This window comes from Nocardia jinanensis (genome assembly GCF_014645735.1).
Classification (GTDB): Bacteria; Actinomycetota; Actinomycetes; order Mycobacteriales; family Mycobacteriaceae; genus Nocardia; species Nocardia jinanensis.
Map to the genome: position 1 here is coordinate 115,343 of NZ_BMMH01000008.1, position 57,671 is coordinate 173,013.

The 57,671-nt window shown below is 67.4% G+C and carries 52 protein-coding genes (2 of these 52 running past the window's edge); 20 read left to right on the forward strand and 32 right to left on the reverse strand.

Annotated elements, in window-relative coordinates; translation table 11 throughout:
- Positions 1–134, reverse strand: partial view of a hypothetical protein gene (locus IEY68_RS19895; protein WP_058853806.1) — the start only. 496 nt of this gene lie to the left of the window's left edge; the window shows 134 of its 630 coding nt (coding positions 1–134); its start codon is at positions 132–134; the stop codon falls past the left edge of the window.
- A 259-nt stretch (positions 135–393) separates the two neighbouring features.
- Between IEY68_RS19895 and dusB the strand changes: the two genes are divergently transcribed.
- From dusB to IEY68_RS19915, 4 genes are all read left to right on the forward strand, one after another.
- Positions 394–1,542 carry a tRNA dihydrouridine synthase DusB gene (gene dusB / locus IEY68_RS19900; protein ID WP_082681182.1) on the forward strand — a complete coding sequence of 383 codons (1,149 nt, stop codon included), beginning with the start codon at positions 394–396 and terminating at the stop codon, positions 1,540–1,542.
- A 1,093-nt stretch (positions 1,543–2,635) separates the two neighbouring features.
- Positions 2,636–4,285, forward strand: a complete 1,650-nt coding sequence (locus IEY68_RS19905) for an LCP family protein (RefSeq protein WP_229718878.1) — start codon at positions 2,636–2,638, stop codon at positions 4,283–4,285.
- A 692-nt stretch (positions 4,286–4,977) separates the two neighbouring features.
- Positions 4,978–5,640 (forward strand): phosphate signaling complex protein PhoU, encoded by a 663-nt coding sequence (phoU, locus tag IEY68_RS19910; protein WP_058852953.1) that lies wholly within the window; start codon positions 4,978–4,980, stop codon positions 5,638–5,640.
- Positions 5,641–6,078: 438 nt separating this feature from the next.
- Positions 6,079–6,504 (forward strand): hypothetical protein, encoded by a 426-nt coding sequence (locus IEY68_RS19915; RefSeq protein WP_058852954.1) that lies wholly within the window; start codon positions 6,079–6,081, stop codon positions 6,502–6,504.
- A 64-nt stretch (positions 6,505–6,568) separates the two neighbouring features.
- Here IEY68_RS19915 and pstB read toward each other — a convergent pair whose 3' ends face one another.
- From pstB to IEY68_RS19945, 6 genes are all read right to left on the reverse strand, one after another.
- Positions 6,569–7,345: a phosphate ABC transporter ATP-binding protein PstB gene (gene pstB / locus IEY68_RS19920; RefSeq protein ID WP_058852955.1), complete on the reverse strand. Its 777-nt coding sequence runs from the start codon at positions 7,343–7,345 to the stop codon at positions 6,569–6,571.
- A gap of 20 nt (positions 7,346–7,365) precedes the next feature.
- Complete coding sequence (pstA, locus tag IEY68_RS19925) at positions 7,366–8,271, reverse strand: phosphate ABC transporter permease PstA (RefSeq protein ID WP_058852956.1); 906 nt, start codon at positions 8,269–8,271, stop codon at positions 7,366–7,368.
- A complete protein-coding gene (gene pstC / locus IEY68_RS19930) occupies positions 8,271–9,239 on the reverse strand; it encodes a phosphate ABC transporter permease subunit PstC (protein WP_058852957.1) in 969 nt (322 codons plus the stop codon). The genes pstA and pstC overlap by 1 nt, the downstream gene beginning before the upstream one ends.
- A gap of 88 nt (positions 9,240–9,327) precedes the next feature.
- Positions 9,328–10,437: a phosphate ABC transporter substrate-binding protein PstS gene (gene pstS / locus IEY68_RS19935; RefSeq protein ID WP_058852958.1), complete on the reverse strand. Its 1,110-nt coding sequence runs from the start codon at positions 10,435–10,437 to the stop codon at positions 9,328–9,330.
- A 301-nt stretch (positions 10,438–10,738) separates the two neighbouring features.
- Positions 10,739–11,647 carry a mycothiol synthase gene (gene mshD, locus IEY68_RS19940; protein WP_058852960.1) on the reverse strand — a complete coding sequence of 303 codons (909 nt, stop codon included), beginning with the start codon at positions 11,645–11,647 and terminating at the stop codon, positions 10,739–10,741.
- Between the two features lie 11 nt (positions 11,648–11,658).
- Positions 11,659–12,426 carry a winged helix-turn-helix transcriptional regulator gene (locus tag IEY68_RS19945; RefSeq protein WP_058852959.1) on the reverse strand — a complete coding sequence of 256 codons (768 nt, stop codon included), beginning with the start codon at positions 12,424–12,426 and terminating at the stop codon, positions 11,659–11,661.
- Between the two features lie 621 nt (positions 12,427–13,047).
- On the opposite strand from IEY68_RS19945, the gene IEY68_RS19950 reads away from it, so the two are divergent.
- The 6 genes from IEY68_RS19950 (at position 13,048) to IEY68_RS19975 (ending at position 17,842) form a co-directional block, all read left to right on the forward strand.
- A complete protein-coding gene (locus IEY68_RS19950; protein WP_058853216.1) occupies positions 13,048–13,857 on the forward strand; it encodes an LmeA family phospholipid-binding protein in 810 nt (269 codons plus the stop codon).
- Positions 13,854–14,309: a thioredoxin family protein gene (locus IEY68_RS19955; protein WP_058853217.1), complete on the forward strand. Its 456-nt coding sequence runs from the start codon at positions 13,854–13,856 to the stop codon at positions 14,307–14,309. Before IEY68_RS19950 ends, IEY68_RS19955 begins: the two co-directional genes overlap by 4 nt.
- A 588-nt stretch (positions 14,310–14,897) precedes the next feature.
- Positions 14,898–15,377, forward strand: a complete 480-nt coding sequence (locus tag IEY68_RS19960; protein ID WP_058853218.1) for a DUF4395 domain-containing protein — start codon at positions 14,898–14,900, stop codon at positions 15,375–15,377.
- A 33-nt stretch (positions 15,378–15,410) separates the two neighbouring features.
- Positions 15,411–16,244 (forward strand): sulfurtransferase, encoded by an 834-nt coding sequence (locus IEY68_RS19965; RefSeq protein ID WP_058853219.1) that lies wholly within the window; start codon positions 15,411–15,413, stop codon positions 16,242–16,244.
- A 5-nt stretch (positions 16,245–16,249) separates the two neighbouring features.
- On the forward strand, positions 16,250–16,555 hold the full coding sequence (locus tag IEY68_RS19970) for a DUF1416 domain-containing protein (RefSeq protein WP_058853220.1): 306 nt from the start codon (positions 16,250–16,252) through the stop codon (positions 16,553–16,555).
- A gap of 543 nt (positions 16,556–17,098) precedes the next feature.
- Positions 17,099–17,842 (forward strand): heme-binding beta-barrel domain-containing protein, encoded by a 744-nt coding sequence (locus IEY68_RS19975; RefSeq protein ID WP_058853221.1) that lies wholly within the window; start codon positions 17,099–17,101, stop codon positions 17,840–17,842.
- A 314-nt stretch (positions 17,843–18,156) separates the two neighbouring features.
- Here the strand turns inward: IEY68_RS19975 and cydC are convergent, their stop codons facing one another.
- The 5 genes from cydC to IEY68_RS20000 all read right to left on the reverse strand — a co-directional run bounded on the left by cydC (position 18,157) and on the right by IEY68_RS20000 (position 25,601).
- Positions 18,157–19,986, reverse strand: coding sequence for a thiol reductant ABC exporter subunit CydC (gene cydC, locus IEY68_RS19980; RefSeq protein ID WP_058853424.1), 1,830 nt, complete (start codon positions 19,984–19,986; stop codon positions 18,157–18,159).
- 95 nt (positions 19,987–20,081) lie between these two features.
- Positions 20,082–22,007 (reverse strand): thiol reductant ABC exporter subunit CydD, encoded by a 1,926-nt coding sequence (gene cydD / locus IEY68_RS19985; RefSeq protein WP_058853222.1) that lies wholly within the window; start codon positions 22,005–22,007, stop codon positions 20,082–20,084.
- A 4-nt stretch (positions 22,008–22,011) separates the two neighbouring features.
- Positions 22,012–23,046 (reverse strand): cytochrome d ubiquinol oxidase subunit II, encoded by a 1,035-nt coding sequence (gene cydB, locus IEY68_RS19990; RefSeq protein ID WP_058853223.1) that lies wholly within the window; start codon positions 23,044–23,046, stop codon positions 22,012–22,014.
- 9 nt (positions 23,047–23,055) lie between these two features.
- Positions 23,056–24,519, reverse strand: a complete 1,464-nt coding sequence (locus tag IEY68_RS19995; protein WP_058853224.1) for a cytochrome ubiquinol oxidase subunit I — start codon at positions 24,517–24,519, stop codon at positions 23,056–23,058.
- 161 nt (positions 24,520–24,680) lie between these two features.
- Positions 24,681–25,601: an aminodeoxychorismate lyase gene (locus IEY68_RS20000; RefSeq protein WP_058853225.1), complete on the reverse strand. Its 921-nt coding sequence runs from the start codon at positions 25,599–25,601 to the stop codon at positions 24,681–24,683.
- Between the two features lie 294 nt (positions 25,602–25,895).
- On the opposite strand from IEY68_RS20000, the gene IEY68_RS20005 reads away from it, so the two are divergent.
- From IEY68_RS20005 to IEY68_RS20025, 5 genes are all read left to right on the forward strand, one after another.
- Positions 25,896–26,303, forward strand: coding sequence for a sterol carrier family protein (locus IEY68_RS20005; RefSeq protein ID WP_058853226.1), 408 nt, complete (start codon positions 25,896–25,898; stop codon positions 26,301–26,303).
- A 65-nt stretch (positions 26,304–26,368) separates the two neighbouring features.
- Complete coding sequence (gene ygfZ, locus IEY68_RS20010) at positions 26,369–27,484, forward strand: CAF17-like 4Fe-4S cluster assembly/insertion protein YgfZ (RefSeq protein ID WP_058853425.1); 1,116 nt, start codon at positions 26,369–26,371, stop codon at positions 27,482–27,484.
- 34 nt (positions 27,485–27,518) lie between these two features.
- Positions 27,519–28,208, forward strand: coding sequence for an MOSC domain-containing protein (locus IEY68_RS20015; protein WP_058853426.1), 690 nt, complete (start codon positions 27,519–27,521; stop codon positions 28,206–28,208).
- Positions 28,205–29,170, forward strand: a complete 966-nt coding sequence (locus tag IEY68_RS20020) for an asparaginase (protein WP_058853227.1) — start codon at positions 28,205–28,207, stop codon at positions 29,168–29,170. Before IEY68_RS20015 ends, IEY68_RS20020 begins: the two co-directional genes overlap by 4 nt.
- A 162-nt stretch (positions 29,171–29,332) precedes the next feature.
- Positions 29,333–29,542, forward strand: a complete 210-nt coding sequence (locus IEY68_RS20025) for a DUF3073 domain-containing protein (RefSeq protein ID WP_058853228.1) — start codon at positions 29,333–29,335, stop codon at positions 29,540–29,542.
- Between the two features lie 353 nt (positions 29,543–29,895).
- Here the strand turns inward: IEY68_RS20025 and purM are convergent, their stop codons facing one another.
- From purM to purS, 10 genes are all read right to left on the reverse strand, one after another.
- Positions 29,896–30,975 carry a phosphoribosylformylglycinamidine cyclo-ligase gene (gene purM / locus IEY68_RS20030; protein WP_058853229.1) on the reverse strand — a complete coding sequence of 360 codons (1,080 nt, stop codon included), beginning with the start codon at positions 30,973–30,975 and terminating at the stop codon, positions 29,896–29,898.
- 340 nt (positions 30,976–31,315) lie between these two features.
- Positions 31,316–32,914: an amidophosphoribosyltransferase gene (gene purF / locus IEY68_RS20035; protein ID WP_058853230.1), complete on the reverse strand. Its 1,599-nt coding sequence runs from the start codon at positions 32,912–32,914 to the stop codon at positions 31,316–31,318.
- Between the two features lie 335 nt (positions 32,915–33,249).
- Entirely contained in the window at positions 33,250–33,744 is a 495-nt protein-coding gene (locus IEY68_RS20040) for a WapI family immunity protein (RefSeq protein ID WP_189094396.1), read from the reverse strand.
- A gap of 179 nt (positions 33,745–33,923) precedes the next feature.
- The gene (locus IEY68_RS20045) at positions 33,924–34,568 is read right to left on the reverse strand and encodes a CPBP family intramembrane glutamic endopeptidase (protein WP_229718880.1); all 645 of its coding nucleotides are present in this window, start codon (positions 34,566–34,568) and stop codon (positions 33,924–33,926) included.
- A gap of 20 nt (positions 34,569–34,588) precedes the next feature.
- Positions 34,589–36,328 (reverse strand): alpha/beta hydrolase, encoded by a 1,740-nt coding sequence (locus IEY68_RS20050; protein WP_058853233.1) that lies wholly within the window; start codon positions 36,326–36,328, stop codon positions 34,589–34,591.
- A 76-nt stretch (positions 36,329–36,404) separates the two neighbouring features.
- On the reverse strand, positions 36,405–38,735 hold the full coding sequence (gene purL, locus IEY68_RS20055) for a phosphoribosylformylglycinamidine synthase subunit PurL (RefSeq protein WP_189094397.1): 2,331 nt from the start codon (positions 38,733–38,735) through the stop codon (positions 36,405–36,407).
- A gap of 40 nt (positions 38,736–38,775) precedes the next feature.
- Positions 38,776–39,903, reverse strand: a complete 1,128-nt coding sequence (locus IEY68_RS20060; protein ID WP_189094408.1) for an RNA-guided endonuclease TnpB family protein — start codon at positions 39,901–39,903, stop codon at positions 38,776–38,778.
- 342 nt (positions 39,904–40,245) lie between these two features.
- Positions 40,246–41,526: a M18 family aminopeptidase gene (locus IEY68_RS20065; RefSeq protein ID WP_082681115.1), complete on the reverse strand. Its 1,281-nt coding sequence runs from the start codon at positions 41,524–41,526 to the stop codon at positions 40,246–40,248.
- Positions 41,527–41,823: 297 nt separating this feature from the next.
- A complete protein-coding gene (purQ, locus tag IEY68_RS20070; protein ID WP_058853236.1) occupies positions 41,824–42,501 on the reverse strand; it encodes a phosphoribosylformylglycinamidine synthase subunit PurQ in 678 nt (225 codons plus the stop codon).
- Entirely contained in the window at positions 42,498–42,734 is a 237-nt protein-coding gene (gene purS / locus IEY68_RS20075; protein WP_058853237.1) for a phosphoribosylformylglycinamidine synthase subunit PurS, read from the reverse strand. The genes purQ and purS overlap by 4 nt, the downstream gene beginning before the upstream one ends.
- A gap of 142 nt (positions 42,735–42,876) precedes the next feature.
- Between purS and IEY68_RS20080 the strand changes: the two genes are divergently transcribed.
- Entirely contained in the window at positions 42,877–43,521 is a 645-nt protein-coding gene (locus IEY68_RS20080) for an MBL fold metallo-hydrolase (RefSeq protein WP_058853238.1), read from the forward strand.
- 139 nt (positions 43,522–43,660) lie between these two features.
- Here the strand turns inward: IEY68_RS20080 and IEY68_RS20085 are convergent, their stop codons facing one another.
- From IEY68_RS20085 to IEY68_RS20120, 8 genes are all read right to left on the reverse strand, one after another.
- A complete protein-coding gene (locus tag IEY68_RS20085; RefSeq protein WP_058853239.1) occupies positions 43,661–44,179 on the reverse strand; it encodes a MarR family transcriptional regulator in 519 nt (172 codons plus the stop codon).
- 111 nt (positions 44,180–44,290) lie between these two features.
- Positions 44,291–44,992 (reverse strand): DUF2334 domain-containing protein, encoded by a 702-nt coding sequence (locus IEY68_RS20090; RefSeq protein WP_058853240.1) that lies wholly within the window; start codon positions 44,990–44,992, stop codon positions 44,291–44,293.
- Between the two features lie 138 nt (positions 44,993–45,130).
- Positions 45,131–47,305 (reverse strand): S9 family peptidase, encoded by a 2,175-nt coding sequence (locus IEY68_RS20095; protein ID WP_058853428.1) that lies wholly within the window; start codon positions 47,303–47,305, stop codon positions 45,131–45,133.
- A gap of 82 nt (positions 47,306–47,387) precedes the next feature.
- Positions 47,388–48,320 (reverse strand): alpha/beta hydrolase, encoded by a 933-nt coding sequence (locus IEY68_RS20100; RefSeq protein WP_058853241.1) that lies wholly within the window; start codon positions 48,318–48,320, stop codon positions 47,388–47,390.
- Positions 48,321–48,526: 206 nt separating this feature from the next.
- On the reverse strand, positions 48,527–48,955 hold the full coding sequence (locus IEY68_RS20105) for an HIT family protein (RefSeq protein ID WP_058853242.1): 429 nt from the start codon (positions 48,953–48,955) through the stop codon (positions 48,527–48,529).
- A 486-nt stretch (positions 48,956–49,441) separates the two neighbouring features.
- Positions 49,442–50,869 (reverse strand): adenylosuccinate lyase, encoded by a 1,428-nt coding sequence (gene purB / locus IEY68_RS20110; protein WP_189094398.1) that lies wholly within the window; start codon positions 50,867–50,869, stop codon positions 49,442–49,444.
- A 6-nt stretch (positions 50,870–50,875) separates the two neighbouring features.
- Complete coding sequence (locus tag IEY68_RS20115; protein ID WP_058853243.1) at positions 50,876–51,514, reverse strand: TetR/AcrR family transcriptional regulator; 639 nt, start codon at positions 51,512–51,514, stop codon at positions 50,876–50,878.
- A 136-nt stretch (positions 51,515–51,650) separates the two neighbouring features.
- Entirely contained in the window at positions 51,651–52,766 is a 1,116-nt protein-coding gene (locus tag IEY68_RS20120; protein ID WP_373292993.1) for a pyridoxal phosphate-dependent aminotransferase, read from the reverse strand.
- 99 nt (positions 52,767–52,865) lie between these two features.
- On the opposite strand from IEY68_RS20120, the gene IEY68_RS20125 reads away from it, so the two are divergent.
- Positions 52,866–54,197: a M23 family metallopeptidase gene (locus IEY68_RS20125; protein ID WP_082681116.1), complete on the forward strand. Its 1,332-nt coding sequence runs from the start codon at positions 52,866–52,868 to the stop codon at positions 54,195–54,197.
- Between the two features lie 395 nt (positions 54,198–54,592).
- The gene (locus IEY68_RS20130) at positions 54,593–55,147 is read left to right on the forward strand and encodes a transglycosylase SLT domain-containing protein (protein ID WP_082681117.1); all 555 of its coding nucleotides are present in this window, start codon (positions 54,593–54,595) and stop codon (positions 55,145–55,147) included.
- Positions 55,148–55,203: 56 nt separating this feature from the next.
- Here IEY68_RS20130 and purD read toward each other — a convergent pair whose 3' ends face one another.
- Entirely contained in the window at positions 55,204–56,475 is a 1,272-nt protein-coding gene (gene purD, locus IEY68_RS20135; protein ID WP_058853245.1) for a phosphoribosylamine--glycine ligase, read from the reverse strand.
- Between the two features lie 188 nt (positions 56,476–56,663).
- Here purD and IEY68_RS20140 point away from each other — a divergent pair, with 188 nt between their 5' ends.
- Together IEY68_RS20140 and IEY68_RS20145 are read left to right on the forward strand one after the other, a co-directional pair.
- Positions 56,664–57,041: a PH domain-containing protein gene (locus IEY68_RS20140; RefSeq protein WP_051164278.1), complete on the forward strand. Its 378-nt coding sequence runs from the start codon at positions 56,664–56,666 to the stop codon at positions 57,039–57,041.
- A 170-nt stretch (positions 57,042–57,211) separates the two neighbouring features.
- Positions 57,212–57,637 carry an HIT family protein gene (locus IEY68_RS20145; RefSeq protein WP_058853246.1) on the forward strand — a complete coding sequence of 142 codons (426 nt, stop codon included), beginning with the start codon at positions 57,212–57,214 and terminating at the stop codon, positions 57,635–57,637.
- Position 57,638: 1 nt separating this feature from the next.
- On the opposite strand, the gene IEY68_RS20150 is transcribed toward IEY68_RS20145, so the two are convergent.
- Positions 57,639–57,671 carry the 3' portion of a sensor histidine kinase gene (locus tag IEY68_RS20150; RefSeq protein WP_058853431.1) on the reverse strand. It continues 1,401 nt past the right edge of the window, so 33 of the gene's 1,434 nt are visible here — the last part of the coding sequence; its start codon lies beyond the right edge, outside the window; the stop codon is at positions 57,639–57,641.

Sequence of the window (57,671 nt, forward strand, 5' to 3'; positions counted from 1 at the left end):
CTGGACACCCGGATCGAGACGGTGCCCGGGCGGGATGGGGCCGGCGCCGTTTGCGCGGGGCCGGCGACCGGGCCGCCGGCTTCGGCAGCAGACTTCTCCGGCTCGCGGACGGCGTCGTCGGTGTTCTCGGCCATGGTGATGTCGTCCTCTTTCGATTGCTCCCGATCCGGGGCGATGCCCGGCGGTGTATCCAGCGGAAATCGGGCGTCCGGCGGTTCCGGCGTTCACGAGGCTAGCGCCCGGTCCGGACCGATCCGGCACTACCCCGTGGGCCGCGCAGCTCCGCCCCGACGACCGGTATCGCAGGCAGGAGGGTCGCGGCAGGGCGGGATCTGTGGCGGTGAGGCACCCGACAGTGACCGAGCCGGGGCGCTCGAGGGAAAATAGAACACTGTGCAAACACAGCTGGAGCAGGAGACAGGTTTACGGATCGGCCCCTACCCGGTCGATCCGCCGGTCGTCCTCGCCCCGATGGCCGGAATCACCAATCTCGCCTTCCGCAAACTCTGCCGGGAGTTCGGTAGCCCGACCGCGATCTATGTATGCGAGATGATCACTGCCCGCGCGGTGGTGGAACGCAACGAGAAAACGCTGCACATGATGTCGTTCGACGAGGGCGAATCCCCGCGGTCGATGCAGCTCTACGGTGTGGATCCGGCCACTCTGGGTGAGGCTGTGCGGATCATCGTCGGCGAAGGCTGGGCCGACCATATCGATATGAACCTCGGCTGCCCGGTGCCCAAGGTCACCCGGCTCGGCGGCGGGGCCGCACTCCCCTACAAACGGAACCTGTTCGCCCGGATCGTCCGGGAGATGGTCCGGGCTGCCGAACCCGCGGGTGTCCCGGTGACCATGAAGTTCCGTATCGGCATCGACGACGACCATCAGACCCATCTCGATACCGGCCGCATCGCCGAGAGCGAGGGCGCGGCCGCGGTCGCCCTGCACGCGCGGACCGCGGCGCAGCGCTACTCCGGAACGGCCGACTGGTCGGCCATCGCGCGCCTGAAAGAAGCGGTCACCACCATTCCGGTGCTCGGCAACGGCGATATCTTCAGTGCCGCCGACGCCGTCGCGATGATGGCGCAGACCGGATGCGACGGGGTCGTGGTAGGGCGCGGTTGCCTGGGCCGGCCCTGGCTGTTCGGCGAACTGAGCGCTGCGCTGCAGGGCGAGCCCGCGCCGGTACCGCCCACCCTCGGTGAGGTCGGCGCGATCCTGGCACGCCATGCCGGACTGCTCGCCGAACACCACGGTGAAGAGAAGGGCATGCGCGACCTGCGCAAACATATGGCCTGGTATTTCATGGGGTTCCCGCTGGGCGCGGACTTGCGGCGTAGTTTCGCGACAGTGTCCTCGCTGGTAGAACTCGGCACACTCATCGACCAGCTCGATCCCACCGTCGCGTTCCCGCAGGACGCCGAGGGTCCGCGCGGCCGGCAGGGTTCACCGGGCAAGGTCGCTCTCCCACACGGCTGGCTGGACGACCCCGAGGACGGCACCGTTCCAGCGGCGGCCGATGTGATGCACAGTGGCGGCTGACTGCACTCAGCGGCGGTCGATAAATTCGACACGCCGGGAAGCCACGCCGGTAAATCGTCGTATGCACGTGCAAACATAACTGCGGGCAACTTTCCAGCATTTACCGCTTTTGCTGCCCTCTCGTAATGTCCGAGTGGCTCTCAGTGGCGAAATCGTTATCATTGCGGAATCCCGCGCAGCCTTTCGAGCACGGCTGTGTCGGCAGTGAGTTGCGGAAAAGCGAGGTTCATTAGTGGGTGACGATCGGCACGGGCGATCACCACGGCCCGGAGGTCGCGCACCGTGGGAGCGATATCCCACGGGAGAGTCCCCCGAAATGGACGGCGCGAGAGAGTCCCGTCGGCCGCGACAGCCGGAGCCGCCCGCCAATCCCGGGCCGCTGACGGTTCAGGATCTGGTCGACCGGGTGGACAGCGAACGGACGGTCCGGCGTCGCGAGGGTGACGCGCCCCGCCACGGCGCACCGGACGGCCCGCCTCCAGAACGCGCACCGCGGCCGCCGGGTCCCGGACCGCGGCCCCGTGCCGAGCAGCGCCCCCGGCCGGAACAGCTGGGTCCCGAGGGGCCACCCGCCGCACGGCCCAACCGCCCGCCCGCCCCGCCGCAACGTCCGGTCGCACCCGCGCCGGGCCGCCCGCCCACCGGCTCGACGCCGGCAGCGCCGCCCGGGCCGGCCGGCGGCCGGCCCGTGGGGCCGGCCCCACGGCGCCCCGATCGGCCGCAGCAACCCGCTGCCCGCAATCAGCCGCCCGCTCCCCCACAGCGTCCCGGCCCGGATCAGTCAGGACCAGTTCGCCCGCCCGGGCGGCCAGGCGAGATGCCACCCGGCCCGAACACCTCCCGTCCACCGACCGGCAACCGGGCCGCGGTACCACCGCCACCGAAGTCCGCACCCGACCCGTCGAAGCGTCCGCCGACCGGGCAACGCCCCGCCGCGTCACCCGGCGAATCGGGTGACCCGACCACAGTCGTTCCACAGCAATCCGACCCGGCCCGAAACGGCCCGCGACCGGTTAGCGAAGCGGCACCCAAACGCTCCCGGCAACCACCTGGCACACTCCGGCGTGGTAAAACCGCGAAAGCGGCCGCGGCAATGGCCGCCGAGCCCCCGGAATCGGTCACCGATGTTCTCGATCCCCTCGACGAGAACGGTGCCCGGATCAGCGGCCGGACTGATACCGCCGGTTGGCCGACCTCCGGGCCGGCCGCCCCGGAAACCGTCGGCAAGCCGAAACGGCGGCAGACCCCCGAAAGCCGGCGCAACAGGCGTCTGCGCATCGCGGGCCGCACCGCCGTGGCCTTCTTCTCCGTGATGGCGCTACTGATCACCGGTGGTGGCTGGAGCTACTTACGCGCGACGAGCAATGGGTTCACCCAGGTCTCGGCGCTCGCCGAGAACGACGACAATGTGATCGATGCCGACGCCCAGCTCGGCGACGAGAACTATCTGATCGTCGGCACCGACACTCGAGCCGGAGCCAACGGCGATGTGGGCGCGGGCACCGTGGAAGACGCCGAAGGTGCTCGCGCCGACACCACGATGCTGGTGCACATCCCGAAGGACCGGTCGCGGGTGGTCGTGATGTCCTTCCCACGGGACCTGGATGTGACCCGGCCCGAATGCAACGGCTGGGACAACGAGAAGCCGGGCTACACAGACGAGGTCTACGACTCGGCGATGGGCGACAAACTCAACGCCGTATACAACCTGGGTGGCCCCCGCTGCCTGGTGTCCACTATCCAGCGGCTGACCGGTAGTACGATCAACCATTTCATCGGAATCGATTTCGCCGGTTTCGAGCAGATGGTGGACAAGCTCGACGGCGTCGAGGTGTGTGTCTCCCAACCGCTCGAGGACAGCGTGCTCGGCACGATCATCCCGGAGGCCGGCCGCCATCGCATCGACGGCAAGACCGCACTGAACTATGTGCGCGCACGCCATGTCTACGGCGAAGAGCGCAGCGACTACGACCGGATCAACCGGCAGCAGAAGTTCCTCGCGTCGCTGCTGCGCGGAGCCCTTGCGGGCAGGATGCTGCTGGATCCGGGCAGGTTGAACGGATTCATCGACGCGTTCAGGAAGGCGACGTTCGTCCACAAGGTAGAAGCCAACGATCTGCTCATGCTGGGCCGTTCGCTGCAGGATCTGGAATCCGGAGCGGTCACCTTCCTGACCGTCCCCACTGCGGGTACCAACTCCTATGGCAACGAGATCCCCCGCACCGCCGACATCCAGGCGATCTTCCGGGCCATTCGCGACGATCAGCCGCTGCCCGGGGAGAAGACCGCGCCCGCACCGCCGCCGACTTTGGAGGCGCCGATCCCGCCCACGCTGACAGCGGTCGATCCCAGCACACTGTCGCTGTTGGTCTACAACGGTTCCGGTATCACCGGTCTGGCCAATCAGACCGCCAGTCAACTGGCCAATGTCGGCTTCGGTATCTACAACACCGACAACTACACCGAGGGCAACTCCGCCGAGACCAAGGTCCGATACTCGCCCGGCCACGAGGCCGAAGCGGCCACGGTGGCCAGTGCCGTTCCGGGGGCAACCATGGAGCTCGACGAGTCACTGGACAGCATCGTCGAGCTGGTCCTGGGTGAGAACTTCCAGCAGACGGTGAACGAGCCCACCCCGGTCGGCAGCCCCATCACGGACGTACCGGCCGCGAGCACCGCCCCGGTCGAATTGCCCAGCGACCTCGAACACGTCAACGCCGCAGACGACCCCTGTGCATCCTGACCCAGCAGCTACCGGGTGTTCGTGAGTCGGTACCCGGTCGCCGACCTGTCGGGTTCGCTGCGGCACGCAGGTCGCAGGGTGGCTCCGGTACGCAACTGCACCGCCCGGTCCCATGAGCCCGACGCCGAGTCGTACTCCGGCACAATAATTTCCGTTGAACCACTCCCCTCGGAGTGTTAGCGTCGATTCAGTCGGTCGATATCGGTCGATCGACATCATGGGAGGGGATTTCAGTGGTGCGCAAATTTGTCTTCGGAGCTTCTGCTGTGGTGGCCGCCTTGGCTCTGTTCGCGGGACCGGCCCATGCAGCACCGAGGTGGCACATGCACCGTTCGCCTGCAGACTGCGAGCAAGAACGATCGGAGATGCAGGCGAACGGTTCCAATGTGAGCCCCGCGTGCGAGTTCCGCCCCAAGGGCGATATGCACGGCAACGACACCTGGCTCTTCTGGATCTACTGATCGGAGTCGGCTGACCGGCCCGATTCGTTGATCGACTCCCGTGTGCCCCTGCCTGCAGGCCACACGGGAGTTTTCGTCGTGGCCTGAGCTCGTAGACTCGAGCACCGCGCTTCCCCGTGACCTGCAAGTACTCGGCACATCAAGCGTGAGGACAGTGACTCGAGCGTTCGGCACCACCCATTCACCGCTTGTTTGGTGACTTGGTCAGCGCTGCCAACTACTGTCTGTTTCATGCGTGTCATCTACAACGAGCAAATGGCCGATCTCGCCCACCTGTTGGGCGAGATGGCCGGTATCGCCGGTTCGGCCATGGATCGTGCCACGCAAGCTCTGCTCCAGGCCGACCTTCCCCTCGCCGAGCAGGTGATCGGTGAGGGCGATCGCATCGCCGAGATGATCGCCGATGCCGAGGAGAAGTCGTTCGCGCTGCTGGCCCTGCAGGCCCCCGTCGCGGGTGACCTGCGGCAGGTGGTCAGCGCGATCCAGATCGTCAACGATGTGAACCGGATGGGCACCCTGGCGCTGCACGTGGCCAAGGTGGCGCGGCGCCGGCATCCCAACCACGCCCTGCCCGAGGCGGTGAACGGCTATTTCGCCGAGATGGGCCGGATCGCGGTCAGCATGGGCAACGGTGCGCAGGAGGTGCTCGACACCCGTGATCCCGAGCGGGCGGCCCAGCTGAACCAGGACGACGAGGCGATGGACGATCTGCATCGCCATCTGTTCACACTGCTGATGGACCGGGAGTGGAAGTACGGCGTGGCCGCGGCCGTCGATGTGACGCTGCTGGGCCGCTACTACGAGCGTTTCGCCGATCACGCGGTCGAGATCGGCCGCCGGGTGATCTTCCTGGTGACCGGCGTACTGCCCGCCGACGAGGACACCGAGTCCTGATCGGATAATTCGGAATACGACGAACAGCGGGACCGGTCCGACCGGTCCCGCATTTTTGTGTCCGGTGAGCGGGATCGGCGAAATTCACAGAAATTCGTGGAACCGGAGTACCTGACGGACCGTCGAATACTATGTCAGCGAAAATTTCGACAAGGACGGCTTCGTATGGCCTGCGGGGGCGGTCCGAGAAATCGGAGTGCAGCCGTTCGAGGAAGGAAAACTGTCGACCGTAGCTTTCCGGAAACGGGAATCGCACCGATGAGCACGCCGTCTGTGGCGGGAATGCCGTAGTCGTTCAAATACCGGAAACCACAACCACGAGGAATCGAGCCTCGGTGGCTCGATCAGCTCTGCCTGTTCGCAGGCAGAGCTCGACTGCCGGACTCCGCGGCAACGGAGTCTGCACATTCGAACAGACGAACCCCAGAAGGAAAAGCAATGCGCAAATCACGTAAATCAGTGCTGTCCGGCCTCGCCGTCGCCGCCTCCGCTACCGCGCTGGTCATGGGAACCGCCGGCACCGCGGCGGCCACCCCGGTCGTCACCCAGCAGCTCGGCAGCTGTGTCTGGTCAGCGGATGTGGTGCACTTGGGCGGTGTGCCCATGGACGGGTACGGCATCCAGTGGTACGTGAAGACGGGCCGGAACGACAATACCGATGCCCACTGCAGTTTCGAAGCCCAGGCGACATTCGGCATGAAGGATGGCGGGAACCGGACGATCAATTTCGGTAGCGACAAGCCCGCGCACGACCAGATCTTCGCCGCGGGACCGGCGCGTATCTTGCAGGTCGGCCTGAAACTGTGCGTGGACGGTCAAGGCTGCTCGGACTGGAAATTCGAGAACAGCGTCTGGAACCAGTAGAGCATTCCGGATCCGATGAAAAAGGCCCGCACCGACAGGGGCGGGCCTTTTGTTTACCGTACTGTCAGCCGAAACGGCCGGAGATGTAATCCTCGGTGGCCTTTTCTCCCGGGTTGGAGAAGATCTTCTCGGTATCGTCGATTTCGACGAGCCGGCCCGGTTTGCCCTGGGCCTCGAGGTTGAAGAAACCGGTCTTATCGCTCACCCGCGCCGCCTGCTGCATATTGTGGGTGACGATGACGATGGTGTATTCCTTCTTCAATTCGGTGATCAGATCCTCGATCGCCAGGGTGGAGATCGGGTCGAGCGCCGAACAGGGCTCGTCCATCAGCAGCACATCCGGGGAGACCGCGATGGCGCGCGCGATGCACAGACGCTGCTGCTGACCGCCGGAAAGGCCGCCACCGGGCTTGTCCAGGCGATCCTTCACCTCGTTCCACAGGTTCGCGCCGCGCAGCGAGCGTTCGGCGACCTCGTCGAGTTCGCCCTTGTTGCGCACACCCTGCAGTTTGAGACCGGCCACCACATTGTCGCGAATGGACATGGTGGGGAACGGGTTCGGCCGCTGGAACACCATGCCGATGGTGCGGCGTACGCCGACCGGATCCACCTGCGAGGCGTAGATGTCCTCGCCGTCGAGCATGACGGCGCCGGAGACGCTGGCGCTCGGGGTCACCTCGTGCATCCGGTTCAGCGACCGCAGCACAGTGGATTTACCGCAACCGGACGGGCCGATGAAGGCGGTCACACTGCGCGGCAAGACGTTGAGCGAGACATCGGCCACGGCGTGGAACTTGCCGTAGAAGATGTTCAGGTCTTTGATGTCGATCCGCTTGGCCATCAGTTATTCCGTTTCCGCCCTTATCGGTTCCGCGTGAGGAGCTTGTTGACAGCCGCGGCCGCCAGGTAGAGCACCGCGATCATGAGGATCAAGGTCAGCGCGGCACCCCACACCCGCTGCCGGCCCGCGTCCTCGGCGCTCTTGAGTTCCTGGAAGATCAGCAGCGGCAACGAGGCCATATTGCCGTCGAAGATGTTCATGTTGATCGCCTTGCTGTAGCCGACCAGCACCAGCACCGGGGCCGTCTCGCCCATCACGCGCGCCAGCGCGAGCAGGATCCCGGAGATCATGCCGGGCAGGGCAGTCGGGATGACGATCTTCACGATCGTCTTCCACTTCGGGATGCCGAGCGCGTAGGAGGCCTCACGCAATTCGTCCGGGACGAGCTTGAGCATCTCCTCGGTATTGCGCACGACCACCGGAAGCATCAGCAGCACCAGGGCCAGCGCCACGGCGAACGAACTCTGCGGGAATCCCAGGGTCGCGATCCACAGCGCGAAGATGAACAGGGCCGCGACGATCGAGGGAACGCCGGCCAGGATATCGACCATGAAGGTGGTCACCTTGGCGAACCGGCCGGTGCCGTACTCGATCAGGTACACCGCGGCCATGATGCCGAGCGGTACGGCGATGACCGCGGCCACCGCCGACTGCACGATGGTGCCGTAGATCGCGTGGTACACACCGCCGCCGGACTGGTCGGGCAGCACGCCCTTCTGCGAGTTCTGCCACCAGTCGAGCGACAGGACGACACCGATACCGTTGCTGACGACCATCCACAGCACCCAGCCCAGTGGGATGAGCGCAATGAGGAAGCACAGTGCGAACACCACGGTGGCGAGGTTGTTCTTGATCTTGCGAGCCGTGCTCACGTCCCGGAAGGTGGGCGCCTTGATCGGCTTGTCGAGGCTGGTCGTGGTGGTCATCAGCCGTTCACCTTTCCGCCTGCCGCGAGCCGGGCCAGCGCGTTGACGACGAAGGTCAGCGCGAAGAGCACGAAGCCCGCCGCGATATATGCGCCGGTCGGCAGCGGTGCGCTGAATTCGGCGGCGGCCGAGGCGATCTTGGACGCGAAGGTGAACCCGCCGTCGAACAGCGACCAGGTTCCGGGGGTCGACGAGATCTTCAGGATGAGCAGGACCGCGATTGTCTCACCGAGTGCGCGGCCGAGACCCAGCATCGAACCGGCGATCACACCGCTGCGGCCGTAGGGCAGGACGGTCATCCGCACGACTTCCCATTTGGTCGCGCCGAGCGCCTGGGCGGCTTCGATATGCGCCAGCGGGGTCAGTGCGAAAACCTCACGCGATACCGAGGTGATGATCGGCAGGATCATCACCGCCAGCACCACACCGGCGGTGAAGATCGTGCCACCGCCGCCGATCGAGACATTGCCGTCGGAGAACAGGAAGAACCAGCCGAGATTCCCGTTGAGGAACTCCTGCAGCGGTTTCAGATACTCCGCCAGCACCAGCAGACCCCACAGGCCGTACACGATCGAGGGCACCGCGGCCAGCAGATCGGTCAGCATGGAGAACGGGCGGGCCAGCCGCTTCGGTGCGTAGCGGGTGAGGAACAACGCGATGCCGACACCGATCGGCACCGCGATGACCAGCGCGAAAGCGGAGCTCAACACCGTCACCATGAACAGGTCACGAATACCGAAGCGGAGATTGTCCGCATCGCCGGTGTTGAACTCCGCACTGGTGAAGAAGTTCACCTCGTCAGCCCGGAGCGAAGGCATCGCACGGATCAGCAGGAACAGCGCGATCAGCGCGATCGATGCCACGATGATCGCGGCCGCGGCGGTCGCCAGCGATTTGAAGATCAGTTCGGCTCGCGGGCTGTTGCCGCCACTGTTGCGCGACGGCGTTCTCTTGGGGTCGCTCGACATGGATGCAGTGTCTCCGGCCTTCCGCGGACCCGTCACTGCTGACGAGTCCGCGGCCGCTACCTCTGGGTTGACTGTCATATTCGCGCTATCAGGAGATGGCGTTGATCGCCGTGGTCAGCTTGGTCTTGAACTCCTCCGGGATCGGCACGTAACCGTTGTCCGCCAAACCGTCCTGGCCGTTGGTGACGGCGGAGGTCAGGAATGCCTTGACAGCGGTCGCGGTCGCCCCGTCGGCGTACTTCGAGCACACGATCTCATAGGTCGGCAGGATGATCGGGTAGGCGCCGCTCTCGGTCGGCTTGTAGAACGACGAGGTGTCGAGCACCAGGTCGTTGCCCTCGCCCTTGATCTTCACACCGTTGATCGCCTTGGCGGCGGTCTCGGAGTTCAACTCGACCGGTTCGGGTCCGGCGGAGGTGACGACCCGGGTCACCGACAGGTTCTGCGATTTGGCGAACGACCACTCGTTGTAGGAGATGGAGTTCTTCGTGTTCTTCACCGCGGCCGAGGTGCCCTCGTTGCCCTGGGTGCCCTCACCGACGCCACCGTTGAAGACCTTGCCCGCACCCTTGCCCCACGCGCCTTCGGAAGCGGCGTCCAGGTACAGCTGGAAGTTGTCGGTGGTGCCGGACTCGTCGGACCGGTAGACGACCTTGATCGGCTCGGCGGGCAGCTGCTTGCCCTCGTTGAGCGCCTTGATCTCGGGAGCGTCCCAGGTCTTGACGGCACCGTTGAAGATCTTGGCCAGGGTCGGGCCGTCGAGTGCGAGGTCGGTGACGCCGTCGATGTTGTAGGTGATGGCGATCGGGCCGAACACGGTCGGCAGGTTCCACGCGGGGGACGCACAGCGCTCGGCGGCCGCGGCGGGCTCGCCCTTCTTCTCGCTGAGCGGGGAGTCGCTACCGGCGAAATCGGTCTGGCCGCCGAGGAATTCCTTGACACCCGCGCCGGAACCGCTCGAGGTGTAGTTGAGGGTCTGGCCGTCGCAGTTGGTCTCGAAGGCGGCGGTGAAACGCTCCACGGCGTTCTTCTGCGCCGACGAACCGCTCGCTTTGAGCGCCTCCTTGCCACCGCAGGTGACGTCGGCATTGGCCTCGACACCGGTGGCGGACGCATTGTCGTCGCTGCCGCAGGCGGCCAGCGGCAGGGTCACGGCCGCGATCACACCGACGAGGGCGCTGCTGCGCTTGAACTTCACTCCAGTCCTCCGGACGTCCTACTCGCCCGGTCCCTCACCGGCCCGGGCGCGTGTGGTGGTGCGGCCGTTCGCGGGGGAACTTGCACACCAGGCGATCTACTGCCGCCCAGAATCAACCTAGGGCGCGTCGGTGGACAGCTGGACCAGGGCAAGTGAACGGAAGGTGAACAGGGCGGCGCTAACACGTCCGTTATGTGTGATGTTTGCCGCGCCGTTACTCCACACATACCGCGATGCGGCATTCCCACACCGGGGAGCAGGCGCTGTGCACCGGACGGTAACCGCCGGACGCCCTTCCATCTCAGGCCGGTAGCGAGTAGGCGATATCGATATGCGCCGGAGCGAAACCCAGCCCGCGATAGGTGCGGACCGCCGCCGTATTGTCCGCCTCGGTGTACAGCAGGACTTCCCCCAGGCCCGCCTCCCGCAGATGGCGCAAACCGATCAGGGTGAGCAGCCGGCCGAGCCCGCGCCCCTGGGCGTCCGGGTCGATACCGACCACGTACACCTCGCCGGCGGGGGGATCCTCGTCGTGGTGGACCTTGGTCCAGTGGAATCCGAGCAACCGTTGCGGCTGCCGCGCATCGAACGCCAGGAAGAGTCCGGCCGGATCGAACCACGACTCCGCGCGGCGCGCCTCGAGTTCGGCATCGGACCAGCCGCCCTGCTCGGGGTGCCAATCGAAGGCCGCGTTGTTGACCCGCAGGAGCTCGGCGTCATCGGCCGGACCACTGTAGGTGCGGACAACGAGACCGGCAGGCACCTCGACCTCCGGTAGCTCGGGAGTTGCCAATGCCCGCCGCATCTGCCAGAGCTCCCGCGCCGCGGCCAATCCCAATCGCCGGGCCACCGCCCCGGCGGCCGGCAGCTTCCCGTGCGCCCAGATCTGTGTGCCGGGCCCACCGGCCGCCAGCGCCGCGGCCACCAGATCACCGCCGATACCGCGACCGCGCCACTTCGGCGCCACCACGGCTTCCGCCATCGCGGGGTGCTCGCCGTGCGCCGGCGTGAGATTCACATACCCGGCCACCTCGTCGCCCGCCACGGCCAGCAGGTGGCGGGCCGAGGTTTCCCGACGCAGACTCAGCACGGCCTGTTCGGAAACCGGCGCCACACCGTCGGTAGCGGTGGCGGCGTCGAGCAGGGCGCTCACCCGGTCCGCGTGACCGGAAGAGGGCAACTCGTGCCACTGGAGTTCGTACTCACCCATATCGGCCGGGCTCACTGGACGGTGCCGTTGACCGGTGCCATCGAATCCTCTCCGGCCTCGTCCTTGTCACCGTTGGCGGACCGGGCGTCGGGATCGTTCTTGTTCGACGAACGGGCGGGACGGACCGCCTTGTAACCGACATTGCGAACCGTGCCGATCAGCGATTCGTACTCGCTGCCCAGCTTCGCGCGCAGGCGCCGGACGTGCACATCGACGGTCCGGGTACCGCCGAAGAAGTCATAACCCCACACCTCCTGCAGCAACTGCGCGCGGGTGAAGACCCGGCCCGCGTGCTGGGCGAGGTACTTCAGCAGCTCGAATTCCTTATAGGTCAGGTCGAGCGGGCGGCCGCGCAGCCGTGCCGTGTAGGTGCCCTCATCGATCACCAGCTCGCCGAGAGTGATCTTCCCGGCGTTCTCCGCGCTGGCCGACCCGCCGGTACGGCCCACCAGCAGGCGGAGTCGGGCGTCCAGTTCCGCCGGGCCGGTGCTGGGCAGCAGAATATCGTCGAGACCCCAATCGGCGTTCACCGCGACCAGACCGCCCTCGGTGAGTACGGCCACCACGGGGACCGAGGACCCCGTGCTGCCGAGCAGACGGCACAGCCCCCGGGCGGCAGCCAGATCCGTGCGAGCGTCCACCAGCGCGATATCAGCGGTACCCGCCTCGAGCAACGACGCCACCTCGGTCGGCGCGGGACGCACATTGTGCGCGAGCAGCGACAGCGAGGGCAGAACCGAATCGGGGTCGGGGTCGGAGGTCAGCAGGAGCAGCTCCACAAGCACTCCTCCCATCTCGTAGCTACGCGAAAGCCAGCTTCGTCGCCGTCGCCACGTCGCTCATCCATAATGCAATCGCTGCAAGATTAGCGCGTCGAGCTGTGTTTATTTGCCCCGCCTTCGGCGGGGCGGGGTCGGGGCCCTATTAACCCCGGTTCTTCACTCCTGCGCTCAGTCGCTGCGCTCCTTCGCTTCGTCGCTCCAGAACCGGGGCGGGCCCCGACCACTGAGGCCGACCATCCGGAGTAGACGCAAGGCACGCACGGGAGCGCACCAGGATCACCCGAGGAGGGCCACAGCACTGCAAGTGCTCAACAGCCGCCGACCAATCGACGGCCGACTACACACAACCGGTCGCAGCGCTCGTCGCTCCAGAACCGCGGCAGGCCCCGACCACTGAGGCCGACCATCCGGAGTAGACGCAAGGCACGCACGGGAGCGCACCAGGATCACCCGAGGAGGGCCACAGCACTGCAAGTGCTCAACAGCCGCCGACCAATCGACGGCCGACTACACACGACCGGTCGCAGCGCTTCGTCGCTCCAGAACCAGGGCGGACCCCGACTGTTTTGCGCACAGACCCGAGGAGGGCCCTGGTCGGCGTCCACTAGGGTGCATGCCATGCGGAAGCTGATCATCGGACTGCTGTGCCTGGCGGGACTGGCAGTGGTCGTCGATTTCGGTGCGGCCGCATATTCGGAGTACCGCGTATCGCGATCGCTGAAGGTGGGCGCCGAGCTCAGTGCCGACCCGGAGGTCACCTTCCACGGTTTCCCGTTCGTGGGGCAGGCACTCGACGGCCGCTACGACAACATCGAGATCAAGGCCGACAGTGTCCGGCCCGATATCCCCGGTGAGATCGGCCTGGAGGCCACGCTCCTGGGGATGGACCTCCCGCTGGGCGATCTGGTCGACGGCCGGGTGCGCAGCGTGCCGGTGGAGCAGGTCGACGTCCGGATGCGGGTCGCGCCGACCGAGCTCGGCCGCCTTTTCGGTATACCCGATCTGGAGGTCCATTCACGCCCGGCGGACAAATCCGACGGCACCGGCGGATCGGGCGGATCGGGTATGACCACAGCGGGTGCACTCGTGCTGACCGGAACCCTGCCCTCGGCCCCGAGCGGGCAACAGGGGGCGAGTTTCGCCGGGGAACGGGTGAGTGTCGCGGCCGATCTGCTCCTCGACGGCGATCAGGTGCGGATCGTGGCCACAGGTCTGTATTCCGAGGAGATCTCGCCGGTCCCGTCCCAGCCGGTGGTCGACGAAGCCGATATCCCAGCGGTGCTGGCGATGTTCACCCGTACCATCGATACGAAAGAGCTTCCTTTCGGTATACGACCCACCGAGGTCACCGCCCTGGGCGGCCATATCGTGGTCGAGGGCCGGGGTAGAGATGTGACGATCGATTTGAACAGATTGCGGCGCCCATGATCGAGATCACCATTCTGGCGGTAATGCTGCTGGCCGGGCTGGCCGTCGGCCTGTACCTGCGTCGACGGGAAGGCGCGGTGCGGTCCGCGCCGGTCACGCTGGACCGCGATAACGGTACGCGCGACGATCTGCTCGTCGCCGCCGGTGTGACCGGATCCGGGCCGGCGGTACTGCATTTCTCCGCCGACTGGTGCGGCCCGTGCTCGGCTGTGCGCCGGGTTGTCGCCGATGCCACTCGTGACCTGGCCGATTCACCCCAGCCGCCGCGTGATATCGAGGTCGATATCGACGCCGACCCGGCATTGGCCAGGGCCCTGAACGTGCTGTCGCTGCCGACCACCTTCGTATTCGACGCCGAGGGCCGGGAGCGGTTCCGGATCTCCGGCGTTCCCAAGACCAGTGATCTGCGCAGTGCGCTGAGCCCGCTCGCGGCGGGATCGGCAGCCGGCTGAGCTGTGTTTATTGCCCCGCCTTCGGCGGGGCGGGGCGGGGCCCTATTAACCCCGGTTCTTCACTCCTGCGCTCAGTCGCTGCGCTCCTTCGCTTCGTCGCTCCAGAACCGGGGCGGGCCCCGACCACGGATGTGGACTATTCGGAGGAGAACGAAGGTCGCGCAAGGGTGCACGCTGCCCGGCTCGGATTCGCTCGCAACACGGAAAGTGCTCGACGGGCACCGATCCACGGAGAACCGCTGCGCGGTATCGGTCGCTACGGTCCCTCGATCCGGGACCGGGGACGGGCGGCCGGACCACCATTACGAAACCCGCCGCGTAAGGCCCCTGACCAGCCGATCACCCCCTACCCGCTCGCGATCGGCCGGGATTGGGTAGACTCTCCGCTGTGCAAAACCACCGCGAGCTGATGCTCACCCGTCGCCGCACAGTCGATCTGTGCCGCCTCGGTGGTTGTTGCTGCCTGTGCCGCTGAGCGGTCGGGTCTCGTTTTCCTGACGCCGACCACGGTTCTTCCGCGCGAGCGATTTCATTCCCCCGGAGAACCGGCCGAATCCGCCGAAAAGTTCGAGCGCAGGAGTTTCCTTCATGTCCACTACCACCACAGTCGACAGCCCGGTCGATGTCCGCGGTCCTCGTTTCGTGGCCTGGGTGACCACCGGCGTCCTGATCCTGGTGCTGTTGCTCGCCGCATTCGCTCCGGCCGCTGCCGGGGTACTGATCGCCGTGCAGACGCTGGTGTTCGCGCTGGGCGCCTGGCTCGGCCCGCGCCGCCACCCGTACGGCCTGATCTACGCACAATTCGTCGCACCGCGCGTGGGCCCGGTCACCGAGACCGAACCGACCGCGCCGCTACGATTCGCCCAGCTGCTCGGTTTCGTATTCGCCGCGGTGAGCCTGCTGGGCTTCCTGTTCGGCGCCACCGCCGTGGGCGCGTTGTTCGCCGGGTTCGCCCTGTTCGCGGCCTTCCTGAACGCCGCGTTCGGCATCTGCCTCGGCTGCAAGCTGTATCCGCTGGTCACCCGGCTGCGCACTACTCCCCCGTCCGAATCCCCCGCATCGAACTGAACTGCAATCGCTGTCACCACTGAAAGGGAAAACATGGCTCGCTCCGATGTCCTGGTCTCCGTCGACTGGGCCGAAGAGAACCTCAAGACCCCCGGCGTCGTCTTCGTCGAGGTCGACGAGGACACCACCGCCTACGAAGGCGGCCACATCGAGGGCGCCGTGCGGCTCGACTGGAAGAAGGACCTGCAGGATCAGGTTCGTCGCGACTTCGTGAACCAGGAGCAGTTCTCCGCGCTGCTCTCCGAGCGTGGTATCGCCAACGACGACCAGGTGATCCTGTACGGCGGCAACAACAACTGGTTCGCCGCCTACGCCTACTGGTACTTCAAGCTGTACGGCCACAACGACGTCAAGCTGGTCGACGGCGGCCGCAAGAAGTGGGAGCTCGACGGGCGCCCGCTGTCCACCGATGCCGTCAGCCGTCCGGCCACCCAGTACAAGGCGGCCGAGCCGGACAACACCATCCGGGCCTTCCGTGACGAGGTCATCGCGGCCATCGGCACCAAGAACCTGGTCGACGTGCGGTCCCCCGACGAGTTCTCGGGCAAGATCCTGGCCCCCGCGCATCTGCCGCAGGAACAGAGCCAGCGTCCCGGCCACATCCCCGGCGCGATCAGCGTGCCGTGGAGCAAGGCCGCGAACGAGGACGGCACCTTCCGCTCCGATGCCGAACTCACCGAGATCTATGGTGAGGCCGGGCTGGACGGCAACAAGGAGACCATCGCCTACTGCCGTATCGGCGAGCGCTCCTCGCACACCTGGTTCGTGCTGCAGGAGCTGCTCGGGCACCAGAACGTCAAGAACTACGATGGCAGCTGGACCGAATACGGCTCGCTCGTCGGCGCCCCTATCGAGTTGGGAGAATAACCACAATGTGTGCAGCACCTACCCAGGGCCAGGCCATTCCGGCCGGGGTCGATGTGGAGAAGGAAACGGTCATCACCGGCCGTGTCCTGGCCACGGACGGCGAGCCGGTGGCGGGCGCATTCGTGCGACTGCTGGACGGCAATGGGGATTTCACCGCCGAGGTCGTCGCGTCGGGCACCGGTGACTTCCGTTTCTTCGCGGCGCCGGGCACCTGGACGCTGCGCGCGCTCTCCTCCGCGGGCAACGGCACAGCCGAGCTCCGTCCCGACAGCCCGGGCATCCACAACCTGGACGTCGCCGTCTCGAAGTAGACGCGAGACCGCACGGCCCGGGATACGCCTCCCCCGCGGGGCGATCCCGGGCCGTGCCATTTCCACCGAAGTGTCCGAGCGCACCCATGCCGTCGCAGCCCCGGACGGCCGGTTCACTGGTGGGCCCGCCCGATTCCGCAAAGGAGCGAGGCAGTTGAGCGCGCGCAGTCGGCCATCAAGAGGTCGGCGACCATTCCGCACACACAGAGCCCGGAACCCACCGAGCCTGGTCAAGGCGCACTTCCACACCAACCTCCCGTCTACTCCGGATGGTCCACCTCAGCAGGCGGGGCCCGCCCCGGTTCTGGAGCGACAGAGCGAAGGAGCGCAGCGACTGAGCGCCGGAGTGAAGAACCGGGGTTAATAGGGCCCCGCCCCGCGGCGCCGCAGGCGCCGCCAAAAAACACAGCCCCCGCCCCGCCGCGCCGGAGGCGACGCATAGAATTACAGCGTGGTCCTCTTCTTCGAGATTCTGCTGATCGCCGTATCGATCCTCATCGGATGGTTCGGCCTGTACGTCTTCTACCGGCTGTTCACCGAATCATGAGCGATCTCGCGAGCGAGGGTTCCGATCCGGCCGAGCGAGCGAGCGACAACAGCAACGGAAAGCCTCCGGCGGATAGTCACGGTCAGAACGGCCACGGCCGTTCCGACGCGACCCCGTCGTCGCTGAGCGGCGATCGTGCGGTGGCCGGCGCGGCCGAGCGCGCCAGGGCGACCGGCGGCCGCAATATTCCGGTGCTCCCGGACCTCCCGCTCCCCGACGAGACAGCGAATCTGCGCCTCGGCCCGGATCTGAATCCGGCCATGCTGGCGCTGTTGCCGATGGTCGGCGTCTGGCGCGGCGAGGGCGAGGGCAACAACCCCGAGCGCGGGGATTATCGCTTCGGGCAGCAGATCGTGGTCTCCCATGACGGCGGCGACTATCTGAGCTGGGATTCGCGTTCCTGGTTCGTCGAATCAGACGGCAGTTACGGCGGACCCGATCTGCGCGAGAGCGGCTTCTGGCGGGTCGGCGTCGAGGGCAACGACGAGGTTCTGGAATTGCTGCTGACCCACAGCACCGGAATCGTCGAACTGTTCTACGGCACGGCCCTGACCCAGGCGTCCTGGGAGCTGGCCACCGATGTGGTGATCCGCAGTCAGACCGGCGCGGTGGTGGGCGGCGCCAAACGCCTGTACGGGATCGTCGAGGGTGGCGATCTGGCCTATGTGGAGGAGCGCGTGGTGGCCGACGGCCCGCTGGAGCCGCGCTTGTCCGCACGATTGCAGCGCTATATCGGCTGAGCCGAGCCCACGTCACCGGCCGAGGGGCACGTAATCGCCGGGAGCGCCCCGTTGCCCGGCGTGCCCCGGTCCGGACAGAGAACGACCCCCGAGCCGTATCGGCGCGAGTTCCGGTGTGAAAACCGGTGGTCTCGCGGCCGATCCCGATCGGACAGATCGGGGGCTCGGGGGCCCGGTGGCTACCGTGGATTCGCTGAGCGCTGAAGCGATCGGAATCCAGGGGACAGCCGGCTACAGCGTCAGCTGGTAGCCACCTCACGCGTCCTGAGAATTTCCATTCTTGGGATCACCTCCTTCCTTGTGTAACTCCGAACTTAGCCACCACCCGCGGTAGTCGGCAACGGAATTTCGTCGAGGGCGTAACGAGTGACCACTCCGTCGGCGAAAGCGGCCCGTACCTGGCCGGATTCATCGACGGTGATCACCAGGCCGGCGCGGTGCCCGGCCGGTAGCTGATGTGTGACCACCACCACATCGCGTTCGGCGGCGACCAGTCCGCTGTCGATATCGAGCAGCGCGCGCAAGAGTTCCGCACCGGCCGCGGCGTCGAGGTGTTCGGTGGGTTCGTCCAGTAGTAGCGCGCGAGCCGGCGAGACCAGCGCCCGGGCCAGCAGAATCCGCCGGCGCTGGCCGCCGGAGACCGCGGCGGCGCCGCCGGGGAGGTCGGTGTGCACTCCGTCCGGCAGCGCGTCCAGCCAGTCCCCCAGACCGACCGTTCGCAGCGCGAGTTCGGCGGTTTCGGTGTCGAGATCACCACGGGCCACCCGCAGGTTCTCCAGGACGCTGGTACCGAACAGATGGGCATCCTCGGCGAAGAACCGGACCTGCTCGTCCGGATGATCGAAAAGACCGGCCCAGGCCATCAGCAGGGTGGTTTTACCGGCGCCGCTGGGTCCGACCACCACCACTCGCGATGCCTGCGGGCGCTCCGGGATCTGCCACTGTCCGTCGCCCACCCAGCCGATCACGACTCCGTCGGCGCGGCTGTCGGCGTAGGGGAACGGATGCGGGTATCCGCCGGTGCCGAAGCGCCGCCGGGTATCCGCCGGCGCGGATTCGGCGACGACCGGCAACTCGGCGGGGCCTGCCGGCATCCTGTCGACTCGATCGGCCGGCTCCGGGCGGTGGTCGGGAGATACCGCGCGCAACCGGTGCAACGCGGCACGGGCGACGGTGAGAGTCTGCGCGGCGGCCGGGAGCGGCCCGGTCGCCTCGAAAGCGGACAGCGGCAGCAGGACCAGAACCGCGAGCGCCATCGGTGTCATCGCGCCCGGCGCGCCACCGCCGGGACCGTAGACGATGATCCCGATCAGCAGAGCGGCGAGCACGGTCACCCCGGTCGCGAGTGGGATCGCGGCCGCGGCCCAGGCATTCCGGCCGGCGGCTCGGTCCTCGGCGACCAGCGCGCGCTGATTCGCGGCGGCCGCGGTATCCATCGCGGACCCGAGCTTTCCGGCGACCCGCAGTTCGGCGGCGTGATCGAGCACGGTGAGCGCGTGCGCGGCGAATTCCGCCCGATCCGCCCGCGCCGACCGCTCGGCGGCAGCCGCGGCCCGGGCCGAGAGCCAGGGTGCGACGATCCCGGCGAACGCCAGTGCCACGGCCAGCACTGTGGCGGCCGGCACCGAGATGAAGGCCAGCAGCGCGACCGCCACCACCGCCAGCACCAGTGCGACCGCGATCGGGACGAAGGTCCGGACCACCACCGCACCCAGATCGTCGATATCGGTACCGACCCGGACCAGTACATCGCCGCGCCGCAACCGGCCCGGCACCCCGGGTCCGCCCGGTGCGGTGGGCGGACCGGCTCCCCGCGCGATATCCGGGATATCGGCCCTGCGGGTGAGCCACAGCGGGGCCCGGGCCAGCGCGCGGTAGACCGAGGTGCGGGCCGCGGTCATCGAACGCAGGGCGACATCGTGGGTGGCGAGCCGTTCCAGGTACCGGCACACGCCGCGCGAGATACCCAACGCCCGCACCGCCACCACTGCGACGGTGAGATCCAGTACCGGCGGCATCTGCCAGGCCCGGGCGATCAGCCAGGCGGCCAGCGCCGCCAGCCCCAGCGCGCTGCCCAGGGTCAGCACACCCCAGCCGATCGAGATCGCCAGCCGGCGGCGCGGGATCTCCAGCAATTCCCACATCTGCCGGGTATCGCGCAGCAGCAGCCGGAACCGGGCCCAGCGGCGGCCGGCAAGGGCCCGGAAGTGCGGGAGACGAGTGGTTTCGGTTCGAGAGCTCATCGCGACATTCGGGGGGTGATCGTCGGTACCGCGACGATCTCGTCGGCTGCGGACAGTAGGGCCGGACGGTGGGCGACCACGACCACCGTCGCGCCGGTACGCGCCAGTGTGGTGAGTGCCGCCGCCACCATGACTTCGCTGTCGGGATCCAGATGGGCGGTCGGTTCGTCCAGCAGCAGGATCGCGCGGTCCGCGGCCAGCACCCGGGTCAGCGCGAGCCGCTGCCGTTGGCCGAGGGACAGTCCGATCCCCCCGGACCCGACCACGGTATCCCATCCGGCGGGCAATGCCTCGAGCACGGCGTCGAAACCGGTTACGGCACAGGCGGCGTCCAGCTCGCTGAGCACCCGGGCCGGGCCCCGGCGCGCCGGGCCGGCCACGGTGGCGCCGAGCAGTTCGAGATTCTCCCGCAGCGTCCCCGGCACGAGTACCGGCCGCTGCGGTAGCCAGGCCAGTCGCGACCACCACTGTTCGGCGGGGATCTCCCGGATATCGATACCGTCGGCGAGTACGGCACCGCGGGTGGGTTCGATCAATCCCAGGATCGCCTGCAGTGCGGTCGATTTTCCGCAGCCGTTGGGTCCGGTCAGCGCGGTGACGGCGCCCGGGCGGAAGACGGCATGCAATCGGTCGGGGGCGGCACCGTCCCTGGAATCGACCGTCAGATCACGAAGTTCGATCACACCCGCGCCCGAAGAGCTGTCGCGGCGGGGTCGTGGTCGGCCGACGCTGATTCCGGCTCGGGATTCCGAGCTCGGTTCCGCACGGATCGTCGTGGGCCGGGCCGGCTCGCCCTCGCTCCGCTCCAGCGGCACCGAATCGGCCTGCGGGGGTACGCCGGCATCCCGACCCAGGTCGACGGCCGGGATCCGCGGGTACCCGGCGACTTCTCCGCGCACCCCCTCCCGGCCCGCCACCGGATCATCGCCGGCGGCAGGGTCCAGGACCGCGAAAGCCCGGTCCGCTGCCGCCATTCCGTCCTGGGCGGCGTGGAAACGTTCACCCACCGTACGCAGCGGCAGGTAGACCTCCGGAGCGAGAACGAGGGCCACGATCCCCGCGTAGAGGGTCATATCACCGTGCACCAGGCGCATACCGATCGCCACCGCGACCAACGCGACCGAGAGAGTGGCCAGTAGTTCGAGCACCATCGACGACAGGAACGCGAGCCGCAGTGCGCTCATGGTGCGCCGGTGCAGCGTATCGCCCAGTTCGCGGACGCGGCCGCTCATCGAGCGGCCGGGGGTATCTGTCGCCGCTCCGGTCTCCCTGCCGAGGGCGCGCAGCGTCGGCATACCGGCGAACAGGTCCAGGAGCTGATCCGAGAGCCGGGTGGTGGCCTCCAGCGTCTCCTGGGCCCGCCCTTCGGTGAGCAGGCCGATGAGGACCATGAAGAGCGGGATCAGCGGCAGCGTGATCAATACGATCACCGCCGAGGTGAGGTCGTGGACCGCGATCACCGTCAGCACGACCGGCGCGACGAGCACCGCGAGCAGCAATGCCGGCACATACCCGGTGAGGTAGGCGCGCAGGCCGTTGAGTCCGCTGCCCACCACCACCGCGAGTTCCGTACGCCGGGACTCCAGTTCCCGGGGCGGAAGTTCGGCACCCGCGGCGAGAACGGCCTGTTCGAGTTCGGTGACGACCCGGGCACCGGCCCGGTGCGCGATCCGCGACTGCCACCACGCCGCCAGTACCCGCCCGCCGAGGGCGAGCGCGAGGAACACCAGCTCCGCGGTCCACGAGCCGAGTGAACGACGGGCGGGATCGGTGATCACCCCGGCCAGCACTCGCCCCAGCAACACCGCCGCGCAGGCGATGCTCACCGTGGTCACCAGCGAAAGGGCAACGCTCAGCGCGAGATAACGTCGCGCCGAACGCGCGTACCGCCACAGGCGTGGGTCCACGGGCGGGCGGGCCATTGGGTCACTCCTCGATCACAACGCGGGGTGGAAGTCCGATTCCGGGTGGGATGTGCTCGACACTAATGCGTTTGCGGAACACCCAGTAGGTCCAGGCCTGATAACCCAGTACCACCGGTGTCACGATCACCGCGGCCCAGCTCATGACCTTCAACGTGTACGGCGTAGACGAGGCGTTGTCCACGGTCAGGCTGAACGCCGGGTCGATGGTGGAGGGCAGTACATCCGGGAACAGCGCCCCGAACAGCAGCCCGGAGGCGGCGAGCACGGTGAGCGCGGTACCGGCGAAGGACCAGCCGTCCCGGCCCGCCAGCAGCGCACCGGCACCGCCGAGCAGACCGAATACCGCCAGCGCCACCAAGATCCAGGTCCAGCCGGTCCCGTAGGCGAACTGGGTCCACAGGCCGAAGCCGCCCACCGCCAGTGCCGTCGGCACCAGCAGCAGCCGGGCGGTGCGGTGCGCGTCGTCGCGGACTTCACCGGCCGTCTTGAGCACCAGGAACACCGCCCCGTGCAGGGCGAAGAGCAACCCGGTGGTGAGCCCGCCCAGCAGCGCGTACGGGCTGAACAGTTCACCGAAGGCGCCGGTGAACTGCTTATCCGCGTCCAGTGGGACCCCGCGCACGATATTGGCGAACACCCAGCCCCAGGCCAGCGCGGGCACCCAGGAACCGATCCCGATACCGATATCGCAGCGTGCCCGCCAGCGCGGATCGTCGATCTTGCCGCGGTATTCGATCGCGCAGATGCGCAGGATCAACGCCACCAGGAGCAGCAACAGGGCGAAGTAGAAGCCGGAGAACATGCTCGCGTACCACTCCGGGAAGGCGGCGAACAGTGCGCCACCGGCGGTGATGAGCCAGACCTCGTTGCCGTCCCACACCGGGCCGATGGTGTTGAGTACCACCCGGCGGCGGGCATCGGAGCCCCGGCCCAGGATCGGCATGAGCATGCCGACTCCGAAATCGAAACCCTCGAGCACGAAGTACCCGGTGAAGAGCACTCCGATCAGTACGAACCAGAATTCCTGCAGTCCCATACCCGGCTCCTAGTAGGCGAACGAAAGCTGTTCGGCGACAGGTTTTTCCGCTGACCCGTCGGTGGGTTCACCCGGCGGCCGTTCCGGTCCCTCGAGCACATAGCGCCGCATCAGGTAGAACCAGACGACGGCCAGCAATCCATAGACCACGGTGAATGTGATCAGCGAGATCCACACTGTCGCGGCGGAATGATCGGATACACCCTGCTGCACCATCAGCCGAAGATCTTGGTCCCCGGTCGGATTGGGTACCACCACCCAGGGCTGACGGCCCATCTCGGTGAACACCCAGCCGGCCGCATTGGCCAGAAATGGGGTCGGGATGGCGAGCAGGCTCAACCAGGAGAACCAGCGCTGGTCGGGTACCCGGCCGCGCCGGGTCACCCAGAATCCGGCGAACACCAGCAGGGCGGATCCGGCGGCGAGACCGATCATGGCCCGGAACGACCAGTAGGTGACGAAGAGGTTCGGCCGGTAGTCGCCGGGCCCGAACTTCTCGTTGAAGGCCTGCTGGAGATCGACGACGCCCTCCAGTTCCACCCCGGTGAACCTGCCTTCGGCCAGCCAGGGCAGCACGAAGGGCACCTCGAGCACATGGGTCACACTGTCGCAGTTGTTGTGTGTGCCGACGGTCAGGATCGAGAAATCCGGGTCGACCGCGGTGTGGCACAGCGATTCCGCCGAGGCCATCTTCATGGGTTGCTGCTCGAACATCAGCTTGCCCTGGACATCGCCGGTGTACACCAGCGCGATTCCGGAGATGACCACCACGAGCAGCGAGACCCGCGCCGCCGGCCGCCACATGGTGCGGGCCTCGGCCAGCTGGTCCGGGTCTCCGCTGCGGGCACGACGCACCATCCACCAGCCGGCGATCCCGGCGACGAAGGTGCCGGCGGTGAGGAACGACCCCGCGACCACATGGGGGAAAGCGGCCAGCGCCGTGTTGTTGGTGAGCAGTTCGACGATGCTGGTCAGTTCGGCCCGCCCGGTCTCCGGGTTGTACCGGGCACCGACCGGATGCTGCATGAAGGAATTGGCCGCGATGATGAAGTACGCGGAGGCGTTGACGCCGATCGCCACCATCCAGATGGTGCCCAGGTGGACGAGTTTGGGCAGCCGGGACCAGCCGAATATCCAGAGCCCGATGAAGGTGGACTCCATGAAGAAGGCGACCAGGCCTTCCAGCGCCAAAGGTGCCCCGAATACGTCACCGACGAATCGGGAGTATTCGCTCCAGTTCATCCCGAACTGGAATTCCTGCACGATTCCGGTGGCGACACCGAGCGCGAAATTGATCAAGAACAGTTTCCCGAAGAATTTCGTGAGCCGGTACCAGTGCTCCTTGCCGGTGACGACCCAGGCCGTCTGCATCCCCGCGACGAGCGGCGCCAGACCGATCGTCAGGGGTACGAACAAGAAGTGGTAGACGGTCGTGATGCCGAACTGCCACCGCGAGACATCCAGAGCGTCCACACCGAGCCTCCTGTTACTACGACGTGTCGTAGACACAGACTACGCGTCACCCCGGGCCGATCAATGTGTCGGCGGACACGACTTGCCGAGCGATACGCACACGATCGGGCTACGGCTCCGGTCACATTCGGCACGGTCCGGTCACAGGGGCGCCCCGGAGGTCACCAATCGGCGATGGTCCCGGCCCGTTCGATACCCCGATCGACCATCGCGATGATCTCGGGAACAGACTCCGACGCCGACATCCGTACGCCGTCAAGCGAATTCACTCGTGCGGCGAGGGTCACACTGCTGAGCATCCAGATGCTGTCGCAGTCGAAGAGATCGGCGGTGAACAACGGTTCGTAGCGGCAGTCGTAACCGCGGCGCTCGGCCTCGGAGTACAACGCCCGCTGGGTGACCCCCGGCAGCACACCGTTTTTCGCCGGCGGGGTGATCAGCTGCTTGCCCCGGGCGATCACCACTGTCGAGCGTGGGCCCTCCAGCACGCGATGTTCGGTACTGGTGAAGATGACATCGTCGGCGCCCATCCGGGCCGCGAACCGCAGCGCGGCCATATTGGTCGCGTAGGACAGGGTTTTCGCGCCGAGCAGTTGCCAGGGTGCCGCCTGGGCGAGGTCGATCGAGATACCCCGGGTCAACGTGACCACCGCGACACCCTCGGATCTGGCCGCGGCCACCCGCTCCCCCAGACCCGTGACCATCACGAAAGTCGTGGGAACCGGAACCGCCTCGGACAGCTCACCCGAACGCAGCCCCGCCTTGGGGCCGCCGAGCGCGCTCTCCCGCCCGCGGGTCAGCACCAGGCGCATGACCCCTTCTTCTTCGCTGCCCCATTCCTTGGCCGCGGTCTCGGTCGCGTTCCGCCACCGCGCCAGATCGGGTTCGGGTAGATCGAGTGCCTTGGCGGAGCGGCGCAGCCGGGCAAGATGGAAATCGAGCGCGCAGACCGTGCCACCGCGGATCAGAACCGTTTCGAAAATCCCGTCGCCACGCAGGACGCCGATATCGTCGGCATACAACAACGGCTGGTCCGCGTCGCGGACCTCGCCGTCGAGTGTTACAAGAACTCGATCCACCATGCGCACGAGCGTAGGCCAACACCGCCCGCCATGACGGACAGAAAGCCGGGCAGCTCGGACAATGTCTCCTCGATGCCGCACTCCGCTACCGCAAGTGACCGTTCGGGTCCACCATTTCGATCGAACCGGTTCCGGTGTGGCCCGGTGGGCGCGGCCCAGCGGAGCCCATCAACAGACCGCGCACGGCTGAGGCGAAGGCCGCGGTACGCAGAACGCGCACGGCTGGAGCGGAGGCGGAGGTACGCAGAACGCGCACGGCTGGAGCGGAGGCGGAGGTACGCCTAAGGTCGGGCAATGGCGCGACGAACGGATATCGACCCGGGCGTGGTGCGAGCCGCGGTGACGGCGGTCCGGGATTGGCTGCTCGACGAGTCCCGTCCGACGCCGTCCCGTGCCGATCTGGCGGCGGCGGTCCGCGGTACCGCACGAGCGCTGGCCGCGGCCGCCCCCGGACATTCGGTGGAGGTGCGGGTCCCGCCCTTCGTCGCGGTGCAGTGCATAGAAGGGCCCCGGCACACTCGCGGCACCCCGCCCAACGTCGTGGAAACCGATCCGCGGACCTGGCTGCTGCTGGCGACCGGACTACAGGATCTCGCGGCGGCCGTCGCCGCGGGCACAGTGGAGGCCTCCGGTAGCCGGGCCCCCGAGATCGGCCGCTGGCTGCCGCTGGTCCCCATACGCCCCGGCGAAGACCGACCGTAGCCCGAATCGCCTGGTCAACCCCCCGCTGATGCGCGACCGGGCGATGAGCTCCTAGAGTGGACGCTGTGTCCGCGCTCGCCGCACCCAGCCCTGTCCTCGCAGTACCGGGAGCCGTCGCGGCCCCACCCGGTTCTCCGGACGAATCCGTCCCCTGGCATTACGGTGACCCACTCGGCGAACAGCGTGCCGCGACCGAGCGGGTGGCGATCGTGGATCGCTCCCACCGTTTCGTGCTCAGCGTGACCGGCGCCGAACGGCTCAGCTGGTTGCACACCATCACCAGCCAGCACATCACCGAACTGGGTGACGGCCGCTCCGCGGAGAATCTGGACCTCGACCTCAACGGCCGGGTCCTGCACCATTTCGTGCTCACCGAACTGGACTCGACGGTGTGGATCGATACCGAAGCCGACCGGGGTCCCGGGCTGCTGGATTTCCTCACCAAAATGGTGTTCTGGGCCGACGCTCAGCCGCGCGCGGCGGCCGATCACGCGGTACTGAGCCTGATCGGGCCGCGCGCCCATACGCTGATCGGCGCACTGGGTATCGACCGGTTGCCCGATACCTACGAGGCACTCGCGATACCCGCCGGTGGCTTCCTACGACGGATGCCCTGGCCTTCCCCCGACTCCTTCGATCTGATCCTGCCCCGCGACCAGCTCATGTCCCGGTGGAGCGAACTGACCGCCGCCGGCGCCGAACCGGCCGGATCGTGGGCCTACGAGGCGCTGCGGGTGGCGGCCGTCCGGCCCCGGATCGGACTCGATACCGACGAGCGCACCATTCCCCATGAGGTGAACTGGATCGGAGGGCCGGACGAGCACGGCGCCGTCCACCTGGACAAGGGCTGCTACCGCGGCCAGGAAACCGTGGCCCGGGTGCACAACCTCGGCAAACCACCGCGGCGGTTGGTCCTGCTGCACCTGGACGGCTCCGCCGACGAGCGGCCCGCCCCCGGCGAACCGATCACCGCGGGTGGCCGCGCGGTCGGCGTCCTCGGTACGACGATCGACCACTACGAGCTCGGCCCCATCGCCCTGGCCCTGGTCAAACGGTCGGTTCCCGCCGACACCCAGCTCACTGTGGGCAGCACGGCCGCGGCCATCGACCCCGATTCGTTGGTCACAGACGATGCCCCGCAGGCCGGCCGCCGCGCCGTCGAACGGCTCCGTGGCCGCTGACCGGCACTCGACGATGAGCCGAGAGGAGAACGTCATGCGGGTCGGCGACACCGGGCGAGTACTGGCCGCATGTGTCGTGCACGCCGATCTGGACGTGCCCGGCCGGGTCGGGCGCAGCGCCATCGACAAACGGCCGGTGCCGGGACGGGTGCGAGCCGGACGGCTGGGCCTCGACGGCGACCACGTATGCAACACCCGCGACCACGGCGGCATCCACCAAGCGGTCTATGGCTACGCCGAGGAGGACGCGCGGACCTGGTCGGCCGAACTCGGACGCACTCTCGCTCCCGGCTGGTTCGGGGAGAACCTGCGGATCTCCGGCCTCCCGCTCAGCGATGCGGTACTCGGCGCGCGCTGTCTCGTCGGCGGCGCGCTGTTCGAGGTCAGCGCACCCCGGGTGCCGTGCGCCACCTTCGGGCACTGGTCCGGCGAACGGCAGTGGGTGCGCCGCTTCGCCCTGCGGGCGGACACGGGATGCTATTTCCGGGTCCTGACCGAAGGCGAGCTGGGCGCCGGCGACCGGGTCGAGGTCGTCCACGTCCCCGACCACGGCATCACCGTCCGCGATGTGTTCACCGGTGCCGATCCCGAACGGCTCGAGTATCTGCTCACCGCCGAACCCACTGTCTCCGACGAGGTCCGCGCACAGATTGCCCGCCACACCCGACGCCGCGCGGCCACCGCGGTGAGCGGGCCGACCCCGGAACAGGAGGCGACCGGATGAGCGTCGATCTGGTCGAGGTGATGCGCTCGGGGTTCCGGGAATGTGTGCACCGGGGCTCGGTGGCGATCATCGGGTCCGACGGCGAACCGACCTTCGAAACCGGCTCGGTGCACGTGCCGATCTATCCGCGATCCACGAACAAACCCCTGCAGGCGCTCACCCTGCTGAAACTCGGATTCGCCCCCGTCGACGATGCGGAATTGGCCATCGCGACCGCCTCGCATACCGGCGAACCCGAACATATCGAACTGGTCGAACGACTGCTGGATCGTTTCGGATTCGGCGAAGACGACCTGGCCTGCCCGCCCGACCTGCCCGGTGACGAGCAGACCCGGGCCGGGGTGCTCTACCGCGGCGAGAAACCCGCCAAGCGTTATATGAACTGCTCCGGCAAACACGCCGCCATGCTGGCGGCCTGCGCGCTGAACGACTGGCCGGTCACCGGCTACACCGAAATCACCCACCCGCTACAGCAGGCGATACTGGCCCAGATCATCGATATCACCGGGGAGCCGGAGACCGATCTCGGGATCGACGGCTGCGGACTGCCCATCGTCCCGGTATCGCTGACGAATCTGGCGCGCGCCTTCGCGACCCTGGCCACCGCCCCCGAAGGCACACCCGAACGCAGAATCGCCTCGGCGTTGCGCGCGCACCCGCGGGTGATTTCCGGCACCAACGGCCCTGATCTGCTGACGATGAACGCGGTCCCGGAACTGATCTGCAAGATCGGTGCCGACGGTGTGCACGCGGGAGCACTACCGGACGGCCGCGCCTTCGCCTACAAAATCGACGACGGCGCCGACCGCGCCAGAATCCCGCTGACCATGGCAGTCCTGCAGCGTATGGGTGTCGCCTGGTCGGACGAGCTGGCAGCCCTCGCGGCCCCACCCGTTCTGGGCGGCGGAACCCGGGTGGGTGTGATCCGCGCCATACCCGGTGCGGTTACGCCTGGCGACTGAGCGGCGAAACATCGGCAAACCGGTCCGTCGAACCGGCGGATAGCCGACTCGTGGAAGCGCGACGGCCGGACACGCGCTAAAGTGTCTGTCAGGAAGATATTAATTCGAACGGGGCCGCCACCAATCCCCAGGCCGCCCCGCTGTGACGCGAGGGGGTCAGCCATGGGCCGTGGCCGGGCTAAGGCAAAGCAGACCAAGGTTGCACGCGAGTTGAAGTACAGCTCGCCGTCGACCGACTTCTCGAGCCTTCAGCGCGAGCTTTCCGGTAGCGACAACGCCTATCCCGGTGGTGTCCTCTCGGATGAGCACGACGCGGACGACTCGTTGCCCAAGTGGGACGACGAAGATAAGTACGACGACTGGCGCCGCTGACCAGATGTATACGCTCGGGGGAGGCTGCAGGGCCTCCCCTTTGACCGTTGACGCCGGTTCGCGCCGTTTCCTGCTGGTTTTCCCGGCGGTGGACGACGTGAACCGGCGACCCGGTCCGGAACGCAGCATCTGATCACGGCACCGCAGCAGAACGAACGGGCGGCCCATCGGGCCGCCTGCTCGTCGAACCGGCGTTTTACGGCTCGCTGGCCCGGGTTCGCCCCGGGTGGTATTCGACCTCCGGTGCACAACCGGCGACAGAACACGATCACACGCCGGAATACACCGCGGAAACACAACGGCCGGAACGCCTTCGTAGAGAAGGCGAACCGGCCGTCGCGGCATCCATGGGATCAGAAGCGCGGATGATCGCCCAGCAGAACCGCACGCGGGGCATCCACATCCTTGGCCTTCTTCACGCTGCCCAGCGTCCAGCATTCGATATGGCGGGCGGTCAGCACCGCCAGCGCGCGATCGACATCCTCGGGCGCCACCACGGCGACCATTCCGACGCCCATATTGAACGTCTTCTCCATCTCCACCCGGTCCACCCGGCCGCGCTGCGCGATCATCTTGAAAACCGGTGCCGGATTCCAGGTCCCGCGGTCGAGTTCGGCCACCAGCCCCGCGGGCAACACCCGGGCAAGGTTCGCGGCCAGGCCGCCGCCGGTGATATGCGAGAAGGTCCGCACATCGGTCTCGGCTATCAACGCCAGGCAATCCTTGGCATAGATACGGGTCGGCTCCAGCAACTCCTCACCGAGAGTGCGGCCGAACTCCTCCACATGCCCCGTCAGCGCCATCCGGTCGATCTCCAGCAGCACCTTGCGCGCCAGACTGTAGCCGTTGGAATGCAATCCGGACGAGCCCATGGCGATGACCACGTCACCCGGACGGACCCGGTCGGGCCCGAGCAGATCATCGGCCTCGACCACACCGACCCCGGTCGCCGACAGATCGTAATCCTGAGCACCCATCATCCCCGGATGCTCGGCCGTCTCACCACCCAGCAACGCGCATCCGGCACGGACACACCCCTCGGCGATACCCGCCACCAGCTCGGCCACCCGCTCCGGCACCACCTTGCCGACCGCGATGTAATCCTGCAGGAACAACGGCTCGGCCCCGCAGACCACCAGATCGTCGACAACCATCGCCACCAGGTCCAGCCCCACGGTGTCGTGCTTGTCCAGGGCCTGCGCCACCGCGATCTTCGTACCGACCCCGTCGGTCGACGAAGCCAGCAGCGGCTCCCGATAGCTCTTCTTCAGCGCGAACAATCCGGCGAAGCCACCGATCCCGCCCTGCACCTCGGGACGGCTCGCCTTGCGCGCCAGCGGGGCGAACAACTCGACAGCCCGGTCACCGGCCTCGATATCCACTCCAGCTGCGGCATAGGACGCACCGGCACCGGTGGGGTTCTGCTCAGTCATTGTCGGGGAAAGCTCCAAACCGAATCAGCGGATAATTGCCTGCTCAGAGTTTATGGCGTCGGCTCGGACGGCGGGGGGGCGGGCTGTGTTTATTTGCCCCGCCTTCGGCGGGGCGGGGTCGGGGCCCTATTAACCCCGGTTCTTCACTCCTGCGCTCAGTCGCTGCGCTCCTTCGCTTCGTCGCTCCAGAACCGGGGCGGGCCCCGACCGCGGATGTGGACCATCAGAAGGTAGTGAAGGGACAGGCGAGTCGGAGGTCGGTGGTGGGCCACACCCTTTACGGCCAGGGCCAGATCTCACCTTGATACAGGATCCCACTCCGATTGATCCGACACCTACTTCAGGGGCGGCTGAGGGCGCTGGCGTTGGCGTTCTCGGTGAGGACCCGGGACTGGGAGCGGCCGCCGAATTCCAGCAGGTTCTTGCCGATAGCGGCCTCGGTGGGCAGCGGGATCGGGTAGTCGCCGTCGAAACAGGCACAACACAGGCGAGTGCGGGGCTGTTCGGTGGCGGCGACCATGCCGTCGATCGAGATGTAGCCGAGGGTGTCGGCGCCGATGGAGCGGCGGACACCCTCCACCATGTCGTGCATCGCGTCCGGGTCGGTGGACGGGCCGCCGGCACCAGCGGGGTCGATGCCGGCGTTGTTGGCGACCAGTTCGGCGCGAGAGGCGAAATCGATACCGTAGAAGCACGGCCATTTCACCGGCGGGGAGGCGATCCGGACATGGATTTCCAGGGCACCGGCTTCACGGAGCATCCGGATGAGCGCACGCTGGGTGTTGCCGCGGACGATCGAATCGTCCACCACGATGAGGCGTTTACCGCGGATCACTTCGCGCAGCGGATTGAGTTTCAACCGGATACCGAGCTGGCGGATGGTCTGGCTGGGCTGGATGAAGGTCCGGCCGACGTAGGCGTTCTTCATCAGGCCCTGTCCGTAGGGCAGGCCGGATCCCTGCGCGTAACCGACGGCGGCGGGGGTGCCTGATTCGGGGACGGGGATGACCAGGTCGGCGTCGATCGGGTGCTCGGCGGCGAGGCGGCGGCCGATATCGACGCGGGTGGCGTGGATCGAGCGCCCGGAGATCGCGCTGTCGGGGCGGGCCAGGTACACGTACTCGAAAACGCAGCCCTTCGGTTCGGGATTGGCGAATCGCGACGAGCGGACACCGTCGGCGTCGATGGCGAGCAATTCACCCGGTTCGATCTCGCGGACGAAGGAGGCTCCGACGATATCGAGGGCGGCAGTCTCGCTGGCGACCACCCAGCCACGTTCCAGGCGGCCCAGTACCAACGGGCGGACACCGTGCGGATCGCGGGCGGCGTACAGAGTGTGCTCATCCATGAACGTCAGGCAGAAGGCGCCACGCACCGTGGGCAGCAACTCCATGGCGGCCTGTTCGATACTCGAATCCGCGGACGCGTGCGCCAGTAGCGCGGTCATCACATCGGAATCGGAGGTCGCCGAGACCGCTCCGGGGCGGCCGGGGCCGGCGACCAGGCCCAGCTCACGTGCCCGGTCGGCCAGTTCGGCGGTATTGACCAGGTTGCCGTTGTGGCCGAGCGCGAGCCCGGAACCGACGGCGGTGGTGCGGAAGATCGGCTGCGCGTTCTCCCAGGTGGTGGCTCCGGTGGTGGAATAGCGGCAGTGGCCGATGGCGACATGGCCCGGCATGGCGGCCAGGGTCTGCTCGTCGAATACCTGACTGACCAGGCCGAGATCCTTGAAGACCAGCACCTGTGAGCCGTCGGAGACCGCGATACCCGCGGCTTCCTGCCCGCGGTGTTGCAGGGCATAGAGGCCGTAGTAGGTGAGTTTGGCCACGTCCTCCCCAGGAGCCCAGACTCCGAAGACTCCGCATTCCTCGCGGGGCGGGTTCTCGGTCTCGTCGGTTGCGGTGGGATTGCTGACAGCCGGTTGGTCGGCGTGGGTCACCGTGCGCTCCCTGGTAGGGCGGGTGTGGGGGCACTCGTCATTCTACGGGTGTGTCGCGCTTGCGCGTCACCGGATCAGCACTCCGGCAGCAAGCGGTGTCTCGGGCCCCACCACCGGGAGCCGGGACCGGCGGCGAGATGGTCCAGCAAACCGCAATACCCAGTTAACCCCCCTTTCACCTGCTGAAACAGTGAGTGGTCCGGCTTTCGCGGGGACCCTGCCGGACCGCCGGGGCGATCCCCGGTGTCGCCGAGCCATAAGCCCCGCGCGCCACCCAGCGCAACGTGGGCGATATCACCCGGTAGCGCACCTCGCGTACAGGCCGCGCGCGCAGCTCATCTGGCGCGGCCGAGCAGGCGCCCGCCGGGCGGCAGATAACTGTCCACTTCGGCGCCGAGGTCTTTGGCGGCGGTGGCGATATCGGCGGGCGCGAGCCGGGCGTCGACGACGAAGGGTGAGCCCGCGGTGGCGCGCCGATTCCAGGGGGGAGAGAACTCCAGATCCAGACCGATCGCCAACGCGATCTCACCGCCGTCGCGGGTGGCCGTGAAACTCAGGTTGGGTTCGGTGAAGGCCAGCCGAGCCGGACCGTGCGCCGGCTTACCGCTCGTTCCGGCCTCGGCGGCGATCCGCCGTAGCCAGTCCGCCAGTTCGACCGTGTCGTCCAGACTCAACGCCTGCCAGCGGAAGGACCAGTTCCCCTCGGGGCAGTTGGCGGTGCCGGCGATCACCAGCCAGCTGTACCGGATTCGCGGATCGATATGTTCCGGAAACTGGTATCCGGCAACAGAGAGCTCCACGCCGTACCCATCGCTGTCGATCAATCTCACCGGCGAAGTGTTTCATCATCGGGGCGATCGCGCCCGGGGTCGGCGCGGATAAGGCGGCGCTCCTGGGAAATACACACGCGCGGCGAAATTCTCGACCACCGTGACAGCGGGGCTGTCCGGGCTGCACTGCGGCGGCCACACCGCCCGTCCACAGATCGACACGAAGCCCGATGTGATCATCACCGAGATGTCCGCGATTCGACGCGCTCCGACGATGGCCGGCCGACTTCCGGCGGAGCGGACGCGGCCAGGCGGGACAGCACAGCGCCGCCGGCGTTGACCGACCAGTGCAGCAGCGCGGGCGCGGTGGCACTTCCCGTGTGCCGGTCGAGGGCGCTGAAAAGCAAGCCGGAGACGCCGGTGAACCCGACGGTCGCCCAGATGTTGTCGCCCGCGGCGCGGGCCGGGTGCACATGCCAGAGCCCGAAGACCGCCGCACCGGCGACGGAACCTGCCTTACTTCCTAATTCGCTGTCCAGTAGAGGATCCAGCGTGCCTCGAAAGATCAGTTCCTCGGTGTAGACGGTGCCGAGGAGAATATGCACAGCGACCCATTCCACGGTGCTCACATCCGCGGCCCGATCATTCGAGCCGCCGAGGGTCCGGCGCACCGGCGGGATGAGCAGTGCCGCCGCGTATCCCGCGGCGACGACCCCGGCGCATCCGATCCCATAGCGGAGGCCCCGCCCGGAAATCCAGTTCGGGCGGCCGTCGAACATCAGAGCGTAGCCGGTGGCAGCCGCCGTATTGGCAACAGTGCGGCCACGCCGATCGAGCGCGAGACGAGGCAGCAGCCAGTTGTTCCAGAGCAGTGGCGCGGTCACCGCGGCGAGTATCCGGGCTTTCACTTCACTTCCCGCTCATACGCTTCGTAGGCTTCGATCTCGAGCCTGATCCGCTCCGCCAGTCCGGGATTCCAGTCCGGCGGACTGGTGACCGCGGCCCACCCGTCCAGTACCAGGCTGCCGTACCGATGGCCGTGACCGTCCCGGACGCCCTGCGCATTGGTGAGATCCGCGCTGACCTGCCAGAAGGTGACCAGCGGTACCCAGCGCATTCGCGGCGAGACATCGGGGCCGCGGGGTTCCGACAACCAATCCGGCCGGGAGAAGACGAGATCCGGTGACCACCAGACGATCGGGTCGGAGGCATGTTGCAGATAGGCGATCCGCGGCGCCCGCCATTCCGGTCCGGGACGGTCCAGATCGTCGCGGTCACCGGCGAATCGGATCACCAGGCCGTCCGCGTAGACCGGTTCGGTCTCCGGCGACCCCGGATCACGCCGGCTCACGAACTGTTGCCAGAGGCGATTGGAGTTCGGCGGACCCACCCACAGAGCACCGTCCACCTTCTCGCGCAGATCGGCCAGCCCGTCGAACGCGCCCTCGGACCCCTGGGAGCCGAGGCTCTCGCCGTATACCAGCAACTTCGGCCGGTCCTCGGCCGGGCGGGTGAGAGTATGGCGGTACACCGCGTCGAACAGCGCCCGGCCCGACGCGGCGACTTTGTCACGATCGGCCAGGAAAGACAGCGCGCTGGGCAGGTACGAGTACTGAGTGGCGACGAGCGCGGAATCTCCCCCGTACATGTATTCGATCGCGTTGGCGGCCATGGAGTTGACCCAGCCCGTCCCGGTGGTGGTGACCACCACCAGCACTTCCCTTTCGAAGGCACCGGTCCGCTCCAGTTCGGCGACCGCCAGATCGGCTTGGCTCATCTCGGTGCCCTCGACCGATTCCAGTCCGACGTAGGCGCGGATCGGTTCCTCGGCGGGCCGGCCGGTGACCCAGGAGATGCGCTGGGCGCTCGGTCCGTGCGAGACGAACCAGCGGCCCTCGAACCCGAGGGTCTCCCAAGGCGCCAAGGACTCCGGGCTGCCCGAGCGTTCGGGAAGGCCGGGTTGCACGGCATGTTCGGAGGTGTAGTCGTTGCGCACACTGAACGCCGAGTTGGCAGCGGCGAAGAAGGCGCGTGAGGCGACCCCGTTGAACAGGGTCACCACCAGTAGCACCAGAACCAGGAAACCCGCCGACGGAGCCAGCTCACGCGGGATCTTCACCCAGCGGTTCAGCTGGCGGGCCAGGTAGAGGATGAGTTCACGTACGGTGCGGTAGCAGGCGACCACCAGTACCCCGACCGTCACGCTCAGGCCGCCGGTACGCAGATACGCGGGCGTGGTGGTGCCTTCCATCCCCATCAGCGCGGTGATCTCACGCTGCCAGTGCGCCGACTGCACCAGCATGAAGCCCGCGCTCACCGCGGCCGTGATCACCACAGCGGACTTCATCGCGTACCGGGTCCAGGTGGGCGGGGACGGGATCCGGGCGAGCCGGGGCCGCACCCACAGGCGGAACAGCCATTCCAGCAGGCAGCCCACGCCGTACCCGATGGCCGCGTTGATCCCGCTGATCAGCCCCTGGAACATCCAGTCGCGCGGGAGCAGCGACGGTGAGACCGACAGTGCGAAGAAAACCGTCGCGACCACCAGACCCACATAGTTCAGATCGATGATCCGCTCGGTCCGCCGGACCACGGCGACACACCGCCGCCGCAATCTGGTCACGGAATCGGCGGTTTCCAGCACCTGTCCAGTATGGCGGGCGGGACCGGCGCCGGAGGGTGGCCCGGGTCACCTCCGGCGCGCCAGCCGTGGTCCGGGGTCAGGCGTGACCGCCGAAAAGCGCGGGCAGAGTGCCTTCGTGCGCGGCGCGCAGCTCGGCCATGGGGACCGAGAACTGGCCCTGGACCTCGACCGAATCCGAACCCTGGTCGACGACACCGATACGCACCCAGGGCAGCTCCCGCGCAGTGCACATCCGGGTGAAGCGGGTCTCCTCCGAGCGCGGCACCGCGACCAGTACGCGTCCCGCCGATTCGGAGAACAGCGTGACGAACGGGTCGGCATCCTCGGGCAGCAGGATGCGGCAGCCGGTCTCGCCGGCCAGGGCGGCTTCGACGACGGTTTGCGCCAGCCCGCCCTCGGACAGGTCGTGGGCGGCGCTGATCATGCCGTCGCGCGAGCCCGCGGTGAGTACATCGGCGAGCAGTTTCTCGCGAGTGAAGTCGACCCGCGGGGGCAGTCCGCCCAGATGGCCGTGGGCCACCTGCGACCAGACCGAACCACCGAATTCGTCGCGGGTATCACCCAAGAGGATCAGCGTCTCCCCCGGCTCCAGGCCGAGTCCGGTGGGGATCCGGCGGTGGACATCGTCGATGACACCCAGCACACCGACCACCGGAGTCGGGAGGATGGCGTTCTCACCGGTCTGGTTGTAGAAGCTGACATTGCCGCCGGTCACCGGGATACCGAGTTCCACACAGCCGTCCGCGAGGCCGCGCACGGCCTGCTGGAACTGCCACATCACGCCCGGATCCTCCGGCGACCCGAAGTTCAGGCAATTGGTGACCGCTTTCGGAGTGGCACCGGTGACCGCCACGTTCCGGTACGCCTCGGCCAGGGCCAGCCGTGCGCCGGTGTACGGGTCGAGCTTGGTGTAGTGGCCGGACGCGTCGGTGGCCAGCGCGATACCGCGACCGGTCTCCTCGTCGATGCGGATCATGCCGGCGTCGGCCTGCTCGGCGAGCACGGTGTTACCGCGGACGTAGCGGTCGTACTGTTCGGTGATCCAGCGGCGGCTGCACAGCTGCGGGCTGGCGACCAACTTCAGCAGGGTCTCGCGCAGTTCCTCGGCGGTTTTGGGCCGGGGCAGGTTGTCCGGGGTATCGGCGTTGAGCGCGTCCTGGTCGGCGGGGCGCCGCACCGGGCGCTCGTACACGGGGCCTTCGTGGGCGACGGTGCGCGGCGGTACGTCCACCACGGTCTCGCCGTGCCAGGTGACCTCCAGCCGCTCGCCGTCGGTCACCTCACCGATCACCGTGGCGAGCACATCCCATTTCGCGCAGACCGCGAGGAAGGCGTCCACGTTCTCCGGAGTCACCACCGCGCACATCCGCTCCTGCGATTCACTCGACAGGACCTCCGCGGGGGTCATATCGGCCGCACGCAGCGGTACCCGGTCGAGTTCGATACGCATGCCGCCGTCACCGGCGGCGGCCAGTTCGGAGGTGGCGCAGGACAGCCCGGCGCCGCCGAGGTCCTGGATACCCACGACCAGCCTGGCGTGGTACAGCTCCAGACAGCATTCGATCAGCACCTTCTCGGTGAACGGATCGCCCACCTGGACGCTCGGCAGTTTCTTGCGGCCGGTCCCGGAATCGTCCCCGGAGAAGGTGTCCGAGGCGAGCACCGAGACGCCGCCGATACCGTCGAGCCCGGTGCGTGCCCCGAAGAGGATGATCTTGTTCCCGGCGCCGGAGGCGAAGGCCAAGTGCAGGTCCTCGACCCGCATAACGCCTGCACACAGTGCGTTGACCAGCGGATTCCCCTGATACGACGCGTCGAAGACAGTTTCGCCGCCGATATTGGGCAGGCCCAGGGAGTTGCCGTAACCACCGACCCCGCGCACCACGCCGTCCAGTACCCGGCGCGTATCGGGCGCGTCGACAGCGCCGAAACGCAACTGGTCCATGACCGCGATCGGACGTGCACCCATGGCCATGATGTCGCGCACGATCCCGCCGACACCGGTGGCCGCGCCCTGATACGGCTCGACGTAAGAGGGATGGTTGTGACTCTCCACCTTGAAGGTGACCGCCCAGCCGTCGCCGATATCGACCACACCGGCGTTCTCGCCGATACCGGCGAGCATGGCCGAACGCATCTCTTCGGTGGTCGTCTCACCGAAGTAGCGCAGATGCACCTTCGAGGACTTGTAGGAACAGTGTTCGCTCCACATCACCGAATACATGGCGAGCTCGGCATCAGTGGGCCGGCGCCCCAGAATATCCCTGATCCGGGCGTATTCGTCGTCCTTGAGGCCGAGCTCGGCGTACGGCTGCGGCGTATCCGGGGTGGCGGCGGCGGTGGCGACCGTATCGACCTGATCATTGACATCCTCCTCACCGTGAACGGTGGGGGTTCTCTGACTCACGACAGAGGGTTCCTGTTTCATCGACGGTCGCCTTCCTGCATCAGCTGCGGGACGGTCTCACACCATCTCCGCAGGCGAGCACCGCAAGCCCTGCGGCGCGTATGTTCTTGGCGGCGTTGATATCCCGATCGTGGGAGGCACCGCAAAGGCACGTCCAATCGCGGACACGCAACGGCAAGGAATCGTTGATCCGGCCGCACGTCGAGCATGTCTTGCTCGACGGATAGAACCGATCGATCGCCACCACTGTGCGCCCGTACCAGTCCGCCTTGTACTCCAGCATGGTGCGGAACTCCGACCATGATGCATCCGAAATCGCACGTGCCAGCGAGCGGTTCCGAACCATGTTGCGCACACTCAGGTCCTCGATGGCGATCACTTGGCTTTCGCGCACCAGTCGAGTCGACAGCTTGTGCAGATGGTCCCTGCGGCGGTCTGCGATCCGCGCATGGATGCGAGCTACTCTCAGCCGGGCTTTGGCCCTGTTGCTGGAGCCCTTTAGTTTCTTCGACAGCGCCCGCTGAGCTTTCACCATGCGGGCACGGTCTTTCTTCTCGTGCCGGGGGTTGCTGACCTTCTCCCCGGTCGATAGGGCGTACAGCGATGTTATCCCAGCATCCAGCCCGATCGTCCCATCGGTCGGGGCATGCGGGGTGATCTTTTCCTCTACCAGGATCGAGATGTGATACCGATCCCCCGAATCCCGGGACACCGTGACCTGCGACGGCTCCGCACCCGCCGGGAGTGGGCGAGACCAGTGGATATCCAACGCCTCGGCTTGCTTCGCGAGCTTGATGCGACCGTCGCGGAAGGTGAAGCAGTTCGCGAAGTAGGTCGCCGAGTCCTTCGACCTGCCCTTCTTCTTGAACCGCGGATAGCGGGCCTGCTTGCGCCAGAACTTGTCGTACGCGCCCTGCAGATTCCGCAACGCCGCCTGCAACGGCCCCTTCGACGGCTCGGTCAACCACTCGGTCTCGCGTTCGCGCTTCCACTGCGTGAGCAGCTTGTCGGACTCCGCGTATGAGATGCGGCGCTGCTCCTGAGTCCAGGCGCGCGAACGTTCCGCCAACGCCCGGTTGTAAACGTAGCGGACGCAGCCGAAGGTTCGGGCCAGCTGTTCTGCCTGCTCGCCCGTCGGATAGAAGCGGTACTTGTAAGCCCGCTTCACCACCTTCGCCGCCACACTTGACACAGTAGCAAGCTAGCGTGCCACAGAATTGATCCGCCACCGCAGCAGTCGACGAGGGGGCCTGTGCGCTAGGTTTTCCGGTCACGAGATGCTGGGATCCTTTCGTGGGTTCGGCGTGCCGGCGCACGGGCTCATGTCCTTCAGGTACGTACCGCAAGTCGCGACTGGTGTACGGCATCGGCGCCGCAGGAATCGGAAAACGGTCGGGGTCGGACCGGGGGCCTCGACAGGGTTGATCCAGCACGAATCTTACGTTCACCTGCGCCGGGTCGTTTGCCGACCCCATCGGGAGCGAGCCGCCCGGGAACCTGACTGCACGACTCAGTTCTTCGGAGCGAGGAAGGCTGCCAGCGCCGCCGCGTAGGCGCTGATATCCGCCGCGCCCATCAGCTCTCGCGCCGAATGCATGGCCAGCTGCGGCGCACCCACGTCCACCGTCGGCATCCCGGTGCGCGCCGCGGTCATCGGGCCGATGGTGGAACCGCACGGCAGATCGGCGCGGTGCACATAACGCTGCATCGGCACCCCCGCCCGGTCACACGCCAGCGCGAACGCACCGGCGCCGACGGCGTCGGTGGCGTAGCGCAGGTTCTGGTTGACCTTCAGCACCGGGCCGCCGTTGATCTGGATCCCGTGCGAGGGTTCGTGCCGCTCCGGATAGTTCGGATGGGTTGCGTGCGCCATATCCCCGGACGCGCACACCGACCCCGCGACCGCCGCCAGGAAATCGGCGCGGCCGCCACCGCGGGCCAGCACGATCCGCTCCAGCACCGTGGGCAGCAGCTCGGACTGCGCACCCCGATCGGATTGACTGCCGACCTCCTCGTGGTCGAAAACAGCGAGCACCGGGACGGCGGCACCCGGGTCCTCGACCGCGGCGCGGAAGGCATGCAGACCCGCGTAGCAGGTGCCCTGGTTGTCCAGGCGCGGCGCGCTGATCAGGTCCCGGCCGGCGCCGATCACCCGGCTCGGAGCCAGATCGTGGGTCATCAGCTCCCAGCCCAGCACCGACCCTGGATCGACCCCGGCGGATTCGGCCACATAGTCGAGGAACGAGACGGGTTCGCTGCCCACACCCCAGATGGCGTTCACATGCCGCTGCGGGTCCAGCGTCACCCCGCGCCGATCCTCGGACAGATGGATGGCCAGCTGCGGCACCCGCAGAATCGGTTCGTCGATCCGCACCAGCCGTTCGGCCAGCCCGGACCCCTCCCGCACGCTGAGCCGACCGGAGATCCCCAGTTCCCGATCCAGCCACGAGTTCAGCCACGCGCCGCCGTACGGTTCCAGCCGTACCAGCTGCCAGCCCGCGACGGTCAGATCGGGATGCTGTTTGACCCGCAGGTTCGGGCTGTCGCTGTGTGCGCCCACCACCCGGAACGGCCCCGCCTGCGCCGGATCGGCCCAGGCCACGAGGGACCCGCCGCGCACGATGTAATAGCGGCCTCCCGCGCTGGGCCAGGGCTGGGTCTCCGCGAGACGGACGAACCCGTGGGCATCCAGATCCTCGGCGATCGTCCGGCAGACATGGAACGGTGAGGGAGACGCGTCGATGAACTCACACAACCCGGCGGCCGAAGCCGCGACAGCAGAACTCGGCATGATGTGACATTAAGCGTGGTTGCCTGTGTCGGGTGCGGGGCCCTCGGTCTGGTCGGCTGTTGCTGAGGAGCCGACAAGGATGAGATCGGTCCCGCAGGTGTGCGTGATACCCGGACCTGCGTTACGCCGCCGATCCGCCGAGAACCCGCGGGTCCACATGCCGACCGAGACTACGAGCAGGTCACATCTCCCCCTTCGCCGGCGAGCGCGGTCCGAATCATGCCGCCCCGTGCGCATCGACTCCCCCACACAGGATCCCGGTACACACCTGTGTGCGCACCGGGATCCCGCGGCGAGTCAGGAAGCGACCAGCGCGTCCAATACCGACAGGAACAACCCCAGCCCGTCATCACTCGGCCCGGTCAGAGCTTCGGTCGCGTGTTCCGGGTGCGGCATGAGCCCCACCACCCGCTTGTTCTCCGACGCGATACCCGCGATCGAACGCTGCGACCCGTTGAGGTTGTCGCCCGCGTAGCGGAACACCACCCGGCCTTCGCCTTCGAGTTCGTCCAGCACCGACTGCGGGGCCTGATAGCGACCTTCCCCGGATTTCAGCGGGACCAGGATCTGCGCGCCCGGTTCGTAGCGGGAGGTCCACGCGGTATCGGCCGCTTCGACACTCAGCCACTGGTCGCGGCAGATGAAATGCAGGCCTTCGTTGCGGGTGAGAGCCCCGGGCAGCAGGCCCGCCTCGCACAGCACCTGAAAGCCGTTGCAGATCCCGAGTACCGGCATACCTTTACCGGCGGCTTCCACGACCGCGCCCATCACGGGGGCGAATCGGGCGATGGCACCGCAGCGCAGATAGTCGCCGTAAGAGAATCCGCCGGGCACCACGACCGCGTCGACGTCCTTGAGGTCGGCGTCCCCGTGCCACAGGTCGACGGCTTCGCCACCTGCCAAGCGGACCGCACGGGCCGCGTCCACATCGTCGAGGGTGCCGGGGAAAGTGATGACCCCGATGCGGGCGGTCACGGGACGCGCACCACCTTCCAGTCCTCGATCACCGTGTTGGCCAGCAGCGATTCAGCGATCGAAGCGAGTTCGTCGTCGCTGACATCGTCACCGACCTCGAGTTCGAAGCGTTTGCCCTGCCGGACGTCGGTGACGCCTTCGAATCCCAGGCGCGGCAGGGCACCGGCTATGGCCTGCCCCTGCGGATCCAGGATCTCGGCCTTCGGCATCACCTCGACCACGACACGTGCCACAGGTTGCTCCTCACAAAAAGGGGGATGAGCTGCGCCCGGCGTCGGCGCCGGGACGCGGATGGGTTACCTGAGCAGCCTAATTGCCCGATGGCCGGACGGTCGCGGCGGGTGACCGAACATATGCAGTACTAGCCTTGCGTGCATGCATGTAGCCCATTTCGGTCACTCCTGCGTACTCGTCGAACTGAACGGGAAGAAGATCCTCTTCGATCCCGGCGCGTTCTCCCACGGTTTCGAAGGCCTCACCGGACTGGACGCGATCGCCGTCACCCATCAGCACGCCGACCATATCGATCCCGACCGGATCGATCCGCTGATCGAGGCGAATCCCGGCGCGCGTCTGTTCTCCGATCCGCAGACCGCGGAGCTGCGGGGCGGGGCCTGGGAGGCGCTGCACGCGGGCAATATCGTCGACCTCGACGGTCTGCGCATCACCGGCGGCGGTGGCCGGCACGCGGTGATCCATCCCGAGATGCCGGTTGTCGACAACACCGTATTCCAGCTGGGCACCGCCGCGAATCCGACCCGGTTCGTACATCCCGGCGATTCGCTGTGGGTTCCGTCCACGCCGGTCGATGTCCTCGCCGTCCCGGCCGCGGCGCCGTGGATGAAGATCAGCGAGGCAGTCGACTACCTGCGCGCGGTGGCACCACGGCTGGCCTTCCCGATCCATTACGGGATCATCGCCGAGCAGGCCTGGGGGGTGTATTTCGGCCGGCTCGACGAAATGCGCAAGGCCGATACCGAATTCACGATCCTGCGACCGGAGGGCGACGCCGAATTCTGAACGCGGAGCCGCTCGGCGGTCAGCGAGTGCGGGTCGACAGGAAGAGCGCCTCGGCGGACGACGCCGGCCTCGTTCGCCGACACCGTATCCCGGTCCCGTCCATCGAGCGTGCACCGGTTCGGCCGACATGCGGCGCGGGTCATCCCGGCTGTGCACGTTCCGCCTCCCGCACCGGGCACTGGGCGTCGGTCGTACACACTCTCCGGTCACAGAGACGGCACACCAGGTCGGCATTGCCGATATCGGAGTGGAGGCCGGTCAGCAGCTTGTCCAGCAGCGCGGCCAGGATTGCGCGTTCGGATGTGTCGAGCGGGGCGAGCACCTGGGTCAAATAGTCGCTGCGGGCGGCCAGGATATCCGCGGCGGCGCGGCGCCCGCGATCCGTGAGCCGGACAGCGATTTCGCGTCCCCGCCCGGTCCGGCGTTCGACGAACTCGCGCCGCAGCAATGTGTCGATCATCCGCGCCGCCGCCGGCTGACTCGAACCCACCCGCCGGCCCAGTTCGGTGCCGCTCAACCCGGGCGATCCCGCCAGCACCACCAGCGCCGCCGCAGCGCTCGCCCCGATACCCGTATCCTCGGTCACCCGTTCGAGCATCAGATCGGTGACCGCCAGGGCCGCGGTGCCGAGCAGGTTCGCGGTCCGGCGATCATGCATGACTCATGCATAACACGGCGATGTGGTTCATCCGGATTCATCCCGGCGGGCCAGGGGTCTCGGGACGAGGAAACCGCCGCCCCACTATCGCCGGAAAGGGGCGGCGGAGCCTCAGGCCGCGCGTACGGCGCGCACCGGTTCCCAGCGGTACACCTCACTGTGCGCACCGTGATAGAGCGCGAGATCCACAGCGTCCAGCATCGCCTGCCGCGGGCCCGGCCGGCCCAGCTGCGCGGCCGAGACCGCCAGACGCAGCATCCCGCCGCGGCGCGCGGTGCGCGCGGCGCCCAGTACCAGTGCGCGACACCACCAGGGTTCGGCGCGGAACCCCTCCCCTATTCCGTACACCCGCCCCTTCTGCACCGCGTTGCGCTCCAGATCGTGGATACCGGTCAACCCGAGCGAGAGCCGGAACCCGAGCTCGGGCAGTGCGGAGATCGCACCGGCCGAGACGTCCCAGCGGGGCGCGGCGAACAACCGGGTACGCAGCCCGACCTGCTCCATGATCCGGTCGGCGGCGGTCAGCCGCAGCAGTGCCTCGTGTTTGGGCAATGCGGCGAATTCGGCCCGGCGCGGTTTGGTGGCTGCCTGGTCGTAGCCGTGCAGCACCACGGCGTCACCGCGACCGCGGCGGCCGCACAGCCAGGTCCGGGTGGTGGGATCGTCGGTCAGCCGGTACCCCCCTTTCAGGCGCGGCGCCACCAGTAGCGACAACCGCACCCCGCGCTGATCCATCTCCTCGGCGAAACCGATCGCCGCGTCCCGAGTGGTTTCCCGGACGCCCGACACCGAAACGAGCAGCTCAGCGTTCATATACCGACAATGACAGGCGCAGGTGTCCATGGCGTGCAGTACCGATGACCTGCGCATGCAGGGCCGGTGACCAGACCGTGCAGTGCGTATGACCGGGCGGCGAACATCGGGATACGATCCGCCGCGCCGCCCGGCCGGCTACTTCTCCCCGAGACCGACCGTGTCCAGCACCCACGCGTACTCGAAGGCGACCTCACGCCATTTCTCGTACCGTCCGCTGACCCCGCCGTGCCCCGCGCTCATCTCTGTTTTGAGCAGCAGCGGCGCGTCGCCGGTTTTGGTGGCGCGCAGTTTCGCGACCCATTTCGCCGGTTCCACGTACAGCACCCGGGTGTCGTTGATGCTGGTGATCGCCAGAATAGCCGGATAATCCTTGGCCTCGACGTTCTCATAGGGCGAATACGATTTCATGTACTCGTAGACGACCTTGTCCGCCAAGGGATTTCCCCACTCGTCCCATTCGATCACGGTGAGCGGCAGCGAGGGGTCGAGGATCGAGGTGAGCGGGTCGACGAACGGCACATTCGCCAGTACACCCACGAAGAGTTCCGGCGCGATATTCGCCACCGCACCCACCAGCAGCCCGCCCGCGCTGCCCCCGTCCGCGATCATCCGGTCCGGCGCCGTGACCCCACTGTCGACGAGATGCCTTGCGCAGGAGACGAAATCGGTGAAAGTGTTCTTCTTGGTGAGAGTTTTGCCGTTCTCGTACCACTGCCGGCCCATCTCACCGCCGCCGCGCACATGCGCGATCGCGAAGACCATGCCGCGGTCGAGCAGCGATAGCCGCGATACCGAGAAGCCCGGATCCATACTCGCCTCGTACGAGCCGTATCCATAGAGCAGCAACGGTTTCGGGCCCTCGACCCGATCGGTGTCGCGCCGGGCGACGATCGAGATGGGGATGCGGGTACCGTCCGGTGCCACCGCCCAGTCCCGGTGCTGCACATAGTCGTTCGCGTCGTATCCACCGAGCACCGGCTGCTCCTTGCGCAGCAGCAGCGCACCCGTCTCCACCACATAGTCGAAGACCTGGGTCGGGGTGATGAACGAGGTGAGACCGAGCCGCAGGGTGGGCTGATCCCATTCCGGGCAGGAGCCGAGCCCGGCACTGTAGAGCTCCAGCTCGAAATCGAGTTCCCGTAGTTCGCCGTACCCGTCTGCGTTCAGCGGCCACACCGCGACCCGCGTCAGTGCCTCGCGGCGATAGCTGAGTACCAGCTGCCCGGCGAAGGCATCGATATCCTCGAGCCGGACATCGTCGCGGTGCCCGATAAGGGTGCGCAGCCGGGACGGATCGTCGGCCGGGGCCTCGGCGAGTACGAAATTCTCCGCCTTCACCCCGTCGACCACATCGTTGTGCAGGACCAGGAACCGGTCCTGTCCCGCCACCACCGCGTGCTCCGCCGAATACTCCACCCCTTCGCGGCGCGGCAGCAGCACCCGGAACTCACCGGTCGGATCGTCGGATTCCAAGACCCAGCCCTCGGTGGTGATCTTGGATCCCACCCAGATCATCAGGTACTTCTCCGACCTGGTGGCACCGACACTCACCCAGTACCGTTCGTCCGGCTCGTGGAAGACCTGCACATCCGCGGCCGAGGTATCGCCGAGCCGGTGCCGCCACACGGTGTCGGGCCGCCAGGATTCGTCGACGGTCTGATAGAAAACGTGGCTGCCGTCCAGCGACCAGGTCGCCCCGGGCGCGGTCCGCGGGATCTCGTCGCCGAGCAGTTCACCGGAGCGCAGATCCATGAACCGCAGCGTGTAGCGCTCGTCGCCGGCGGTATCCACCGAGAAGGCCAGCAGGTTCCCGTCATGACTCACCGAGAACGCGCCCAGCGCGAAGAAATCGTGCCCCTCGGCGAGCACATTGCTGTCCAGCAGGACCTGTTCGCCGGGGATCTCGGTCCCGGCCTCCAGCTGCGGCGGGGTCCAGGCGTCGATGCCGGCGGCGTCCGCGTCGATCGGGCACCGGCAGTGCACGCCGTACTGTTTGCCCTCGTAGCTGCGCGAGTAGTACCAGTGGTCGCCGAGCCTGGTCGGCACCGACAGATCGGTCTCCTGGGTGCGGCTCTTGATCTCGTCGAAGATCTTCTCGCGCAGCGGCGCCAGATGCGCCGTCCGGGCCTCGGTATAGGCGTTCTCGGCCTCGAGATGGGCAATCACCTCCGGGTTCTCCTTGTCCCGCAGCCATTCGTATTCGTCGACGAACCGATCGCCGTGGTGTACCCGCTCGAACGGAACCGTCTTCGCCGTGGGCGCGACCGCCGCGGCGGCCACGTCGGTTACCGAACTACCACTGTCAGCCATGGCCACCACCGTAGCGGCCCACGCCGCAGGTCCGGCGCCACCACCGTCCACGGCTGCGGCCGGGGCGAACCGCACTGATCGATCAGGCGCCGATCGCGGGGCCGATAATCGGCCAGGATGCCTTCAGCTGATCGTTCCAGTACGACCAGGAATGCGTGCCGACCGGGCTGTAATCCACCCGGAGCGGAAGCCCCGCCGCGCGGGCCCGGCGTTCGAAGGAGATCACGCAGGTATCGACCGCGAATTCGATCGGCCCGCCGAGCACGATGTTCTCCGGCAACTGCGGTTTCAGTTCCAGCTCGTGCGGCCCGGGCAGGCCGGTGCCGGTGGACAGGAACAGGGTCTTTCCACGCAGCCGGTCCAGCATGAGCGCCGGATTGTGGGCCGCCCAGTCCGGGCTACCGCCGGGACCCCACATATTGTCCGGGTTGCCGCCCCTGGTCATGATCGAGAACTGCACCGCCGCGGTCGCCAGCCCGGTATCGGGGCAGGCGCTGTACCCGGCGACCGCCGTGTACAGCTCGGGGTGCCGAGCCGCGAGGATATACGCGGCGTGCCCACCCATCGACAGACCGCCGATCGCGTTCTGCCCGTTACCGGCGAAATCACCGTCGATGATCGGCGGCAGTTCCCGGGTCAGGAAGGTTTCCCAGCGATAGTGGCCGAGCGCCGGATCGGCACGCTGCCAGTCCGTGAAATAGCTGGCCTTACCGCCGACCGGGAGGACCACGTTCACATTCTTGCCGAGGAAGAACCGTTCGGCGTCGGTCGCATTGGTCCAGGTGCTCTGCTCGGTGCCCGGATCGAGCCCGTCCAGCAGGTAGTAGCTGGACCGGCTGCCGTCGCCCGCCGGATGCAGTACCTGCACCTGCACGACCTGGTTCATGGCGGGGGAGGCGATGAACACCGCCGAACGCGTCGGGCTGAGCTCGTCGATTCGTACGACTTCGGCCGCAGCGGCCGGAGCGGGCTGGAGAACGGGGAGCCCGGCAGCCAAACCGATCACCCCCAGCATCAGTACAGCTATCCGAAGATATCGCACGTTCGCACCTCCCTAGCCCACCCCGGAAACTAGCTCATGCCCATGCTCACCATTCCGACCCGGTGACAGCGCACATACAGCATATTCACAGCAAACATACTGACTATAATCGACAGACGATCTTACGGGCCCATTTGTTCCCGATCCGTGAAACGACCCCCCGGGTGGGAAACCGCCGATCACTCGCCGCGCTGCAACGCGCCTCGGATGGAACCGGCCAGATAATCCAGATCCGCTCGCGGCGGCGTACGCGGCCGCCCCCGCAAACCGAACCCGTCACCCGGAGTGCGCGGAATGACGTGCAGGTGGACGTGGAACACCTCCTGCCCGGCGGTCACCCCGTCGGCGAGGAAGAAGTTCACCCCGTCGCAGGCGACCTCACTGTCCCGCAGTGCCGCCGCCAACCGCTGCCCCACCTGGAAGAGCTTCCCGCCCAGCACCGGATCGAGTTCGGCGAGTTCCCGGGCCGGTTTCTTCGGCACCACCAGCAGATGCCCCGGCGTCATCGGCCGGATATCCAAGAACGCGAGGACGTCGTCGTCCTCGTAGACCTTGCTGGACGGCGCCCGCCCCGCGATGATGTCGGCGAAAATCGAATACGGATCCATGAGTAGCAGTGTTTATTGGCGGCGCCTGCGGCGCCGCTGGCGGGGCCCTATTAACCCCGGTTCTTCACTCCTTCGCTCAGTCGCTGCGCTCCTTCGCTACGTCGCTCCAGAACCGGGGCGGGCCCCGCCACTGAGGTGGACCAACCGTAGAAGAGAGAAGGACGAGAAAAACATCCGGATCCGGACATTCACGCTGATGCAACCCGCATGCGTCGAGGAAGCCGATAACGGTCCCCTCCGCGACCTGGTCCGCATGCGGACCAGGTCGTCGAATGCCGACGCAACCCGCATGCGTCGAGTCTTACGAGACACCTCGAAGGGGTGAGGCCCGTCGCGCCCTTGGCCGGAGGTGCTCAAAGGTCGCGTTTCTCGGACGGCCGACCGCACGTCGCATGAGCCGAAGGCTCGAGTCTCGAGGCCTGAACGGCGAGACCGAGGGGGCCTCGACCCCGCGACGCCGCAGGCGGCGCCAAAAAACACCGCACGTCAGAGAATCGGTGACGGCGTATACCTGGCCGCTTCCGGGTAGGCGGCAACCAGCTTGCCCACCTGGGCCACAACGTCGGCAACCTGCGCATCGGCCGCACCGATGAACGCCGACTTCTCCGCCAGCGCAGCCTCCAGCGCGGCTCGGTCCAGCGGCATCCGGGTGTCGGCGGCCAGCCGGTCCAGCAGATCCGGTTCGCGCCCCTGCTCCCGCATGGCCAGGGCGACAGCCACCGAGTGCTCCTTGATCACCTCGTGCGCGGCCTCCCGTCCGACCCCGGCGCGGACCGCGGCCATGAGGATGCGGGTGGTGGCCAGGAACGGCAGATAACGGTCGAGTTCACGCGCGATCACCGCCGGATAGGCGCCGAATTCGGCGAGCACTGTCAAGAAGGTCTCGATCATGCCGTCGATCGCGAAGAAGGCGTCCGGCAGCGCGACCCGGCGCACCACCGAGCAGAAGACATCGCCCTCGTTCCACTGCGCGCCCGCGAGTTCGGCGGCCATCGAGCCGTATCCGCGCAGCACCACCTGCAGGCCGTTCACACGTTCACAGGATCGGGTGTTCATCTTGTGCGGCATGGCCGAACTGCCGACCTGGCCCGGCTGGAAACCCTCGGTCACCAATTCGTGGCCCGCCATCAGCCGGATGGTGTGGGCCAGCGAGGACTGCGCGGCGCCGATCTGCACCAGCGCGGACAGTACATCGTGGTCCAGGGAACGCGGATAGACCTGCCCCACGCTGGTCAGCACGCTGCCGAAGCCGAGATGCCGGGACACCTGCTGTTCGAGCGCGGTGAGTTTCGCGGCGTCACCGCCCAGCAGATCCAGCATGTCCTGCGCCGTCCCCATCGGACCCTTGATACCGCGCAGCGGGTAGCGGTCGATGAGTTCGCGCAGCCTGGTCAGCCCGATGAGCATTTCGTCGGCGGCCGAGGCGAAACGTTTACCCAGGGTGGTGGCCTGCGCGGCGACATTGTGCGAACGGCCCGCCATCACCAGCGCCTGGTATTCGGCGGCCCGTTCGGCCAGCCGGGCGGCCACCGCGACGCCGTGGGAGTGGATATGTTCCAGCGACAGCCGGATCTGCAACTGTTCCACGTTCTCGGTGAGATCGCGGCTGGTCATCCCCTTGTGGACGTGCTCGTGCCCGGCGAGGGCGTTGAACTCCTCGATCCGGGCCTTCACATCGTGGCGGGTCACCCGCTCACGTTCGGCGATGGAGGCCAGGTTCACCTGTTCGACGACCCGCTGATAGTCCTCGACCACACCGGCCGGCACATCGACACCGAGTTCGGCCTGGGCGCGCAACACCTCCAGCCACAGCCGCCGTTCGAGCACGATCTTCTGCTCGGGAGACCACAGATGCACCAGCTGCGGACTGGCGTAGCGGGTGGCGAGGACGTTGGGGATCAGGTCTGAGGTCACGTCCGGTCAGTCTAGTGACCGGTAGCGGTCGACCGGCTGGTGCGTCGCGGGAGCGACGATATCGATGACCTCCAGCAGGGCGCCGCGGGCCAGCCGCCGGGGTTGCGGGTCGGATTCGCTGAGCGCGGCGACCACCGCGCCGTCGACCACCGCGACCAGCCTGCGCAGTTGTTCGGGCCGCACGATCCGGTCGGATCGGCGCAGCACATCGGAGAGCAGCTCGTCCAGCTGCCCGCGTAGTCGGAGCTGGACCTCCCGCAGTTCGGGATGCCGGGCCGAGGCGACGGTGCGTTCGTAGCGGGCGATCAACCGCCCGCGGGCCCCCTCGTCCACGCCTTCGGGTCCGATCAGCAGGTCGAGCACCAGGTCGACGGTCGCCTCCGCACCGCGACGGCGGTGGGTCACCTCACCGATCCGCCGCCGCATGGCCTCGAGTTCGGCGTTACCGCTGAACTCGACCGCCCGCGCGATCAGATCCTCGAGGGACTCGAAGTAGTAGGTCGTGGAGGCCAGGGGCAGTTCGGCGCGGGTCGCGACCGAGCGATGCCGCACCGCGTCGAAACCACCTTCGAGCAGTAACTCGGCCGCGGCAGCCACCAGCGCCTGGCGACGCCGTTCACCCTTCGGAGTCGTCGCGGTTATCACCGTGCCATCGTGCCAGTCTTCATCAGTACATCCGTGGGGAATCAGGGAAAGGGGAAATAGCCATCGATGTTTCTACCGCATCCACGCGGTGATGTTGTCGTACTGTGCAAAGTTATTGCCGTGCACGGTATTCGTTTCAGGTCCGGCGCAGGTAGTCGCCGAGGCGGGTGAGCGCGGCCTCGATTTCGGCGGTCGCTCCCGCGAAGGAGAGCCGAATGGTGCGGTGCCCGTTGACAATATCGAAATCCAGGCCCGGCGCCAATGCCACTCCGGTGTTCGCCAGCACGTCCGCGCACCAGGCCATGGAGTCCGCGGTGAGATGACCGATATCGGCGTACGCGTAGAAGGCGCCGTCGGCGGGCGCGAGGTCGGTGATACCGAGCCCGGCCAGCCCCTCCAGCAGGATGGCCCGGTTGACCGCGTACCGGTGCACATGGGCGTCGAGTTCGGTCCGCGCCTCGTCACCGAACGCGTGCAGCGCCGCGTACTGCGAGATCGCCGGCGGGCACACGGTCATATTCGACGCCAGCCGCTGTAGCGCCGGACGCAGTTCGGGCGGGGCCAGCATCCAGCCCAGTCGCCAGCCGGTCATCGAGAAGTACTTCGATACCGATCCGATCACCACGCCCGAGCGGGAGGTCTCCCAGGCCGATGCGGTCCGCTCACCACCGTAGGTGATGCCGTGGTAGATCTCGTCGGAGATCAGCAGCGTGCCGTGCGCGTCGCACCAGCCCGCCACCGCGGCGAGTTCGTCCGGATCGATCATGGTGCCGGTGGGGTTGGCGGGGCTGGCCACGATCAGCCCTTTCGGCGGTCGCGGCAGCTCTTCGAGCATGGCGACGGTCGGCTGGAATCTGGTCTCGGCGCGGCAGTCCAATTCGACGACCCGGCAGCCGAGCGCGGTCAGTGTATTGCGATAGGCCGGATAGCCCGGCCGGGCGACCACCACGGTGTCACCGGGATCGAAGGCCGCCAGGAAGATCAGGGTGAACGCGCCGGAGGAACCGGTGGTGACCACGACATCGTCGGGATCCACCGGGTAGCCGTAGCTCCGGTGATGGTGTCCGGCAATAGCCCGGCGGAGCGCCAGGATGCCGAAAGTCTCTGTGTATCCGAATAATTCGGCATCGATGGCCGTCTTGGTGGCGCGCAGGACCGGCGCGGGTGCCGGTGTCGAGGGCTGCCCGGCCGCGAGACTCAGTACGTCGCCGTGCGTTCTGGCGCGTTCGGCGGCGGCTTTCCATACATCCATCACGTAGAAAGGTGGGATGGTCGAGCGCCTGGATTCAATGGACACAGGACCGACGGTAGAACACCGCATCGGGCGCTTCGACAGCTATGGTCTGCTCTGATGCGCGACAAGACCGGCCGGCAGGCCGACGGTCCGCCGACACAGGACCCCGGGTCCACCGCGTCCGGACGCGGGACCGGGTTCCTCCGCCGACGCTGGGCAATACATCTGTCCGCTGCGGTCCGGCAGGGCGGGCGACCGGCCGCGATACCGGAAGGGGCGCCGCCGCGGATCGCCGACTCGGGCGACCACGGCAACGTCGCCCACTCCGGCCGGCGGCCGGCAACCAGGCCGGGCCCGAAGCGGGAATCCGGGGACCACCGCCCGGGGTCCGAGGTCGAGCGTGAGCCCGAGAGTCCCGACGGCGACGCGGCCGACGAGACCGGAGACAATCCCGGCGACCAGCGGATTTCCCTGGATCGCGCAGCCGCCACCGGCGGCGGTCTCGTCATCGCACCGGGTTGGCGGGAACGCGCCGCCGCGGCTCCTCGCGCACCCGGACTTCGGCTGCGCGGCACCTATCGGTGGATCAGGCGATCAGCCGGGGGCCTTCTGCTCCGGCGGCCCACCCGGGCCGATCTCGCCGGACTCATCGCGCGCCGCCCGTCCACCGAGGAGATCACCACCGCGGCCCGGCGGCATCGGGTACTCATCGGCGTCCTACTGCTCACCGTGCTCCTGGCCGCGGGCGACGGTTCCGCCGGCCTACTGGTCACCGATCGGCCACCGGCGCCCGGTATCGCCTATCGCGTGCCGGTCGCTCATCCGCTGCAACTGTCCGCACCGATCCCGTCGGTCCGCCGCTACCTCGACGCCATCGACAACGGCGAACGCCTGCGTGAACAGGCGGTGGTCGCCGCGGCCGCCCGGGCCACCCTGGACCGCGCCAAGGCCGAGGCCGCGGCCGCGGTCGCCGGGCAGGAGCAGCCATGGATCAACAGCGCGCCCACGCCGGGTGGCCTGGAGGGCGGGATCATCCCGCCGGGCGCGATACCGCCCGGAACCGGCGGTTATGTCCTGCCCGCGCCGGGCACCTTCACCTCTGGTTTCGGCAGCCGATGGGGCACCTTCCATCGAGGTATCGATATCGCGGGCCCGATCGGCACCCCGATCTATACCGTCGCGAACGGCACTGTGATCGACGCCGGGCCCGCCTCCGGTTTCGGTCTGTGGGTGCGGATCCGGCACGACGACGGCGCGATCTCCGTATACGGCCATATGTACGACTTCTTCGTATCGGTCGGCGAACGCGTTCCGGCCGGAATGCAGATCGCCCGCATGGGTAACCGCGGCGATTCCACCGGCCCGCATCTGCATTTCGAGATCATCGTGAACGGTCAGCATGTCGACCCGCAGCGCTGGCTGGCCCTACACGGAGTGTCCTATAACTGATCACCATATCGTGGCAAATGCGCAGAATCCGGAATCGAATTCGCCCGGCCATCACTCACGGCTGCTACCTATATCGCCGTAACACCTGGTACATCGATTTCTCTCAGGAGAATAGAACCTTCAGTTATCGTTCTGTTCAACTTTCATTAACCTTCCGCAACCATTCTGTGATTTGCCAGATAACAAACCGCAAGTGCGTATGTCGCACCGTGATCACTTTCATCCGAATGATCCGATGCGGCGGCTCCGCTCCGGCGCGGTCCACTGTGCCACCGAGCGCGGGCAACTGAATTTCCTCGTTCCACAACACGAATCACAAGAGAAGCAGCGCAACAACGGCGCCGACGGCCATAACGCACGGCGGCGTGGTACCACCGCGCTGTCGGAGCCCTCCCATGCATTTACGAAGACTATTACCCCTCGTCGCCGTTGCCGCCGCCGTCGTCATCCCGGCGCAGGCGCACGCGGACGTCCCCGTCGCGGGTATTCCCGCGGAGTTGCAGGATCCCGCGCGGCAGATCCAGCAGGCTTTGCAATGGCAGCTGCCGCAGCCGCAGCAGGATCAGCTGCAGCAGTTCGTCCAGCCGCTGCCGCAGCCGCTACCCGACGTCCTGCCGCCCCCGGTATTCGCCAACGACCTGGACGGCTGGATCCGCAACGCGCTGCACGTCCTCGGCCAGCGCGGTATCCCGGCCAGCTACGAGGGCATCCACCGCAACGCGCTCCGCGAATCCGGCGGTGACCCGCACGCGATCAACACGTGGGACTCCAACGCCGCGGCGGGTATCCCCTCCAAGGGACTCATGCAGGTCATCGATCCCACCTTCACCGCCTACCACGTGGACGGCACCTCATGGGATATCTACGACCCGGTCGCCAATATCGCGGCCGCCTGCAATTACGCCGCCCATCGCTACGGTTCCATCGACAACGTCTTCGGGGCGTACTGATCCGCGGAACGACCGGACGCGGGCGGTGCGGGTGAACGCGCCGCCCGCACTGGCGCTCAGAGGCCGATCCGGCCCTCGACAGCGGCGAGACCGATATCCGAACGGTAGTGACCACCGGTCAGTTTGATCCCGGCCAGCCGGTCGTAGGCGGCCTCCCGGGCCGCGACCAGATCGGCACCGGTACCGACGATACTGAGCACCCGGCCACCCGCGGATATCAGCGCACCGTCCGCACGCAGCGCCGTACCGGCGTGCAGCACAGTTGCCGCGTCGTCGGTCGCCGCATCCCCGGCTCCGGTGATCACATCGCCGGAGCGGGGCCGGGCCGGATAGTATTCCGCGGCCAGTACCACGGTGACCGCGGAGCCACCGCGCCAGCGCGGGGCGGGGACATCGGCCAACGTCCCGGTCGCGGTGGCGTACAACAGTTCCCCGAGCGGGCTCTCCAGCAACGACAGCACCGCCTGCGTCTCCGGATCACCGAAGCGGCAGTTGAACTCCACCACCGCGGGGCCCGCCTCCCCCATCGCCAGCCCGGCGTACAGGAGTCCGCTGAAAGAGTCTCCGCGCCGGACCAATTCGGCGGCCACCGGCGCGACAACTTCATCGACGATCTGCTCGACCGCGCTGCCGGGCAGCCATGGCAGCGGTGTGTAGGCACCCATTCCGCCGGTGTTGGGCCCGGTATCGCCGTCACCGACCCGCTTGTGATCCTGCGCGGGCAGCAGCGGCACCACCGTCTCCCCGTCGACCAGGCAGAACAGTGATACCTCCGGCCCGTCCAGGAAAGACTCCAGCAGCACCGGATGCCCCTGTTCGAGCAGTTCGGCGGCATGCCCGCGGGCGTCCGAACGATCCGGCGTCACCACCACACCCTTACCGGCGGCCAGCCCGTCGTCCTTCACCACCCAGGTCGGGCCGAAACGGTCCAGGGCCGCGTCCAATTCGGCAGGGGTGTCCACGATCTCGCTGTGCGCGGTACGCACCCCGGCCGCCGCCATCACATCCTTGGCGAACGCCTTCGACCCCTCGATCCGGGCCGCGGCGGCCGATGGACCGAAACAGGCGATCCCGGCCGCGCGCACCGCATCGGCCACCCCCAGCACCAGCGGCACCTCCGGACCGATCACCACCAGATCCGCAGCCGCCTCCCGGGCCAGCGCGGCCACCGATTCCCCGGAACTCGGGTCCACCGGCCGCACTTGCGCGTGCTGCGCGATACCGGCGTTACCGGGCGCGGCGACGATCGCGCTCACCGCCGGATCACGGCGCAGCGCAAGGACGAGGGCGTGTTCACGGGCTCCGGAACCGATGACGAGTACTCGCACCCGGACAGCTTATAGGTGCGGTATCGGCCTCCGTCGGGGCAGGTTCACCCCCGGACCCCGCCCGGTACCAGCAAGTTCACCGCGCCGACGGCCGACTGTGGATGATGGTGGAAACACCCTGAACGGGTGGGTAACCCGCGTGCCGGGCCCCAACGACCCCGGCGCGCGCATACGGGAGGACGTGCGCGATGGGTCTGATGGACGGAATCATGGGGAATGCCGGACAGGTGGAGCCGGCCCGGGCCCAACAGGAATATCAACGGCTACTCGGCAACGGAGAACAGGTCTACTCGGCCTACATCCTGGTCCGTGACGCCATGCTGTTCACCAACCGGCGTCTCATCCTCATCGACAAACAGGGCCTGTCCGGGCGGAAGGTGAGCTACCACAGCATCCCCTACCGCTCGATCACCCATTTCGCGGTGGAAACGGCGGGCACCTTCGATCTGGACGCGGAACTGGTGCTGTGGATCGCCGGCACCGACACACCCCTGCAGAAGAAGTTCAATCGCCAGGTCGACATCTACGAGGTCCAGGGCATCCTGTCCCACTTCGTCGGAGCGTGATGCGACACTGCGATACTGCGATACCTCCGCCTTTCGCTGCGGCCTCCGCGGACCGCGTGTACCAGCCTCGGGAGAGGAGCGGTCGACGCCACCTGCCCCGTGCTGCCACGGCGCCATGAACACAACCCCCGCGACGCCGCGGGCGGCGCCGAAAGCACTAGTCTCGGTCCATGGCTTCTGTTTTCAGTGCGATCATCGCGGGTGACCTGCCGGGCCGGTTCGTCTGGGAGGACGACGAATTCGTCGGGTTCCTCACCATCGCTCCGGTGACCCCCGGGCACACCCTCGTGGTCCCCCGGAAGGAGATCGATCAGTGGCAGGACCTCGACCCCGAGGTCTTCGCACGCCTGAACGGGGTCGCGCAGAAGATCGGGCAGGCCGTGCGCGCGGCCTGGGACGCGCCGCGCGCGGGGCTGCTGATCGCCGGGCTCGAGGTTCCGCATCTGCACGTACATGTGTTCCCGGCGTTCACCATGGGCAATTTCGATATCTCCGGGGCCGATCCGAACCCGGCGCCGGAAACCCTCGACGACGCGCAGGCGCGGATCAAGCAGGCATTGCGCGACCTCGGCTACGGCGCGAACGTTCCGGCCTGAATCAGGCCTCGTCCCCGCTGCCCGATGCCGCGGC

Coding starts and splice junctions, on each gene's coding strand:
- IEY68_RS19960 (WP_058853218.1), top strand. CDS start 14,898: ATGTCCACTACCACCACAGTCGACAGCCCGGTCGATGTCCGCGGTCCT.
- IEY68_RS20100 (WP_058853241.1), bottom strand. CDS start 48,320: ATGCTGGGGGTGATCGGTTTGGCTGCCGGGCTCCCCGTTCTCCAGCCC.
- IEY68_RS20090 (WP_058853240.1), bottom strand. CDS start 44,992: ATGAACGCTGAGCTGCTCGTTTCGGTGTCGGGCGTCCGGGAAACCACT.
- IEY68_RS19970 (WP_058853220.1), top strand. CDS start 16,250: ATGTGTGCAGCACCTACCCAGGGCCAGGCCATTCCGGCCGGGGTCGAT.
- phoU (WP_058852953.1), top strand. CDS start 4,978: ATGCGTGTCATCTACAACGAGCAAATGGCCGATCTCGCCCACCTGTTG.
- pstA (WP_058852956.1), bottom strand. CDS start 8,271: ATGACCACCACGACCAGCCTCGACAAGCCGATCAAGGCGCCCACCTTC.
- IEY68_RS20020 (WP_058853227.1), top strand. CDS start 28,205: ATGAGCGTCGATCTGGTCGAGGTGATGCGCTCGGGGTTCCGGGAATGT.
- IEY68_RS20005 (WP_058853226.1), top strand. CDS start 25,896: ATGGCGCGACGAACGGATATCGACCCGGGCGTGGTGCGAGCCGCGGTG.
- IEY68_RS19975 (WP_058853221.1), top strand. CDS start 17,099: ATGAGCGATCTCGCGAGCGAGGGTTCCGATCCGGCCGAGCGAGCGAGC.
- IEY68_RS20105 (WP_058853242.1), bottom strand. CDS start 48,955: ATGGATCCGTATTCGATTTTCGCCGACATCATCGCGGGGCGGGCGCCG.
- purM (WP_058853229.1), bottom strand. CDS start 30,975: ATGACTGAGCAGAACCCCACCGGTGCCGGTGCGTCCTATGCCGCAGCT.
- IEY68_RS20085 (WP_058853239.1), bottom strand. CDS start 44,179: ATGCATGATCGCCGGACCGCGAACCTGCTCGGCACCGCGGCCCTGGCG.
- IEY68_RS20015 (WP_058853426.1), top strand. CDS start 27,519: ATGCGGGTCGGCGACACCGGGCGAGTACTGGCCGCATGTGTCGTGCAC.
- IEY68_RS19905 (WP_229718878.1), top strand. CDS start 2,636: ATGGCCGCCGAGCCCCCGGAATCGGTCACCGATGTTCTCGATCCCCTC.
- IEY68_RS20140 (WP_051164278.1), top strand. CDS start 56,664: ATGGGTCTGATGGACGGAATCATGGGGAATGCCGGACAGGTGGAGCCG.
- IEY68_RS20065 (WP_082681115.1), bottom strand. CDS start 41,526: ATGCCGAGTTCTGCTGTCGCGGCTTCGGCCGCCGGGTTGTGTGAGTTC.
- IEY68_RS20120 (WP_373292993.1), bottom strand. CDS start 52,766: ATGGATGTATGGAAAGCCGCCGCCGAACGCGCCAGAACGCACGGCGAC.
- cydC (WP_058853424.1), bottom strand. CDS start 19,986: ATGTGGGAATTGCTGGAGATCCCGCGCCGCCGGCTGGCGATCTCGATC.
- IEY68_RS20080 (WP_058853238.1), top strand. CDS start 42,877: ATGCATGTAGCCCATTTCGGTCACTCCTGCGTACTCGTCGAACTGAAC.
- IEY68_RS20145 (WP_058853246.1), top strand. CDS start 57,212: ATGGCTTCTGTTTTCAGTGCGATCATCGCGGGTGACCTGCCGGGCCGG.
- IEY68_RS19965 (WP_058853219.1), top strand. CDS start 15,411: ATGGCTCGCTCCGATGTCCTGGTCTCCGTCGACTGGGCCGAAGAGAAC.
- mshD (WP_058852960.1), bottom strand. CDS start 11,647: ATGGGTGAGTACGAACTCCAGTGGCACGAGTTGCCCTCTTCCGGTCAC.
- pstB (WP_058852955.1), bottom strand. CDS start 7,345: ATGGCCAAGCGGATCGACATCAAAGACCTGAACATCTTCTACGGCAAG.
- IEY68_RS19955 (WP_058853217.1), top strand. CDS start 13,854: ATGATCGAGATCACCATTCTGGCGGTAATGCTGCTGGCCGGGCTGGCC.
- cydB (WP_058853223.1), bottom strand. CDS start 23,046: ATGGGACTGCAGGAATTCTGGTTCGTACTGATCGGAGTGCTCTTCACC.
- IEY68_RS20125 (WP_082681116.1), top strand. CDS start 52,866: ATGCGCGACAAGACCGGCCGGCAGGCCGACGGTCCGCCGACACAGGAC.
- cydD (WP_058853222.1), bottom strand. CDS start 22,007: ATGGCCCGCCCGCCCGTGGACCCACGCCTGTGGCGGTACGCGCGTTCG.
- IEY68_RS19915 (WP_058852954.1), top strand. CDS start 6,079: ATGCGCAAATCACGTAAATCAGTGCTGTCCGGCCTCGCCGTCGCCGCC.
- IEY68_RS20095 (WP_058853428.1), bottom strand. CDS start 47,305: ATGGCTGACAGTGGTAGTTCGGTAACCGACGTGGCCGCCGCGGCGGTC.
- IEY68_RS20000 (WP_058853225.1), bottom strand. CDS start 25,601: ATGGTGGATCGAGTTCTTGTAACACTCGACGGCGAGGTCCGCGACGCG.
- IEY68_RS19950 (WP_058853216.1), top strand. CDS start 13,048: ATGCGGAAGCTGATCATCGGACTGCTGTGCCTGGCGGGACTGGCAGTG.
- IEY68_RS20130 (WP_082681117.1), top strand. CDS start 54,593: ATGCATTTACGAAGACTATTACCCCTCGTCGCCGTTGCCGCCGCCGTC.
- pstC (WP_058852957.1), bottom strand. CDS start 9,239: ATGTCGAGCGACCCCAAGAGAACGCCGTCGCGCAACAGTGGCGGCAAC.
- IEY68_RS20025 (WP_058853228.1), top strand. CDS start 29,333: ATGGGCCGTGGCCGGGCTAAGGCAAAGCAGACCAAGGTTGCACGCGAG.